This window comes from Eudoraea sp. (assembly GCF_039969275.1).
Taxonomy (GTDB): Bacteria; Bacteroidota; Bacteroidia; order Flavobacteriales; family Flavobacteriaceae; genus Eudoraea.
This window is the reverse complement of the sequence record NZ_JBDVOC010000007.1, coordinates 173,014-230,684: the sequence shown is the minus strand read 5'-3', so window position 1 is coordinate 230,684 and position 57,671 is coordinate 173,014. Positions and strand designations below refer to the sequence as shown.

Below are 57,671 nucleotides of genomic sequence, written 5' to 3'. Positions count from 1 at the left end.
ATGTACTAGGTGGAGGTACTTATGATATAGACAATGATCAGGGATATAATGAAAACCAACAAAAATATGTTTTCAGAAATATGTACGCCCTTACTAAAGCAGCATCTTTGCAAGATGCTGAGAAAAACAGATTTAAGCTAAAGGGGCGATATAAATCTGAAGGATCAAGCGGTATCCCTATAGGTGCCTTTAATGTGCCCAGAGGATCTGTACGCGTAACGGCAGGTGGCCGCCAATTGGTGGAAGGAATAGATTATACGGTAAATTATCAGGCAGGAACAGTTCAGATATTAGACCCTAGTTTACAAGCTTCAAATACACCTATAGATATCTCTGTAGAAAACAATGCAATTTTTGGCCAGCAAACAAGAAGATTTACTGGTTTTAATATTGAACATAAATTCAATGAGAGATTTATTTTAGGAGGAAATTTTCAAAACCTCAATGAAAGGCCTCTTACTCAAAAATCGAATTACGGTGTTGAGCCGGTAAATAACAGCATCTTTGGTCTCAATGCAAATTATTCAACAGAGGTTCCTTTTTTAACCAGGTTGGTTAACAAATTACCTAATATAGATACAGATGTTGCCTCCAATGTATCGGTTCGGGCTGAAGCTGCATACCTCAACCCTAACTCTCCTAAAAATGCCGACTTTCAGGGAGAAACCACGACTTATTTAGATGATTTTGAAGGGGCGCAGGCATTAATAGATATCCGTTCTTCATTAGGCTGGTCATTGGCAAGTACACCAGAGGAGTTTAGAATTGATGGTGAGCAGGATTTAGAAACAGGTTTTGAAAGAGCAAAAATGGCCTGGTATACTATAGACCCCATTTTTTATACGAACCAACGCCCCTCCGGTATTAATGATGATGATATATCCACAAATGAGACGCGTAGAGTTTTTATTGATGAAGTATTTCCGCAGGTAGATATCGCCCAGGGGCAAACTACAGTTCAGAATACTTTCGATATGGCCTATTATCCAAGTCAAAAAGGACCTTATAATGCAAGTACCACTTTTAATGGCCTCCAACCAAATCAAAAATGGGCCGGAATGATGCGTTCTTTGAGTAGTACAAATTTTGAGCAATCGAATGTTGAGTTTGTTCAATTCTGGGTTATGGATCCGTATGTGGATGGCATAGCCACCGGTCCTGGTGAATTAGTTATTAATTTAGGTAATATCTCTGAGGACGTTCTGGATGATGGAAGAAAACAATATGAAAACGGTTTGCCGGGTCTGAACAGCAATGATCTCACCACACCCACCGATTGGGGTGTAGTACCGGCTACCCAATCTCTGGTTTATGCTTTTGATGCCAGCGAAACTAATCGTTCTCTGCAGGATATTGGTTTTGATGGCCTTGATGATAGTCTGGAAGCTGCACAAGGTTACAATGGACCCGCGGAGGATCCTGCTCTCGATAATTTTCAATACTATTTGAACAGAGAAGGAGGCATTTTAGAACGTTACCTTGACTTTAATAATACGGAGGGAAATTCACCAGTTACAGTTACAAATACAGATCGGGGGTCTACAACTCTGCCCGACGTGGAAGACGTTAACCGCGACCTTACTATGAATACTATTAATAGCTATTTTGAGTATCGCATTCCCATTAAACCTAATACCACGATCAACGATGAATATGTAACCGATATAAGTGAAGGAACTACGCCCGATTTGCCCAATGGAACTCAATTAAACCGCAGATGGATTCAGTATAAAATTCCATTAAGCAATTTTACAGATGCCGTAGGTGGCGTATCAGATTTTAGATCTATCAGTTTTATGCGCATGTACCTTACCGGCTTTACAGATGAGGTAGTTTTGCGATTTGCGACACTGGATCTAGTACGTATCGATTGGAGAAATTATTTAAAAACCCTGTCATCAGATAACGATGACCCGGAAGATGATGCGACTATAGTTGATGTGAATACGGTAAACATAGAAGAGAATAATTCCAGAACACCAATTCCTTATGTTTTACCTCCAGGCGTATTAAGAGAACAATTAAATAATAATAACACTATCATTCGTCAGAATGAACAGTCCTTGTCATTCAAAGTAGAGAATCTAGAGCCCCGGGACTCCAGGGGTGTCTTTAAAAATGTAAATATTGATATCCGACAATACAAAAGGTTAAAAATGTTTTTACATGCTGAGAAGATTGTGAATTCTGACTATCTGGATGATGATGTACCCCTGGTCGCATTTCTAAGGATAGGGACAGATTTCTCAGAGAATTTTTATCAAATAGAAGTCCCTTTAAAGTTTACACCATTTGGTTCTACAACTCCGGAGGAAATTTGGCCCGAAATAAATGAAATGGATATAGCTCTGAGTGACCTTACGAAAGTTAAATCTCAGGGTATTGCTGATCAATCCCTGAATGACATCAATTTTTATGAAATCATTGATGGCGAAGTTGTTTCAGTTGATGAATTTGCTCCAAGAGTATTGGGGCAGATCCGTATTGGAATCAGGGGAAACCCTTCAATAGGTTCGCTGAGAAGTGCTATGTTGGGGATAAAGAATATTGATAATCTCCCCGCTCGCGGCGAAGTATGGTTTAATGAATTACGTATGGCAGGTTTGGATAACAATGGAGGTTGGGCTGCACTTGCTGCGGTTGATGCGAACTTAGCTGATTTTGCTGATGTAACTGCCACGGGAAGTAAAAGTACTCCTGGATTTGGGTCAGTAGATCAAAGGCCAAATGAACGTTCCAGGGAGGAAGCAGTGGCCTATGATGTTGTAACTAATGTGTCTATTGGACAACTTCTCCCTAAAAAGTGGAATGTTCAAATTCCTTTTAATTTTGGAGTTTCCGAGCAATTAATAACCCCCGAGTTTGATCCGGTATATGACGATTTAAAGCTTGAAGATAGAATAGATGCTGCAAATACTCAGGCCGAAGAAGAAGACATAAGAGAGCAGGCAGAAGACTATACCAAAAGAAGAAGCGTCAACTTTATTGGAGTACGCAAGAATAGGGGCCCTGAAGCAAAACCCCATATTTATGATATTGAAAATTTTACTTTTAATTATTCTTATAACCAGACAGATCATAGAGATTTTGAAGTTGAGAGATTAAAAGATCAGAATGTAAAGACAGGCTTTGTCTACAATTATAATTTTAAGCCCTTATCAGTAGCACCTTTTGAAAAAAAGGATTCCTTATTTACCGGAAGCTACCTAAAATGGTTGAAAGACATGAATTTTAATCTGTTGCCGACCAGTTTGTCAGTTCAGTCAGATTACAATCGTCAGTTCAACCAGCAGCGGTTCAGAGATGTTCTGGAAGCTGGCGTCGAAAAGCTTGCATTACCATTGCTCCAGCAAAGAAACTATCTTTTTAATTGGCAATATGCTCTAAACTATAGTTTGTCCAAATCATTGCGCCTGAATATCACGGCCTCCAACAATAATATTGTACGAAATTATTTTGAAGAGGAAGGCGATCCTAACTCAGATATTAACCAAGACCTGAATGTTTGGAATGGCTTCTTTGATATCGGAGAACCCAACAGGCATGCCCAACAGTTTCAGTTAAATTATGATATTCCGCTAAACAAGATACCTATACTGGACTTTATCAATGCGCAATATACTTACACCAGTAATTTTGATTGGCAGCGAGGTGGCGACGCTCTAAATGAAGTGGTTCAGGATGCCCTTGGAGATCCTAATGCTGTTATTAATACTATTCAAAATGCTAATACACATACAATTACCACTGCGCTAAGCATGCAACGTCTTTATGATCAAATAGGTCTTAAAAGGAGGAGCGGCAAAGGGGAGGTTGGTAATACTCCTGTTCGCCGTGATAAAGCTGGAAACCCGGCTGCCGGGGAGGAAAAACCAAAAAAGAAAAGTAGTGCCGGATTCAATACTTTTGTTGATATAGTAACAATGGTAAAACGTATTAACGTTAACTACAGGGAGAACAACGGTACAGTTTTACCCGGATATACCCAGTCTATCGGATTTATTGGAACTACAAGACCATCATTGGGCTTTGTCTTCGGAAGTCAGAAAGATATACGTTTTGAAGCTGCACGTAATGGATGGCTTACCCCTTATAATGAGTTTAACGAACAATTTATAAAACGAACAAACAAACAGCTGAATATTACAGCTACAGCTCAACCCGTTCGGGATTTGACCATTGATTTATTGGCAGACAGGCAATTTTCAAGTAGTTTACAGGAGAATTTTGAGATCAACGCTGGCGAGTATTTAGCGCAAACACCTAACACTTTTGGAAACTTCAGCATATCTACCATAATGATTGGTACATCGTTTAGTAAAAGTGATGAATTTGAATCAAAGAATTTTGAAACCTTCAAAGACAATAGGCTTGTTGTATCAGAAAGGTTATTCTCAGACAGGTCGAGTCCGGATGAAGGTGTAGATGAGAATGGATACCCTTTAAGATATGGCCCAACAAGTCAGGACGTGATCTTACCCGCTTTCTTTGCCGCCTACACCGGTCAGGATGTAAATAGGGTTAATTTAGATGCTTTTAGAGATATTCCTATCCCTAATTGGAATATTAAGTATACCGGGTTAATGCGGATTAAATCTTTTAAGAAGAAGTTTAAACGCTTTTCATTGAGCCATGGTTACCGATCTGCTTACAGTATTAATACTTTTCAAACCAACCTCGAAAGATCTCAGCTTGTCAATGATAATCTTCCGCCAATTAATCCGGAAACACAAGATTATCTTCCGGAAAATATTATTAATAATGTTGTTCTTACAGATCAGTTTAATCCTTTAATACGAGTAGATTTTGAAATGCAAAGTTCGCTAAGCGTCCTGGCAGAAGTAGGTACAGACAGAGCTTATTCTTTTAGCTTCGACAATAATTTGCTTACAGAGATTATAGGTCAGGATTATACAGTGGGACTGGGATATCGTTTTAAGGATGTAAAATTTGTAACTAACATTGGCGGGCAAAAGCAACGTTTGAAAGGCGATTTGAACCTAAAGGCAGATTTTACGCTAAGAGATAATCTTACCATTATTAGAAATCTCAGCTTAGATAATAATCAGATAACTGCTGGGCAGAATTTATTGTCAACTAAATTTACAGCAGACTACGCCCTGAGTAAAAACCTTAACGCTTTATTCTTTTTTGATTATTCATTCTCCCAGTTCGCTGTTTCTACAGCATTTCCTCAAACAACCATCAATACCGGGTTTACCATTCGATATAATTTTGGTAACTAAAGAGATTTTGTACGTTTATTAGAAGAGGAGGGCAAACAATATTTTTTTGGATATTGTTTTCATTTGATATCCGTTCATTATAGGATTAAGTCTTTTATCCTGCCTATTTTTTTTGAAAACCAACAGATTATCTACTACATTTGCGGGCAAAACAAAACGAAATAAAATGAATATACCATCCGAATTAAAGTACACCAAAGATCACGAATGGATAAGGATTGATGGCGATATCGCTACCGTTGGCATTACAGATTTTGCACAGGGGGAACTTGGCGATATAGTTTATGTTGAAGTAGAGACACTTGATGAAACTTTAGAAAAGGATGAGGTTTTTGGTTCTGTTGAGGCAGTAAAAACAGTTTCTGATCTTTTTCTGCCACTAAGCGGCGAGATCATTGAATTCAACGAATTACTGGAGGATGAACCGGAGAAAGTAAATACAGATCCCTATGGCGATGGCTGGATGATTAAAATAAAGACAAATGATGCCTCGGAGATAGACAGTCTTATGAGTGAAGCGGATTATAAGGAGCTTATTGGTGTTTAAGCGTTATGGTTTTACTATTGGCTTTATTTGCTGGATTGTTATTATTACTGTACTTAGCCTATCCTCATTTGAAGACATTGACACTGGGGGAATAAACATCCCTCACCTGGATAAATTGGTTCATTTCTTTTTCTATTTTGTCGCTGCAATACTGGGAGTATTGTTAATTAGAGAACAGACGAAAGGATATCTAAGCTTATCCAGAGCTATTATTTTTGCTACCTTAATCGTTATTATTTATGGTATAGTTATTGAAGTAATTCAAGATACATTTACCCAGAACAGAAGTGGAGAATTATATGATGCCCTTGCTAATAGCCTTGGTGCTTTTTTTGGAGCGGGCTTAATAATTATACTTTTTTCGGGTAAAACGCAGTTAAAATGGAAAGATTAATTGCTTTTTAATCAAATTAATAGTTAAATTAGCGAATATTAAAATTTTAGAAGATGGAACTAAAAAAGAATCCAAAAGCCGATTTAAGAAAAAATAGTGGACTCTATTTTGTTTTAGGATTGGCTGTTGTAATGTTAATTGTATGGGGTGCATTTGAATGGAAAACTTACGATAAATCTAGTGAATATGACATTTCTTTAAATGTTGAGGATGATTTGGATGAGGAAGTTCCCATGACAGAACAGATAAAAACACCTCCACCACCTCCACCACCTGCCGCTCCTGAAGTAATTGAAGTTGTAGAGGATGAGGAAGAAGTAGAAGAAACTGTTATTGAATCTACGGAAACAAGTCAGGAAGAAGAGGTCATAGAAGTTGAAGATGTTGATGTTGATGAAATGGAAGAAGACGTGGATGTTCCATTTGCAGTAATTGAAGATGTGCCAATATTTCCAGGTTGTGAAGGAGCCAGCGATAAAAGAGCATGTTTTAATGAAATGATGCAAAAACATATTCGTAAAAACTTCCGTTATCCCGAAATTGCTCAGGAAATGGGCGTTCAGGGTAGAGTAAATGTTATGTTTACCATTCAGAAAGATGGAAGCATTGGAAATATTAGATACAGAGGTCCGGATAAAAACCTGGAGAAAGAAGCACTGCGAATTATTGAAAAACTTCCCAGAATGACTCCCGGTAAGCAGAGAGGAAGAGCGGTTAGGGTACCTTTTAGTATTCCAATTACCTTTAAACTACAATAACCAGAAAATTTAGAAATATATTTAAACCCTGCCAGTGAATGGCAGGGTTTTTTTCTGTTCTAAATTATTCGCCCTTTAAACTTTTATAGAAGATTTCCCGCATGACTTCTGGCTTAATAAACCCATTGCCATGGGTACTATCATAGGCCGCGCTAATACTGATGTCGGTTTTTACTTCTTCAAGGCTTTTTCCTGCCTCAATAGCGGCTATAATACTGGTCTTTACATCTTCTAACATGCTAACATAAATTTCCAGTTCTTTTTTATTGGAAGGCCTTCCATGCCCAGGAATTATTTTTGTCTCATCACCTATTACCATAAGTACTTTCTTATGAGCATCAATAAAACCCTGTAAACTACCACCACTATTCAAATCAATATAGGGATACCTCCCGGCAAAATAAGTATCTCCCATATGTATAACATCATTATTGACAAAATAGACCATAGCATCCCCATCTGTGTGGGCGTTGTGAACATGAAATGCCATGATAGTTTCACCTTCGTCATAAAAGGTTATGTCCTCCGAAAAGGTAACCTCGGGCAGCATTTTATTGAAATACTCTTGGGTGATTTTTTTATCGTCTAATTCTTTCTGCTTATTGGCCATAACCCGTTTCCGAACATTGTCATGTGCTACAATTGCGGTAAGGTCATTATTGAAATTCGCGTTTCCTCCGGTATGGTCGCCGTGCATATGTGTATTAAATAGAAATGCAATAGGTTTATTAGTAAGTGATTCAATTGCAGCCTTTATCTTATCACTCAAACGATCAAATTGATCATCAATCATAAAGACATGCTTTTGACCTATGAAGATACCAATGTTGCCACCTTGCCCCGTAAGCATATAAACGTTGTCTGAAAGTTTATCAATGGTAATAACCACTTCCTGCTCTTGTGCAGATAAGAACGAAATGCAAAATGATGAAATTAAGATCAGAAGTTTAACTTTGGTTTTGTAAAAGGCCATAGATTTATATATTTATTAGTGAGGACTTTAAAGATAATATAAACAAACATATTTCGTTGCAGGAATATGTAATGGGTCTTATCTTTGCCACCTCATAAAAGCGAACATATTACTTCGCTTTCTATACATTAAGGATTTCAAATGAAGACGGCTGTTGGAACGGCAAACAATACAAAAAGTTTATTGACTTTTGCTGATTTTAAGGAGATTACCAAATCGAGACTCGCACTTAGCGTTGTCTTTTCATCTCTTGCCGGCTATCTTTTAGGGGCCTATGAGGTGAGCCCTTTATCACTTCTTCTGCTAGCATTTGGAGGTTACTGCATGGTAGGTGCATCAAATGCTTTTAATCAGGTTATTGAAAAAGATCTTGATGCTTTGATGAATAGAACTAGAAACAGGCCCATTCCGGCGGGTAGGATGTCTAGTAATAAAGCCCTGACCCTTGCCATACTGATGACAATTTTGGGCGTGGTTAGCCTATATATACTCAACCCTAAAACGGCCATGTTTGGGGCCATATCAATATTCATTTATACTAGTGTTTATACACCTTTAAAAACAAAAACACCTTTATCAGTTTTTATTGGTGCAATTCCTGGAGCAATTCCATTTATGCTGGGATGGGTTGCTGCCACGAATAACTTCGGGATAGAACCGGGAACACTTTTCATGATCCAATTTTTCTGGCAATTCCCTCACTTTTGGGCGTTAGCTTGGATGCTGGATGAAGATTATCAAAAAGGGGGTTTTAAATTGTTACCTACCGGGAAAAAGGATAAGGGTACCGCAATTCAGATAATAATGTATACAATTTGGATGATAATCATCTCCGTAATCCCGGTTTTTGGAATAACCGGGAGATTACATTTATCTATTCCGGCTGCTATAATCATCCTTATAATGGGATTGGTAATGTTGGTCTTTGGCTTTAGATTATTTGAAAAAAGAGATAATAAATCGGCGAGGAAACTTATGTTAATAAGTGTAAGCTATATAACTCTTATGCAGATAGTTTATGTTATTGATAAATTTTTATAATTCATATGGATCTTACACAAGGGACAAGTAAAGAAAAGAATGCCAGGGCAAGGAAAATGATGCTGTGGTTTGGAATAGCGAGTCTGCTTATGGGATTTGCTGGATGGACCAGCGCCTATATCGTTAGTAGTTCTCGTGCAGATTGGCTTAAAGACTTTGAACTACCATCAGCTTTCTTATATAGTACTGTAATTATCATACTTAGCAGTGGCACCTACATCATGGCAAGTAAAGCGATTAAAGCAAATAAGAGTAGCCTGGGCACCAAATGGTTGTTGCTTACATTGCTTCTCGGTATTGTGTTTATTTTTATTCAGTTCTCTGGATTTTCACAACTGATAAACCAGGGTTACTATTTTACCGGTCCTACCAGTAATATTACAATGTCCTACATTTTTTTAATTGCAGCCGTGCACATTGTTCATGTCATTGCTGGACTTATCTCACTTTTGGTAGTATTGTACAATAACATTAAAAATAAATACTCCGATACGAACACATTGGGAGTTGAACTGGGGGCAACTTTTTGGCATTTTTTAGATCTTTTATGGGTCTATCTTATACTGTTTTTTTACTTCTTTAGGTAATAAATAAAGACAAAATTTGATTTGATTTGTAATTGGGCTTTTCTAGTGTTGAAAAAAATGTAAATTTGCCTTTATTGTTATAACACGATATATTTGTTTATGGATTCTACGGTAGCAACGAGTACAGAAAAAAGCGTTTGGGGGGGTGGAAACCGACCTTTAGGAGCAAGTTATGGAAAGCTAATGATGTGGTTCTTTATAGTTTCCGATGCTTTGACGTTTTCGGGATTTTTGGCATCTTATGGTTTTTCTAGATTTAAGTTTATTGAAACTTGGCCAATAGCCGATGAGGTATTTACTCACGTTCCATTTTTTCATGGCAATTTCCCAATGTACTATGTCGCGTTTATGACATTTATCTTAATTATGTCATCGGTAACTATGGTTCTTGCAGTTGATGCTGGTCACAAGATGATGAAGAATAAGGCCATTATCTACATGTTCCTTACAATTATCGGAGGGGCCATCTTTGTGGGCTCTCAGGCATGGGAATGGGCTACATTCATAAAAGGGGATTATGGTGCGATAGAAACAAGAGGCGGAAGAGTTTTACAATTTGTAAAGGCAGACACTGGTGAAAGAGCGGCGTTATCAGATTTTTCAAAAACATTAGCTTCAGAACGTGTTGATCATGAAAGAAAAAATGGAGTATGGTTTTACCAGGGTGAAGCACTTCCCTCTTATTCCCTTAATGAAGTTGTAGAAGGATTAAAATCAAATCCTAACATCCTGATCAGAACTGAAACCATAGACTCAGAAGGAGAAAAAACACTGTTGACAAGAGAAGAATCATTAAATAAGATCAAAGATGGAAAATTAGTAGTTGAGGGCGCTAATTTAATAAGGAACGAATATGGTAGTCGGCTTTTTGCTGATTTCTTTTTCTTTATTACTGGCTTTCACGGTTTCCACGTATTTTCGGGCGTAATTATTAATATCATTATTTTCTTTAATATTATCCTGGGCACTTATGAAAGAAGAGGTCATTATGAAATGGTCGAAAAAGTAGGACTTTATTGGCATTTTGTAGATTTAGTCTGGGTATTTGTTTTCACCTTTTTCTATCTGGTTTAAAGAAGAAGCAAAGAAGAAACAAAGAAGTAATAAAAGAATATCATATTTAATATAACTCAATTTAGAATGGCACACGCACACAAGCTGGAGATTTTTAGAGGATTAATAAAGTTTAAATCCAACACTCAAAAAATATGGGGTGTATTGGTCTTTCTGACCATAGTTACCGGAGTAGAAGTAGCGCTGGGGATTTCGAAACCACATATTCTGGCGACCAATACTTTTTTAGGGATGAAACTTCTAAATTGGATTTTTATAATCCTAACCCTGGTTAAGGCTTACTATATTGCCTGGGATTTTATGCATTTGCGTGATGAGAAAAGTTCTTTGCGAAGGGCTATCGTATGGACACCAATTTTTTTGGTGGCCTATCTTATTTTTATACTCCTGTTCGAGGCAGACTATATTTATAATGTCTTTAAAGATGGCTACGTAACTTGGAATTTCTAACAAGGAATTAACAGCACTTAAAGACGGTATAACAGCCGTCTTTTTTATTTTTGTAATGTCTAAATAATGACCAATGAAAAAGACATTCGTCTTGGTGGTACTTTTTATCTTGCCACTGGTTGCTTATTTGTTTTTTGCCTCAGGGGTGAACAATTTTGGGAAACTCCCTATACTAACCGAGGGGGTTTTAGATATTCCTGAAAATATAGATAAAGTTACCTTCGATAATAAGATTACTGTTTTGGGTTTTTTGGGAAATAATGTTGAACTTAAAAAAGGCAATGCATTTAATCTGAATCAAAAAATTTACAAACCTTTCTATGAGTTTAATGACTTCCAATTGGTTATGATTATGCCGATCGGAACTGAGGCCAAAGTTGAGGAATTAAGAGCAGAACTTGGTAATTTGGTTGATATTAAGAACTGGAAATTTGTATTTATTGAAGATGAAGAAATCAGGTCTGTTTTCAATTCACTAAAGACAAACCTAAGTCTTGATGAAAACTTAGGCACCCATTATGTTTTTATAATTGACAAGAAAAAAAATCTTAGAGGTAGAACAGATGATGAAGAGGAGGCTACCAAGTATGGCTTTAAGGCCACCTCTGTTGCGGAACTTAACAATAAAATGGAAGACGACGTCAAAATCATTTTAGCGGAGTACCGTATGGCCCTTAAGAAGAACAATGCAGAAAGAAAGAATTAATGAGAAATAAATATACTTACGTCTGGGTATCACTTGTTATCCTCGTTTTTGGTATCATATTTATTCCCAAAATCATTGAGCGCATAAAGACAGGTACCATCACCCAACATGATCGTATGAATCTTTCTGAAAATGATGAGAAACTTGGTTTTATCTATTTGAATAATGAGGAAAGAAAGGTTCCAAATTTTGCATTTCTAAATCAGGATAGCCTGTTAATTACCCAAAAAGACTACGAAGGAAAGGTATATATAGTTGAGTTTTTCTTCACAACATGTCCTACAATTTGTCCTGTAATGAATTCCAATCTGGTTGAAATCCAGGAAGAATTCAGGGATTTTGATGATTTTGGTGTGGCCTCGTTTACAATTAACCCAGAATATGACACGCCAAAGGTGTTGAAAGAGTATGCTGAAAAATATAGTATAAATGATATGGATTGGCACCTAATGACCGGGGACCGTAAGGAAATCTATGACCTTGCAAATATTGGCTTTAATATTTTTGCTGCGGAAAACTCAGGAGTCCCTGGTGGATTTGAACATTCTGGCTTATTTGCACTAGTTGATAAAAATGGATTTCTCCGCTCAAGAACTGATGATTTTGGAAACCCAATTATTTATTACCGGGGAACAATTAGCGAATCACAGGGAGAAAATACAGAGGGAGAAAAACAAGAGATTACTATTTTAAAGGAAGACATAAAAAAACTTCTAAGTGAATAAACTAAACAAAACAGCAGAGGAGCGGAAGTTTAATAAGTTAATTACTATAATATCAATTTTGGTTCCCTTTGTGGTAGCGGTTTTATTTGGAGTTAAAATCCCAAATTCTGAACCTTTAGGATTTCTGCCTCCTATTTATGCAACGATTAATGGACTCACAGCAGTCTTACTTATTTATGCCGTTTGGGCTATTAAGAATGGTAAAAGAGTTTTACATCAGAATATTATGAGTGCTTGTATTATCCTTTCTATACTTTTCTTACTCATGTATATTGCTTATCATATGACTGCAGATTCTACATCTTATGGAGGTGTGGGTGTAATTAAATATGTTTATTTTTTTATACTTATTTCGCATATTTTTTTATCCATTGTTATAATACCGCTTGTCCTTAAGACATATGCCCGAGCATACTTAAAAGATTTTGAACGCCACCGTAAACTTGCCAGAATTACATTCCCTATCTGGTTATATGTAGCCGTTACGGGAGTTATTGTTTATTTAATGATTTCACCTTATTATGATTATTAAAAATTTGTATTTTTTGATACCTTAATGTAAAAATAATTAGCTTGAAAGTTAAAGGCCTTATACTTGTAATTTTATTCTTTGTATTGCCAAGGCTATTAACTGCTCAATGCGCTATGTGCAGGGCAGTTCTCGAAAGTCAGGACGATAATTCTATGGCTGAAGGTATTAATAATGGGATTGTGTATTTAATGGCACTTCCTTACATTTTGTTAGGGGTACTTTTTTACTTTGTTTACAGGAAAATGAGGTCATAAGACTATAGGTTCGAATTTAACACTATTTTACAATTCCAACTGTAACAATTACGTGTTCTGGAAGTCTTATTTATTAGAAGTTATTACATCATTCTTTAATCAACCAACTCCATGTTCGATCTGGAAAGATGGCAGGAAATTTTTGACACGATCCGTAAAAACAAATTACGGACCTTCCTTACTGGTCTATCTGTGGCCTCTGGAATTTTTATATTGGTAATTTTATTGGGTTTTGGTCAGGGGATGCAAAACGGTATTGCCCATGAATTTGAAGAAGATTCAGCTACCAGTGTATGGGTTTGGCCAGGAGTTACGTCCAAAGAATTTAAAGGACTTAATCCGGGTAGGAGTATCCAATTGAAAAATGAAAATTATGAATCTTCCCTGGCTTTGTTTGGAAATGAAGTTGAATACAAATCGCCCAGGGTATTTGTGCGAAATGTCTCGGTTAATTATGGAAAAGAAGCTTTGGTCTACGGGATACAAGGCGTTTCTTATGATTTTCAGTTTATTGAAAACGCAAAAATGTCTGAAGGGAGATTTTTAAATTACCAGGATGAAGTAAATACGGCTAAGGTCGCCATTATTGGAAATAAAATTAAGCACGATGTATTTAAGGACGTAGAAACCCCTCTGGGTGAGTTTATTAATATATCCGGTGTATTATTTAAAATCGTTGGGATATTCTCAGAAAGAGAGGATCGGGAAGAAGAGCGTATTTATATCCCTGTAACTACAGCACAGCGAGTATTTAATGGGGGAGATCGAATTAATAATATGAGCTACACAATGCCAATGGTGGAAAATTTTGACCAGGCTGTTGTTCAGGCTGTGGCTTTTAAGGAAAATTTACAGGCACATCTGCAGAAGGTTCATACAGTTGCACCAGAAGATACCGGTGCAATACAGGTATGGAGTGCTTTGGAAGAAGCGAAACGCTATTATAGTCTCACAGGAAATATTAAATTCTTTTTCTGGTTTGTGGGCATCTGTACAATCATTGCCGGGGTTGTAGGTGTAAGTAATATCATGCTGATTGTTGTAAAGGAAAGAACAAGAGAAATAGGAATCCGAAAAGCTTTAGGAGCAAAACCCTGGTCGATTGTAGCAATGATTTTGCATGAATCTATTTTTGTAACAGCCATTTCCGGTTTTGCAGGTCTTATTTTTAGTATGGGGCTTTTGGAAATAGTGGGACCATATGTTGAAGTAGATTATATTCTTAACCCTTCTGTTAATTTTAATGTTGCCATTTCTACTGTTTTGGTCCTGATTTTTGCGGGAGCAGTTGCAGGGTTTTTCCCCGCATGGAGGGCAGCAAGTATTCATACTATCGAAGCCTTAAGAGACGAATAATATATTGAGATTATGTTTAATCGAGATCGCTGGAAAGAAATTTTAGAAGTACTGACCACTAATTGGTTCAGAACTCTGCTTACCGCTTTTGGAGTTTTCTGGGGCATACTCATATTAATTATTTTACTTTCTGCGGGTAAAGGCCTTGAAAATGGTATAAAAGCAGATTTTGGAGATATTGCTACAAATACCATGTTTATGTGGACACGCAGTACCACAAAAGCTCACATGGGCTTACCTATTGGAAGAAGTTTTCGATTTAAGGTGGAAGATGTAAAGAGCATAAGTGATAATATACCCAATCTACGGTTTATATCACCCAGAAATCGATTAGGTGGATTTGGGAATGACAATAATGTGGTAAGAGGTCTAAATACAGGGGCTTATAACGTATATGGAGACTATCCCGAGATAATCAACCAGGACCCCATGACCATTACAGAAGGACGTTTTATAAATCAGAATGATATTAGAGAAAAACGGAAAATAGCAATTATTGGATCCGGAGTTAGAAACGAGCTTTATGATAAAGGTGAGGCAGTAATGGGAAGCTATATTAAGATTCAGGGGGTGAATTTTATGGTAGTGGGGACCTATAAGAAGAAGAGTAATGATGGTGATGGGGAAGAGGCGCAAAAAGAAATATTTGTACCCTTTACTTCTTTTTCACAGGCATTTAATATGGGCAATGACGTGGGTTGGATGGCTATTACGGCCCATGACGGAACTTCAATTTCCGGTAAAAAAGAAGATATTGTTAATTTAATGAAAACCAAACACAAAATACATCCTGAAGATACAAGGGCAGTTGGTTATTTTGATTTATATGAACAGTATAACAGAGTAGAAAGCTTATTCGGAGCAATGAGTTTTATCGCTTATTTCGTGGGAATTTTAGTCCTGTTATCCGGAATAATCGGAGTGAGTAACATTATGTTGATTGTAGTTAAGGAAAGGACCAAGGAAATAGGAATACGCAGGGCACTAGGTGAGGATCCCTGGTCTATTAAAAAGCAGATTCTATTGGAGTCAATTTTTCTTACAATTATATCCGGAATGACGGGAATTATTATTGGTGCTCTGTTTATTTATGGTGTTAATGCCTTATTGGATGCTAATGGCCCGGTGGATATGTTTTTAAATCCTAGCGTAAGCTTAGGTGTAGTTAGTGTGGCGCTATTCATCCTGGTATTGTCAGGATTACTTGCAGGTTTTATTCCTGCTCAAAGTGCCATAAAGGTAAAGCCAATAGATGCCTTAAGAACAGAATAATTTTGAAACATCAATCATTTAAACTATAAAAAATGAAAAAGTCAGTAACTATTATCATTCTAATTGTCATTTTTTTGGCTTTCGGAGGGTCTATGTATTACCTCTATCAAAAGAATGAACAAGATCCAATTGTATATGAGACCGAGAAACCTTCTACCCAGACCATTATCAAAAAAACGGTAGCCACCGGTAGTATACTACCATTAGAAGAAGTCCTGATAAAACCAAATATTTCGGGGGTTATTGAGGAAATTTTTGTTGAGGGGGGAGATTTTGTAAAATCTGGTGACTTACTGGCAAAAATAAAAGTGGTGCCAAATCTTAATGCACTTAATGATGCCAAAAATAGTATCGATGAGGCTAAAATATCATTAGATGACCAAAGACGAAATTTTGATAGGCAAAGTAGTCTTTTTAACAAAGGCGTAATCTCAAAAGTTGATCTGGAAAGAGCACAGGTAAGTTATGACCAGGCCAAACAATCCTATAGTGCAGCAAATAAAAGATATGATATTGTTAAAACAGGAACTACTAAAGGTTATGGAAATGCCGCCAACACCTTGATCAGGTCTACTGTGACCGGAATGGTTTTAGAAGTACCTGTAGAAGTAGGCAACCAGGTCATTGAAAGTAATAATTTTAATGAAGGAACCACTATTGCAGCTATTGCGGACGTGGATAAAATGATCTTTGAAGGAAAGGTAGATGAATCTGAGGTGGGAAAGATAAAGGAGGACCTGCCATTGGAAATTACTGTTGGAGCTCTTGAAAATGTAACTTTTGATGCTATTTTGGATTATATAGCTCCCAAGGGTAATGAGGAAAATGGAGCTATTCAATTCGAAATTAAGGGAACATTAAAAAAACAGGATTCGGTCTTTATCCGCGCGGGTCTAAGTGCCAATGCATCAATAATACTGGATAGAGCAGATAGTGTTCTTTCCATAAAAGAAGCGCTCGTTCAATTTGACCCTGAAACCAAAAAGCCATTTCTTGAAATTTCTACCGGAGATCAGCAATTCGAGAGAAGGGATGTGGAATTGGGAATAAGTGATGGAATTCATGTAGAAGTTAAGTCTGGTTTGGAAAAAGAGGATGAGATAAAAGTATGGAATGAGGTGAAGCCCGATGAGTTTGGAGGATAGCTTTTTAACAAAATATTTGGAAGATTATTTGTAACATTTTAACAACTTGCCTGTCCTATTATCGGATTTGAATTAGTATAACTTAAGACACTAACCATGATTGAAATAAAAGATTTGCACAAATCCTATAAAATGGGCAGCAATGCCCTGCATGTTTTAAAAGGGATAAATTTTACTGTTGAAGAAGGAGAGTTAGTTGCAATTATGGGTTCATCCGGTTCGGGAAAATCTACCCTATTGAATATTCTTGGGATGCTGGATGTTGCTGATTCGGGAGAATACACACTGGATGGTGTGCCGATAAAAAATCTTAATGAGACTAAAGCTGCCAATTACCGGAATAAATTCTTAGGATTTGTTTTTCAATCATTTAATCTTATCAATTACAAAAGCGCACTTGAAAATGTGGCCTTGCCCTTATATTATCAGAGAGTTCCAAGAAAAGAACGGCAGGAAAGGGCAATGAAATATCTGGACCAGGTGGGCCTTAAGGAGTGGGCTACTCATTTACCTAGTGAACTTTCAGGAGGCCAGAATCAAAGAGTTGCCATTGCCAGGGCTATGGCCTCAGAGCCAAAAGTACTTCTTGCCGATGAACCTACAGGAGCCCTGGATAGTACTACCTCTTATGAAGTCATGGATTTAATTCAGAAAATTAACGACCAGGGAAATACCATTTTAGTTGTAACTCATGAAGATGATATAGCCCATATGTGTAAACGAATCGTTTACCTTAAAGATGGTGTTATTGTTGAAGATAAAAAAGTTAAGCAAGTAAGGGCATCAGCGTATGTTTAGCCGAGACACCTGGAACGAGATATTTGAAACTATTCAAAAAAATAAACTTAGGACTTTCCTTTCAGGTTTTACAGTGGCTCTGGGGATACTAATTTTTGTTTCACTTTTTGGTCTTGGAAACGGGCTAATTAACACCTTCGACAAATTTTTCCAGGAAGACGCCACTAACGTACTCTATCTTTTTCCCGGAAAAACTACACTCCCGTATAAGGGGTATAAATCAATGAGGCGAATTGAATTTGAAAATAGCGACCTGGCTGATATTAAAAAGAATTTCCCAATGTTTCTGGAATATGTAACCCCGAGGATTACAAGAAGCAGATTGGTGAAATTCGAGGAAGAATCGGATAATTATAACACCACAGGGGTAGATTGGGGCCACCAATTTGCGGAGAAGACAATTATTATGAAAGGCCGGTACCTAAATGTGGAAGATATTAAAAAGAAGACAAAGCATGCAGTGATTGGGCGTTTAGTAGAACAGGACCTCTTTGGATCTAAAAATGCGCTTGGCAAATATTTGGATGTTGGTGGAAGTGTTTTTAAAGTAATAGGCGTTTTTCAGGACGATGGAGGCGACAGGGAAGAACGTGGCATATATGTTCCTTATACAACGCTCCAGCTTATTGAAAAAAACACAGATAAAATAGACCAGATGGTTGTGGCCTTTAAACCGGAAATGGGATATATGGGAGCCATGGCTTTTGAACGTAGTCTGGATAAGTTTTTTAAAGACAAGAAATTCATAGATCCGGAAGATCAAAATGGAATTTTCATCAGAAACGTTGCAGATCAATTACAGCAAAATCAACAGTTTGCACGTGTACTGCAAATTATAGTGGCTTTTGTGGCTTTTGGGACTATAATTGCCGGCATTATAGGGATAAGTAATATCATGGTGTTTGTCGTTAAGGAACGCACTAAGGAATTGGGAATCCGAAAAGCTTTAGGCGCTACTCCAAAAGCGGTAATCAGTACAATTTTACTTGAATCGGTTTTTATTACAACTGTATCGGGATTTACAGGAATGCTAATTGGAATTGCACTACTTACTTCTTTAGGAGAGAGTTTGGCTGAGGATTATTTCATTACCAATCCTTATATAAATACTGCCGTGGCAATATTTGCTACTCTTCTTTTAATAATGTTTGGTGCAATTGCGGGATATATTCCGGCCAAAAGGGCAGCACGCATTAAACCTATAATAGCGTTACGAGATGAATAGTATTAGATTTCTTTTTGACAAAAATACCTGGCAGGAAATTTTCGGGTCTATAGGTAAGAATAAAACCAGGACTATAATTACAGTCATAGGAGTACTGTGGGGTATATTTATCTACATTGCTTTGGCTGGTGCGGCAAAAGGGATGGATAACGGATTTGAAAAGAACTTTGAAACTGTAGCTAAAAACAGTATTTGGGCCTGGTCTCAAAGTACCAGTATGCCGTACGCAGGTTTTAAAACAGGGAGAACACTACGGATAAAAGTTAAAGATGCCGAGGTTTTAAAAAATAGGATTCCTGAAATACAATACATAGCGCCGGTAAATACCAAAGGAGCTTTCGGCGGAGCATCAGCTCTGACGGTACGGGGAATTAAATCTAATAGTTATGCAGTATATGGGTACTTTCCGGAAATAGCTAAGATTGCCACTCAGAAAATTTATGATAACGGAAGATTTATAAACGATGAAGATATTGTTCAGGCGAGAAAAGTTTGTGTAATTGGGGATCGCACCCAACAGGAATTATTTGATAAGGATGAAGATCCTATTGGGGCTTATATCAGGGTGGAAAATATTTATTTTCAGGTAGTTGGGGTTCATAAATTCACTCAAACAACGCCATTTGGGACAGATGGAGATATTTTTATTCCTTTTACAACTTTCAAAAAACTTTACAATACCGGCGAAGATGTTCAATTTTTTACAATAGCCGCATATGACGATGCCGACGTTATTCAGGTTGAAAAGGACATTAAGGCTGTCTTAAGAAGTATACATAGGGTACATCCTGAGGATGAACGTGCATTTGGTGCTTTTAATCTTGGTGAAATTTTTAATAAAATTATGGGATTTGCCAACGGGATTACCTTTTTATCTCTGATAGTAGGCGTTGCAACCATTCTTGCCGGAGTAATTGGAATTGGTAATATCCTGTTGATATCCGTTAAGGAGAGAACCAAGGAATTGGGAATTCGCCGGGCATTAGGAGCTACCCCCAGGGAAGTACGTTCTCTGATTATTTTAGAATCTGTATTTCTTACTATGATTGCTGGTATTGTGGGCATTATACTTGGGGCAGGGGTTTTAAGTTTGATCAACTACCTCACTAAGGATATCAATTTTCCATATACGAATCCAACAGTTCCTATACCATACGTCCTGGGAGCTCTGGCAATTATGATAATATTGGGAACACTAATAGGTTCAATTCCTGCGCAGCGGGCTGTGAGTATTAAGCCCATAGATGCACTAAGAGAAGAATAAACAAAACCATTAACTATACACTAACACATTAGATTAAGATGAATAAAATTCTAAAATATGTATTGATTGGGATTCTGGGGCTCGGAGCATTGTGGGCTGCTGCTTTTTTTATAAAATCCAATAGCAAATCAGCCATTACATATGAAACTAAAAAGCCATTTATTTCAAATATTGAAAAGAAAACGGTAGCCACAGGTAAAGTAATCCCTGAGGATGAGATTGAGATCAAACCTCAAATTTCTGGAATTATTGAAACAATTTATCTGGAAGAAGGGGCCCGGGTTAAGGCGGGCGATTTAATTGCCATTATAAAAGTGGTACCCAATGAGCAATCCTTGAATCAGGCACGTGGAAGGGTAAGGAATGCTGAAATTGCTTTAAATAATACCGAAATTGAATATAAAAGAAATAAGGCCATTTTTGACAAAGGGGTTATTTCGAGTCAGGACTTTAACGTCTTGCAATTAAAATATGATCAGGCTGTACAGGAATTGGACAATTCTCGTGCAGATTATCAGATTATTAGAAGAGGTTCTGCCGGAGGTTCATCAAGTGCAAACACCAACATTAGGGCAACCGTTGCCGGCACATTGTTGGAAATTCCGGTAAGGGAAGGAGATCAGGTAATTCAGAGCAATAACTTTAATGACGGGACAACCATTGCTACCATTGCCGATTTGGGCAAGATGATTTTTGAAGGAAAGGTTGATGAAGGGGAAGTAGGGAAACTGGAGATAGGGATGCCCCTTGAAATTAGCTTGGGAGCCATAGAAGATCAAAAATTTGAAGCAAAGTTAAAGTTCATCGCACCAAAAGGAATAGAAGAATCAGGTGCCGTACAGTTTAAAATAGAAGGAGATGTGGTTGTGGAAGGAGATTTTATGATCAGGGCGGGATATAGTGCTAATGCATCACTGGTACTTGAGAAAAAAGACAGTGTAATGGTAATACCTGAAGCACTCCTGCAATTTGATAAGGAAACAGATGAACCCTATGTGGAAGTTGTCGTTGGGGATCAGAAATTTGAGCGCAAAGAAGTTGAAATAGGAATTTCCGATGGGGTAAACGTGGAAATTATCTCAGGCATAACCGAAGAAGATGAAGTAAAAATCTGGAATAAAACAGAGCCGATTAAAAAAGGTGAAGAAGAAGACGAAGAGGAAAGTGAAGAAGAAGATTAATTAACGTAAATAAGAATAGTCAATCAATTATAATTATCAAAAAAAGACAGATGAAATTTAAACTAACTGCACTATTATTCCTATGTGCGATTGGAATGACAATAGCACAGAAAAAGATATGGACCCTTGAAGAATGTGTTACTTACGCGGTAGAAAATAACCTCTCCATTCAACAATACGAATTGGACCTGGAAATGTCTACGATTGATAAATCGGATGCTATTGGGGCTTTTCTTCCTGATTTAAATGGAATGTTAAATGGACAAAGCAATACTGGTCTGTCTTTTGACCCAACAAATAATCAACCGGTTAATACGACCCAAATTACGTCTTCCGGAAGTGTTACCTCATCAGTGAATTTATTTAATGGATTGAGAAATATTCACAGGCTTAACAGGGCTAAACTTAACGCAATTGGAAGCAAATACCGTTTGGACGACCTGGTAAACGATATTCGTTTAAATGTGGCTATAAATTATTTAAGAATTTTGTCCAATAAGGAAGCGACGAAAGTGGCAAAAGCACTATATGCTGTTACCGAACAGGACTTAAATAAAACTAGAGAATTAGTTGAGTCTGGTGTGGTGGCCAAAGGAGATTTATTGGAAATTGAAGCCACTGCGGCAACCCGGGAGCAGCAAATTATTAATGCTGAAAACGAAGTTCTTATTTCCCGAATTAATTTGGCACAGTTACTGCAAATAACAGATTATGAAAACTTTGATATTTCAGATGCTGAATTTGAGGTTCCTGCTGCAGATATATTGAAAAATTCTCCTAGGGTTATTTTTGATAAAGCCATGACCTACTGGTATGAGACCAAATTTTTCGAGACCAATGTGGATTTGGCAGAAAAAGATTTAGCTTTAGCCAAAGGTGCAGCCTATCCATCACTAGACGCTTTTATTAATTATAATACACGTTATTCTGATCAATTTCTTGACCCAATAACAGGGCAGGTAATCCCCTTCAAAGAACAGCTATGGATTAATGACGGTATCGCCTTTGGAGCACAAATAAGTATTCCTGTTTTTAACGGTTTTAGTACTCGGAATAACATTAAACGTTCTGAAATAAATGTAAAAAAGGCACAACTGGACCTGGAGCAGAATAAATTGGAACTGGAAACAAATATAAATCAGGCCTATGTAGATGTTATTAATAGTTCTAAAGCGTATGAGGCCGCCCTTAAGACCCGGGAAGCGAGGACATTGGCGCTGGATTATTCTAAAGAAAGATTTGATGTTGGTATTATGAACTCATTTGATTATGGCCAGTCGCAGGCCAGAGTGGACAATGCGGAGGCTGAGGTGATTCGCACCAAATACGATTACGTTTTTAGAATTAAAGTATTGGAATTCTACTTTGGACTTCCAATTGTAATAGATTAAAGATAAAATATATTATTGTTTGGACCTGTTGTGTTGTTAAAGCCCGACAGGTCTTTTTATATTTGCTGCACAGTTATGGCAATAATTCTAAATATTGAGACTGCAACCACCAATTGTTCTGTAAGCATTGGTAAAGAAGGTCGTATGATTGCATTAAGGGAACAGGATAGTGCATCCTATTCGCATTCTGAGGATTTACACTTTTTTATAAAGGAATCTCTCGATGCGGCTTCCATAGCAACCGATGATCTCGATGCCATAGCTGTGAGTAAAGGCCCCGGATCTTATACCGGCCTGCGGATAGGTGTTTCAGCGGCGAAAGGGCTTTGTTTTGCCTTAGACCTTCCTCTTATAGGGATATCCACTTTAGCGAGTATGGCTTCTCAGCTTAAATTAGAGGATGGCCTTGTGATTCCTGTTCTGGATGCCAGGCGCATGGAAGTCTATTCTGCTGTGTTTAACACAAACTATGAGCAGGTAAGGGAAACCATAGTCGAAGAGGTTAAACCAGATTCATTTGCCCAATTTGCTAAGCAAGGACCAGTATTTATTATTGGAAGCGGAGCAGTTAAGTGTAGGGAAAGTTTGGAACATCCAAATTTTATTTTTGATGATTCTATAGTGCCTTCAGCTAAAGAAATGTGTCAATTCTCCTATCAGGCATTCAGGGCGAATAACTTTGAAAACACCGCTTATTTTGAACCAGATTATTTAAAAGACTTTATTGTCATTCAAAGCAAAAAATAAAACAATTCCGATTAATTAAACGCGCACAAAATGGGTATAAATATTAATCCGGCCTGTGTACCACTCTTTGTGGAAACGGAATTTCAATATTGGCCTCGTCAAATCTTCTTTTGAGCTCTTCGAGCACAAAAAAATGAGCTGCCCAAAAGTCTTCATTTTTAGCCCAAAAACGCAGGGTGAGATTTACGGAACTATCTCCCAATTCGCCCACAAAAACCTGGGGTTCGGGATCTTTGAATATAGTTGTTTGTTCCCTGCATATTTCCAGGAGAATGTCTTTGGCTTGTTTAATATTGGAACCGTAACTAATTCCAACATCAATTTTATCCCTTCTTGTTTTTTCTGCATTGTAATTGATGATGTTATTGTTAGAGAGTTGTCCGTTTGGAATAATTGCCACCTGATTACCAAATGTGTTTAATTTGGTAGTGAAAATAGTGATTTCCTTTACTGTACCGTCTATGCCCTGGGCGGTAATAAAATCTCCAATTTTAAAGGGCTTGAAAAATAATATTAAAATTCCACCGGCAAAGTTGGCCAAAGAGCCCTGCAGTGCTAATCCAATGGCAAGACCCGCAGATCCTAAAACCGCAAGCAAGGAAGAAGATGCCACACCTAACTGCGTAACGACAGCAACAAAAAGAAGCACCTTTAAACCTACGCTAATCAATTGCATTAGAAAAGACTCCAGTGCCAGATCGTAATCTTTCTTATCAAAAAATTTGCGTACGAGACGGTTAATTAGTTTTATAAACCACAAACCAACTATTAAAATAATAATAGCTGTGATCAAACCCGGAATAAACTCCCAAAACCAATTTATGGCGTTCTGTAGATGTTGATCGTAATTAGATATATCTTTCATAGGGTATATTTTAAGCACAATTATATAAAATAATTTCAATTTTTTTTGATATAAGAAGGCAATAAATTTGAGAATTCTATTTAAGCTGATTTAAAACATGATTCATATCTTCAGTTGGTAACTTGCAAGAACCATGTTCGCAGAGATAAATAAGTGTACTATTGGCCACAAATCTGTTCTGAATGAGTGATAATCCGCTCTCTTCATTAGCACCTGCAAATACGACGTTGGGTAAATAGGATTTTTGCATGGCGCTAGCTGTTTTCATATAGTCTTCCCCAACTATGCTTATTTCATAAAAAGGTTTTTGAAAATACAATACCAGATGAAGCCAATTGGCATAACTGGCCGTATCTTTCTCAAAACTTTGCTGCAGATTCACAACCATTTGTTGTGCAATGTTTTCATAATTCTCATCAGGAAAAAACCGGGATAATTTAAATAGATTTTTAGCCATAATAGAATTGGATGATGGGATCACATTATCTGCCATTTCTATAGTTCTTCTGATAATAAATGAATCTTGTTTGGGGGTGAAGAAAAACAAACCGCTACTGTCATCCGTAAAATTAGCAATACAATAATCTGATAATTTTTTTGCCTCATCAAGCCAACCTTCTTCAAAGGTTATTTCATAAAGTCCAATAAACCCGTCTATCACCGAAGCATAATCTTCCAGATAACCATTGATGGTGCTTTTACCATCTTTATGATTATGGTACAGGCTGCCATCTTTCTTTATAAATGTTTCCTTAATAAATGAGGCGTTTTTTAAAGCCAGATCCAGATAATTATCATTTTTGATAAACCTGTAGGCATCTGTCAATCCCTTTAGCATTAATCCATTCCAGGAACAAAGGATTTTATCATCTAATCTGGGGCGATTTCTATTTTCCCGGAGCTTATTTAATATTCGTTTACACTCTGAAATAATTTCATTGACTTCAGCAACAGAAAGTTTGTGTTTTTTAGCTATTGCCTCGTCTGATTCATCCCTTATTAATACGTAGTTACCATGCTCCCAAAGCCCAAAATCGTTTATGTTGTAATAGTCCTTGAAAAGTTCATATTTATCAGCGAGGAGCGTTTGTAGTTCTGCTTTCTGCCAAACATAAAATGCACCTTCTTCTAACTCCCCCGTTTCGTTTAGACTATCGGCATCCAGTGAAGCATAGAATGCATTTGTGCTATCCATAAGCTCCGTGGTTACAAATGCAATAGTTTCTTCCACGACCTTCTTATAGAGTGGGTTTTTGGTTACGGCGTATGCCTTGGAATATAAACTTATTAATTGGCCATTGTCATATAACATTTTTTCAAAATGAGGGACATGCCATTTGCCATCCACGGAGTATCTTGAAAAACCACCCCCCAGATGATCAAAAATTCCTCCATAAGCCATTTTCGTAAGTGTTAAATTGACGTATTCCAGGAGTTCCTCATTTTTTCTGGTAATTGCATAATGTAATAAAAAATCAAGGTTGCCAGGCATCATAAATTTTGGAGCCCGGTTATAACCCCCATAATTATGATCAAAATAACGAGACCACTTTTTAACCGAATCATCTAATTGATCTTCAGTTAAAATCTGGGAATTGGCACCAACTTCAATAAGATTAATTGCTTTAATCCCTTCAGCCAGATCTTTGGCATATCCATTTATTTTTTCGGGTTGTTCCTTGTATAGCCTTGTGAGTTCTTTTAAAACCTTCATCCAATCATCTTTCTTCACATAAGTGGCTCCCCAAAATGGACGCCCGTCCGGTAAGGCAACTACATTTAATGGCCATCCGCCTCTTCCCGTCATCATTTGAACTGCATCCATATAAAGATGATCAATATCCGGGCGCTCTTCCCGGTCTATTTTTATATTGATATAATGTTCGTTCATCAAATTTGCCACTTCTTCATCTTCAAAGCATTCTTTTTCCATAACATGGCACCAATGACAGGCAGCATAACCAATACTTATAAGCACTAATTTATTTTCATTTTTGGCTTTTTCCAGAACATCATCACTCCAGGGTTCCCAGTTTACCGGATTATGAGCATGTTGTAACAGATATGGGCTGCTTTCATTTATCAGGGCATTGGTATGTTTATATGACATGGTTTCTTTTTTTTGAGAACAGCCATTTAAAGTAATTAAAAGTAAAAATATCGTGGTTCTGAAATTGGCCATGCGCAAAGTTACTACTTATTAAAGAGCATAAAAAAAGCGCCATATAGGCGCTTTTAATTTTTTAAGATTGTTTACTTCACTTCAAAAGTGATTTTAACATTAACACGATAGTCATCTATTTTGCCATCTTTAACTGTTGCACTTTGTTCATTTACATATACGGAACGTATATTATTGACGGATTTTGACGCGTGAGCAACCGCTTTTTCTGTAGCATCTTCCCAGCTTTCATTCGAATTTGCTAGAATTTCAATAACTTTTAAAACTGCCATAATACTTCTTTTTAGTGTTACGATAAGGTAGCAAATAAAAAGGGAAGGGACAATAATTTAATGCTAAATTATCCGTTCAGCGCGACCACTTCAGACACCTTATCTCCCAGCATATTTTTTAGCATGGTTTCTATACCATTTTTCAGTGTATAGGTAGAAGAAGGGCATCCGCTACAGGCACCCTGAAGAATAACATTTACTGTTTTGCTTTCTTTCTCATAAGATTGAAAAAGTATATTTCCGCCGTCACTGGCAACTGCTGGCTTTACATATTCTTCAAGAATATTAATGATCTCCTGCGAAGTAATATCCAAGGTTTCGTTCTCTGTTTGTGCTTTAGATGTGACCATAGATTTAACAGCAACTTCATCACTGGAGACTACTTCATTTCCATCGGCAATAAAATTCCGGATCAATTCACGGAGTTCCATGGTAATCTCATCCCAGTTGGCAACCTCGTATTTGGTAATAGAAACATAGTTTTCATCCATAAAAACCTCTTTAACATAAGGCAGGTGAAATAACTTCTTAGCCAGATCAGAACCTTTTGCTTCATCAAGATTTTTAAATTCAAACATAACAGGAACTATTTTTCTATTTGCTACGAATTTCATTACGGCCGGGTTTGGCGTAATTTCTGCGTATATGGTAACAGCCACTTTCTTGTTATCATCCTCTTCATTGACAATAGGTTCCTCTGCGTTTAAATATTCAACCAGCTGTTGTGCCACCTCGTCCTTAACCGATGACCAATCTACTATATCAAAGCGTTCCAGGGCTATGAAATTCCCTGAAATATATACTGTTTTAATAAATGGAAGGTAAAATAATTGCTGAGCCAACGGAGAATTTTTTGCATCATCTATATTCTTGAATTCGAAATTACTACCATTCGTCAGAAAATGATTAGTCTCAAATTTTAAAATGGCGGGGTTTTTAGTTTCTACTACCGTAATAACGTATTCTTTCATCGTATTTGTTTTCAGCAAAAATACAACCATTTTCCCTTCCTATACATATATAATAATGTTGTATTTCATCCGTTATACTTTATATTTGAAAGAAACTGCATTAAACACGCCCTATTCTTAGATGAAAAAACTTCTGTTGATTTTATTTACATATGTGGCTTTTTCCAGCTCTTTGACCGCACAGGAAGGTATTCCTGTGTATTTTGATTATTTGGCGGACAATTATTATTTGGTATTCCCCTCTATGGCAGGTATTAGCGATGGTGGTAAAATAAGACTCACGGCCAGAAAACAATGGTTTAGCGTAGATGAGGCTCCAAGTTTACAGACACTTAGCGCAAATTACCGAATTCCGGAGAGCTCGAGTGGAGTAGGGGTGATCATTTTTAATGATGCGAATGGTTATCACTCTCAAACAGGTGCCAAGCTTACTTACGCTCATCATTTGCAATTAGGACCAGAAATCAGGATATTAAATCAGTTGTCATTCGGGTTGAGTGCAGGTTTTATTCAAAGTAGTCTTGATGAATCAGAATTCAGGTCGGTTATCCCCGATCCTATTATTACAGGTGGAAAAAATAGCGTAGGTTATTTCAATATGGATTTAGGGATGTCATATAACTATATGGAATTCTATTCAAATTTCGCAGTCTTAAACCTTTTGGGTACCGGACGAGACCTTTATACAGCCATTGAATTTGATAATTTAAGAAGGTATTTGATTAATGCTGGCTACGTATTTGGTAAAAACTTGTGGAAATATGAGCCTTCTATTCTCTTTCAATTAACAGAATTTACTGAAGAGAAAACTGTGGATATCAATGCTAAGGTTTATAGAGAATTAGGCTTTGGTACGATTTGGGCAGGTCTCTCTTACAGAAGGAGTTTTGATGGTGCTCAATTCCAGGTTGATGGTACTTTTGGTGAACAGAGACTTCAATTGTTTACTCCAATCGTAGGCATTAATTATAACAGATTTATGTTCTCCTATAACTATTCTTACCAATCCGGAGATATTAGATTAGATAACGGGGGGTTTCATCAGATTACCCTGGGTTATGACTTTGGTCCGGTCAGGGAAAACAGATATGACTGTTTCTGTCCTGGTGCAAATTAAAAAAGGGCTTAACAACGTATTCTGTTAAACCCACTTTTAATAAAATTTATAACTTTAGTTTATTCCCATTTGAACTTTTTCCCGGCCGCTTGTCTTTTTATAGCATTTAACATCGCATTTTCAAGCTCTCCCTTTTCTTGCTGGGCATGTTCGCTAATATAGATCTCCCGTTTGGCATTTAATTGCTGTATTTCCTTTTGAATCCTGGTTCTTTCTGCCTTTTTCTCACTTATAAACGCAGTAAGCTCTGCCTCCGACTTATTTCTTATTGCATTGGGTAATTCCTCCCTTTTTATTGCCGATACATCAAATTCATCATCTTCAGCTGCATCTATCAGATCCCATGACGAATTCTTATACATCCCTGAGCTTTTACTAACAGCCCGTTTCACAGCTACAGCCTCTTCCAATTCCATGGCGTTGTTATCTTGTTGGGACTGTAATTTCAGTTTTGTACTTCCCATGGCACCATAAGAAATATAAGTACGGTTCAATTTTGAATTTAGTTTAATGATAACATCATCATAAGGAGTATTTATATGAACAATCTGTTTGTTATGATCTATCGCAATATATTCTCCTCCTGTCAGGGTAGCACCCTTTTTCCAATGGGTGTTAATGCCTTGCTGATAGTTACCGCAAAATATAGTATTTACAATGATCTCCTTTTCTCTGGCATTGGCCGCAGCGTCCCTGTAATTAAGTTTCCCCTGGGTAAAAGGCTCATTTCCTGCAATAAATATCATTTTTAAATTATCAGGATTTTTTCCCCAGTCTAACTGCCGTAATGAAGTTTGAATAACTTCACCACAGTATTCCTCGCCACCATTTGTACTTAATGAAAAAAGCTTTTCGGAAATCTCATCCAAATCGCTACTGAACCCTATAACCTGTTGAATATAGCCTTCCCTTGAAGAAAGTCCGTCATTTCCATATTGGTAAAGCGCAATCTGTAGATTAGGCCTGTGTCCATTCCCGCATTTCGCATAGGAGAACTGATTCACAATATCCCATAACTGAGCTTTGGCCTGATTAATTAACCCATCCATACTATTACTTGTATCTAACAGTAGTGCAATTTTTACAGTGTTGTTATCCTTACCTTTTTTGTCAATTAAAAATTTTTCCGTCTCGATGTTATTTATTTCCTCCTTGCTTAGTGGGGCATAACCGAATGCCGTACCAAGTGTCAGACTTAAAAGTATTAGACCGATAGTGTGTTTTAAATTTTTCATAATGTTATTTTTTTAATGATAATTATTAGCTAAATGTAGGCCCGAACTTTTTCACAAAAAATGAGAAATGAGTGAAATGAGCCCTTTATTGAGTGAAGTGGTACAATGATTGCGTAAAGCCTAATAATCAAGGATAAACAGACCAGGATTTGAAATAAGGGTATTTTTTAATACCGTATAAATCAAGTAATTTTATCCCTATAAATGCAAATCATGCAAAAGAAAAGGCACCTGTTTATAGTTTTTTCCCTTATCCTTTTTATAGGCTTTTCACAGCCTCAAAAGAAGGCTGAAGATTCTGAACAAGAACCTGCTAACCGAGAAACGGCCTATATGGTTAATCTGGATTCAGCTAATTTTTATAAGAAGACTGATATTGCAAAAAGCATAGATTTTATAGCCCAGGCCATTGGAAGTCTCGGACAAAATGCTAATAAGCAGGAACTTGCTTTGGCACTTTCAAATTTGGGAGAGGTGTATCAATATCACAAGCAATACGATCTGGCTATTTCTAATTTTAAGGACGCTCAGGAAGTCAGTAAAACATCCAGGACAACTTTGTTACTCGGGAAGGCCTACATACAAGCAAAGGATTACAAAAATGCCGCAGCTGTATTACATCCTCTTGAGGACATAAAGGGTTTGGTGCCCTATCAAAGAATTGAATTGTATGAATTATTAGGCGATGTATACAAGGGGCTTGGTGAAACTAATAAGGCAATAGCCTATTATGAGGAAGGCCTGAAAGTTGCTAAAAAAAATCAGGTTAGCCCAAAAATACCCGACTTAAATTCCAAAATTGCCGATGCTTATGCTCAGGCTAACAGACTTGAAGAAGCAGAAAGTTATTATGGTAATTCACTCGAACTTTCCAGTCAACAGGCTCCGGCTCGAGCCATTCAGGAAAAGGAAAAAGTTGCAGATTTTTATAATAAAAAAAATCAGTATGACGATGAGATAAAATTGAGAAAGAAAAGCCTGAATGAACTACAGTCGCTACCGGGTACAGTTGCCAAATCAGAAGGAGCTCCCAACGAAGCTGATTCTATTACTTCACAACAGATTAATTATAAGATTGCCAATGCCTATGTTGCTCAGGATAAATACGATGAAGCCATACCCTATTTGAAAGAGAGTATTAAAGAAGCAAATATTGAAGATGACCTGATAGTGCAGAAAGATGCCACCCGAAAACTTTCTGAAATATATAGGGATAAGGGCGATTATTCAAAAGCCTTTGAAACCTATCAGAAATATGTTGCTATAGTGGATACGCTTTATCTTCGAAAAGAGCAGGAAATTTCCCGGGCTTCAAGATTTAACAGAGAAATTGCCGCTAGTCAGGGTAGAATTACCGGCCTGGAAAAGGAAAGGGAACTTACGCAGAGTAAATACGATCTGGCAGTTACAGAACAACAATTGGCCATGGAAAGTAATAAAAGGCAAAAATGGATAATTTATTCTTTGGTACTGGGAATGGTGCTTACTGCCCTGGCCGCCTACTTTTTTTACAGGAGTAACAGGCAACAGCAATATGCTAATAATTTATTGGCACTAAAGTCATTACGTTCCCAGATGAATCCGCATTTTATCTTTAATGCCTTGAATTCGGTAAATAATTACATTGCTAAAAATGACGAGCGTAGTGCTAACCGGTATTTAAGCGAATTCTCAACATTGATGAGATCCGTTTTAGAAAATTCTGAAGAAGATTTTATTTCACTTTCAAGGGAATTGGAGCTATTAGAACTGTATGTGAAACTGGAACATTCACGTTTTCCGGAGAAGTTTGATTATACTATAAATTTGGATGAACAGATTGATACTGAGGCTTTTCAAATCCCCCCAATGTTACTTCAGCCTTATATAGAAAACGCCATTTGGCACGGACTTAGATATAAGGAAGAAAAGGGATTTTTAAACATTGAAATAGAACAGGAAGAAGCAGATGTAATTCAAATTCGTATTACGGACAATGGGATAGGAAGAAAAAGGTCAAGGGAGTTAAAAACAACTAATCAGAAAAACCAAAGTTCTAAAGGCATGGGGAATATTAAAAAACGAATCGCTATTCTCAATTCTATGTATAAAGATAAAGTGATGGTTTCTGTAAAGGACCTGAACAAAGATACGACTGGCACCAGAGTGATCTTAACATTAAGAAAGGTGGTATGAAACTAAAGGCGGTTATTATTGAGGATGAAAGCAGTAGCAGGGAAATTTTGCGCAATTACCTGGATAAATATTGTAAAAATGTAAACGTGCTAGGTGAGGCGGCCAGTGTAAAGGAAGGGTTAGAGCTTCTTGCAACGACAAAGCCGGATGTTGTGTTTTTGGATGTGGAAATGCCTTATGGAAACGCATTTGATCTATTGGATCAAATGCCGGAAAGATCTTTTGAAACTGTATTTGTAACGGCTTATAATTCATATGCCTTGGAAGCATTAAACAATCATGCAGCATATTATTTAATGAAGCCAATTAACATTGATGAACTTATTAAATCAGTTTCCTATGTGGCTGAGATAAAAGAAAAGGAAAATGCCTTTGAGGACCGGATTCTAAAATCAAAACTGAATAAGGCTGAAGGTAAAATAACACTGCCACAGCAAGATGGATTTTTGGTATTAAATATTTCGGATATTCTCTATTGTAAGGCCGATGACAATTACACTGAAATTTACCTTGAAAATAAAAAATTACTGGTAAGCAAGACTTTAAAGTACTTTGAGGAGGCTCTTGCCGATTATCCTTTTGCCCGAATCCATAAATCTTTCCTCGTAAACGTAAATGAGGTCATAAAATATAGAAAAGGTAAAGGGGGGAGTGTAATCGTATCTAACGGAAAAGAATTATTGGTTTCCGCCTCTAAAAAGAAACAATTATTGTCGTATTTTGAATAACTTTCCGGGCTTTAACCGGTACCAAAAGATTACTAGTTGTTATGATTATAAAAACAGTTAATGGTAAAACGCCCCAGATAGGGGAGGATTGTTTTATCGCAGAAAATGCCACCATTGTGGGAGAAGTCACCATGGGGGATCAATGTAGCATTTGGTTTAACGCTGTAGTAAGAGGAGATGTGAATTATATCACCATGGGGAATAAAGTTAATGTGCAGGATGGAGTAGTAATACACGGCACTTATCAAAAATTTGCCACGACCATAGGGAATAACGTTTCTATAGGTCATAACGCCCTGGTGCATGGTTGCACCATAAAGGATAATGTATTAATAGGCATGGGTAGTATAATTATGGACGGTTGTGTAGTAGAAAGCAACAGTATTATTGCAGCGGGAGCTGTGGTAATAGCCGGAACCCATGTGCCTGCAGGGTCTGTTTTTGCTGGAATGCCTGCTAAAAAGATCAAGGATATCAGCGTGGAATTGAGTTCAGGTGAAATAGACAGGATTGCCAATAATTATGTAAAATATTCAGGTTGGTTTAAAGAAAATTAGTTTTTCGAACACAATTATGATTATTTTTGTTCAACCAAAAAAAGATTAAAATGAATGCATTTATTTTTCCTGGACAAGGGGCGCAGTTCTCTGGAATGGGGCTCGATATGTATGAAAAATCCAACCTGGCTCAGGAACTATTTGAAAAAGCCAATGACATACTTGGATTTAACATCACAGATATCATGTTTCAGGGTTCTGCTGAGGACTTAAAACAAACAAAAGTTACACAGCCTGCTATTTTTTTACACTCGGTAATTTTAGGTAAAATGATGGGCGAAGATTTTAAGCCGGATATGGTTGCCGGGCATTCATTAGGTGAATTTTCCGCTTTGGTATCTAATGGAGCGTTAAGCTTTGAAGACGGGTTATCATTGGTTTCACAAAGGGCAATTGCAATGCAAAAAGCCTGTGAGCTTATTCCAAGTACTATGGCGGTTGTATTAAGGCTGGCAGATGAGGTGGTGGAAAAAATTTGTGAAGAAACAGAGGGTATTGTTGTTCCCGCAAACTATAATTGTCCGGGACAATTGGTCATATCTGGTGAAATAGAAGCGGTAAATCGCGCCTGCGAGGCTTTAAAAACAGCGGGTGCGCGCAGAGCTATGATATTGCCGGTGGGCGGGGCATTTCATTCGCCTCTTATGGAGCCTGCCAGGGAAGAATTGGCTGCGGCTATAGAGAACACGAATTTTAGTAAACCTAGCTGTCCTATTTATCAGAATGTTACAACCACGGCTGTTCTAAATGTTGATGAAATTAAACAGAATCTGATCTCCCAACTTACCGCCCCGGTTAAGTGGACACAGAGTGTACAGCATATGGTTTCGGATGGTGCAACCCTATTCACAGAGGTAGGCCCGGGGAAGGTACTACAGGGACTTGTTAAGAAAATTGAGCCAGCAGCAGAAACCACATCGGCTGCATTATCTTAGGAGAATTAAGCATAGATTTAGTATTTCAACCGAAAAAGCCAGTTTTAACCCTTTTTATTAGTCTGAGGGCTACAATTTTAGTATTATTGGGTCCCTTTTTCACCTAACCTGCTTTACCTGCTATGGTTTGAATTTTTATGAATTCAATGAAGAAAAATATGGTCGTAAACCTTAGAGATAAATTTTTATTAAGGGATTTCCGAACAAAGTTTTTAAAAGGACTTTCGTTTTTTGGGCTGTTTCTGCTTTTTGTTACAAATGGGTATGGGCAATCACTTGCAAGTATTAATGATCCTGCCCCAGTCCCCGAAGGGAATATTGGTGTAACTACACTTAACTTTACTGTTACTATCAATATTGCTCCTATTGGAGAAGATGCAACTATTGAATATACCATTAGCGGAGGTATTGAGAACGGTACCGGAGGAATACTAACATTTTTAGATGGGACAACGACACTTTCCCAGGATATTACCGTTACCACAAATGGAGATACAGTTATTGAGCCTGATGAGATGGTGACTGTGACTCTGAGTAATCCGAGTACCAACGTTGTGATAATAAAAGCAGTTGGTACCAGTAGTTTTGTAGATGACGACAGCCAGATTTCCATTGGCGCTGGGGTAACACTTGACGAAGGCAACAGTGGGACGACGGTCTTTGGTTTTAGTCTAAGCCGCACGGGTGATATATCTGGAGCGGCCACGGTTAACTATGCTGTTACGGGTAGTGGTGGAAATCCGGCCAATGCAGCGGACTTTGTAGGCGGCACATTGCCTAATGGCACGGCAAATTTTATTGCTGGTTCTGCTACGGCGACTCTGAATATAAATGTAAGCGGCGATATAGTGATAGAGTCGAATGAAACTTTTACCGTTACTTTGAGCGGACCCAGTGGTGGAGCGACCCTTGGCACGAGCACTGCTATCGGTACTATAAATAATGATGACAGTTGTGCCGCTGGTTCTACTGCACCAGTTTTGAATGGGGGTGTACCTACTGATTTATGCGATAGCAGCGGACAAGACTTAGATGACTACACAAATACCCCGGCACCTCCAAATTCAGTACTTACATGGAGTACTAATTCTGACCCTTTAAATACAGGAGCACATTTAGGAAGTAGTGTTGTTACAGTATCCGATAGATACTATGGTTTTTTCTATGACGCGCTTAATGCGTGTGCCAGCCCGGTATTGCAGATAGACCTTCAATTTAATACCACACCTTCTACGGGAGGTGCCCCTGATAACATTTTTGATGCAGCTTGTAACGTTAAAAAGGGCGGTCTGGAAAAAATTAAACTTGATGATTATTTTGATGGCACCGAAGACAACGGAGACTGGATACAGGTTAGCGGACCGGAAACGGTAGATATTTCGGGCGGAGATTCTGAAGTGGATTTTAACAAGACAGAGGCAGGCACCTATATTTTCACCTATACCACTAATACCGCAGTTCCACCCTGTACAAACCAAACAGTCACGGCAACTATTACTGTAACAAATTGTGAACGAGCCTGTGATGTCGCACCACCTCAAATACTCCCAGGCGTACCTACTACATTTTGTGACGAAATAGACCCTACCATTAGTTTAGATGATTATACTGACGGCAGCGCACCAACAGGTACCATTTTAGTTTGGAGCAGAAATCCAAATCCAACAACAATTAGTGACCATTTAAGTCAGGCCGAGAAAGACAATCCCACCATTGGTACATATTATACTTTCTTTTATGACGCGCTAGATACATGTTGGAGCCCCAGTAATACCATAACTCTTGTAGTTAATAGCACACCTGTAATAACAGCCACTACAGGCGACACTCTCTGTGGGTCCGGACAGGCAGTACTTACTGTCGAGGGTAATATTCCTAACAGCCTAAATTTGCCAAATTACAACTGGTATGCCACAGAGACCAGTACGATTGTTTTATCTAATTCAGACACTTATACAACAGCTGTTTTAACCGAAACGACTTCCTTTTGGGTGGAGGCCACCGCAAATGGTTGTAATTCGGCCAGGGAGGAGGTAACCGTTACCGTAAATATTGAACCATCTCCGGGAACCCCTATAAATGGACCAGCATGTAGTGATCCGGATAACGGCCCAACAACCGTTGATCTTGATGATCGGCTTACAGGGGCCGATGCCGGTACCTGGGCAATTACAACAGACCCATCCGACGGAAATGTTGTTATTGACGGGCAGAATATGGTAGACTTTACGGGGCTTCCAGATGGAGATTATGTATTTACCTATACTACTTCAGGAGCTGTGGCACCTTGTACGAACCAATCGGTTGAGGTAACGGTATCTGTGAATGATTGTAGTGCAGGTTCTGATATAGATCTTGAAATAACTAAAACTGTAAACGCTCCAATTGTCCAAATTGGGCAGGAAGTGATTTTTACGGTTACTGTAAATAATCTGTCCGATAGTTCGGTATTGAATATACTTATCAGTGATGCTTTACAAAGTGGGTTTAACTATTTATCTGAAACCGCTTCACTAGGGGTATATGACACTATTTTGGGAGAATGGACAATTGGTGAATTACTACCTTTGGAAAGCGCTACCCTGGAAATTACCGCAGTAGTTTTAGATCAGGGTGATTATTCTAATACTGCCTCGCTTGTGAGTTCTTTTCCGGAAGATAGCAATGATACAAATAACGAGGATACCGTAACTCTAATTATTGGTGTGCCTGAAGAGGCAAATTTATTAATTGAAAAAACTGTTGAGGGTGCAAACCCATTGGTAGGAGAAGAAGTTGTTTTTACAATTGTAGTTACCAACCTATCATTAGAGGGCACCGTATCTCAAATTGTGGTTGAGGATATAATACCGGACACTGTCGATACTGAGTTCGAATATTTGTCTCATACTACTGATTTAGGCGATTATACGAGAGCTACCGGCTTATGGGAAATACCCAGCTTAGCACTAAATCAGCAGGCGGCATTGCGGATTACCGTAAGGGTTCCCAGAGCAGGTATTTGGGGCAATACCGCAACTATTCTTAGTCCTCCCCTGGTTCCAGGCGCAGATCCGGAAGCATTTGCCCGGGTTAATGTAAATGAACCAACAAATACGGAACCTGGCTTCCTCTTTAATCAGTTTTCACCAAATGGGGATGGCACAAATGACCTTCTCAAAATTAATAACCTGGAAGAATATCCAAACAATTACCTTCAAATTTTTAATAGATATGGAAATAAGATATTTGAAGCTCAGGGCATGACAGACGGCAATACCTGGGATGGAACAAGAAGTGGGGAACAGGTAGCTTCAGGCACCTATTATTATGTGCTGGATTTAGGAGATGGTTCAGAAATTAGAAAAGGCTGGATTCAGCTCATAAGATGATGAAAATAATGACTTGTACCACAAGTAAATCTTTAGTTCGGAATGTCTTTTTATTACTAGGCTTTTTACTAGTAATGTTTAATAAGAGTTATTCCCAGCAGGAACCGCAGTACACCCAATATATGTACAATATTGGTAGTTTTAACCCTGCCTATGTAGGCACAGTAGAAAACATGGATATTACTGGCCTGTACAGGGCGCAATGGATAGATATTGAGGGAGCTCCCAGGACCATCAGGTTTGGGGTAAATTATCCTTTTGAAAATGAGAAGATGGGGCTTGGTTTTAATGTTCAAAGTGATCAGTTGGGCCCAACAACAAATACTTTTGTAGATATTTCTTACTCATACCAAATAAATGTTTCATCTAACACCAAATTATCTTTTGGGATTGATGTGGGGGGTTCATTTTTAAATGTCGATTTTTCTAAAGGAAGTTTTGAGAACCCCGGAGAGCCAATTCTAGGACGAGAACAAATCAATGAATTTTATCCCACGGTAGGGGCCGGGTTATTTTTATATCAGGACAAATGGTACCTTGGTGTATCAGCACCCAACTTTTTGCCTGGCGGCCTTTATAATGATGATGTAGCTCAGGTTTTAGATGATAACTTACAGTTTAATTTTATCGGGGGTTATGTTTTTGATTTATCTGAAAAGCTTAAATTTAAACCTGCTTTTTTAGCAAATTTTATTTCGGGAGCACCGGTAACTGCAAATTTATCAGCTAACTTTCTAATTAATGATGTGTTGACTGCTGGGGCTTCTTATAGGTTTGATAATGCGATAAGCGGTTTGGTAGGATTTCAGATATCCAACAGCATGTTTGCTGGATATTCTTACGATTATAATACCAATCCAATAGGTCAATATAATAATGGTTCACACGAAATAATACTTAAGTTTTATGTTGGAAGGGGTAGTAAAACTAAAAAGGATAAAATCGAGAATCTTAAGGGCAAACCAAAACAAATAGATTCACCAAGGTTTTTCTAAACGTATAGGCAATGAAAAATACATTCTTAATTCTGATTGCTTTTTTGTTTGTTAACAGCTTTTCTGTTGCCCAGGATAAAAAATCAAGAGGAGATGATTTCTTTTTTGAGTATAAATACCCACAGGCAATTAGTGCTTATAAAAAGGAGAAAAATGAACATCCTTTAAGTAAAAGACAATTACTGAATTTAGCAGATTCCTATTTGCAAACAGGGAACTATAAAAATGCTTCTGACACCTATCTTGAGATATATCGAGAAGATACCAAGATAAGTACCTATCATTTTAATAATATGTTGCAGGCCATGGCAAAAACTTCCGGACAGGACAGAGTCAAGGCATTTCTAGCAACGAAAACCGATGTTTTGTCCAATGAATTACTGGAAAACGCGGAATTTAATTATGAACTACAAGAGTCTGAAAAGGCCAATGACCTCAATTATCAAATTTTTAATATCAATTCTAATGGCTCTGCCTCAGACTTTTCACCATCTTTTTACAAGGATGATAAATTACTTTTTACCAGTACCAGAAGTCTTAAAGCGAATAAGAAAAAAGAAACCAGGGAAAAAGAATATCTGGAAATATTTGTAGCCAAAATTGGGATAGATGGTCAGATTCTCAATCCTAATCCATTTTTGGATGTTCCGGTATCGGAATTCCATCAGGCGACACCTTTTTATTCTAAAACAAAGGATGCTGTATTTTATGTGAGCTCCAATGAAGAAGATGATCAGTTAACTTTTGATGAAAGTGGTAAGAATAGCCTGGCGGTGATGATGACTTCTGGCGAAGGAACTGCTCAATACTTATTAAGAGATCCCAGTACCTCTTTTTACTATCCTTTCTACGAGGCGAAGACCAGCAGACTTTACTTTGCAGCTAATTTTCCTGAAGGATTTGGGGGCACAGATCTTTATTATGTGGATACTAGTGAAGGTCAAATTATGTCTGCACCTATAAATTTGGGATCAAGGATCAATACCCCGGGAAATGAGGTCTCACCATTTGTTTTTGAAAATAGTCTTTACTTTGCTTCGGATATCTTTTACGGGCTTGGGGGGATGGATATTTATAAGTCGGAAATGCAGGGGGATGAATTTTTCAGTATTCCGATAAATTTAGGAATGGGTCTTAATTCGGTGGATGATGATTTTGGTTTCATAATCAAGAATAATACAACAGAAGGACTTATCGGTTATTTTTCATCGAATAGAACAGAAGGTAAAGGCAAAGATGATATTTATGGATTTACAGTTGATGAGAAACCAGGAATTAAAACATTGGTGCTAAGAGGTCAGGTAAATAATTCAAGCTCAAAAGAAGGGGTTTCAAAGGCGGCAGTTAAAATATACGATACAGACTTAAACCTTATCAAGGAAATTTACACAAAGGAAGATGGCACATACAGGTTGGAAATTCCATGGAGAGAATCTCTTATGCTTGAAGCTTCCAAAGAGCGATACTCTGCTTCAATCCAGTCTTTTGATGAAACGGCAATTCAAGGTCTTGAAGATAATAATATAGTTGATTTAGAGCTCCTGTTTCTGGATGACCTTGTTGAAGAAAAAGAGGATCAGACGGTACTCAAAATGAAGAAGTTTTATTTTCAAAAAGGAAATTATAAAATAACTCCCGAGGCGGCTGCTGAGCTGGACAAAGCTGTGATTGCCGTAAAAAGTTTTCCTCAATTGCAATTGCGAATAGAATCTCATACCGATAGTCGGGGTGGAGGTGCCACAAATTTTAAATTATCACAACGACGTGCGGATGCAATAAAAGGCTACTTAGAGCAACATGGTGTTTCGTCTTCAAATATTTTGTATTCCATCGGTTATGGAGAGGATAAAATAATCAATTCTTGTAAGAATGGGGTATTCTGCCTTGAACAGTTGCATAATCAGAATGAGAGACAATTAATAGTTGTGTTAAACTACGATCTCATATTTTAAGTTTACTTCTTTATTGATAATGGCCTTGTGAATACTATCACCCACTGGTTATATATATGCATGTAACACTCCTAATGGCATAACATCTCAATAGGCAAATCAAAAATTTTATCTTGCATACCCATTAATTATTGGGAATACTTATATTTAGACAAATAAATATTGAAATGAGTAGTAATTCTAAAGCTAAAGGGTATTGGAAAAAAAACCTGCAATACCTTTCAATTTTATTAGGTATTTGGTTTTTGGTATCCTATGGTTTTGGAATTCTGTTCAAGGAAACCCTGGATACTATTCAATTAGGCGGTTTTAAACTTGGTTTTTGGTTCGCTCAGCAGGGATCAATCTATGTCTTTGTTATCCTGATATTTATTTATGTCAGATTGATGAACCGCCTTGATAAGAAATATGGTTTCGACGAATAAATAAAACCAACCAAACGTATTCATTTTATGGATGTACAGACCTGGACATTAACCATTGTTGTCCTTACTTTTTTACTTTATATAGGAATTGCAATCTGGTCCAGGGCAAGTTCTACTAAAGATTTTTATGTTGCCGGGGGCCATGTTCCTGCCTTTGCTAACGGATTGGCAACCGCAGCAGATTGGATGTCGGCAGCATCCTTTCTGGGAATGGCCGGATTAATATCATTTAACGGTTATGACGGTTCGGTATATTTAATGGGTTGGACCGGCGGATATGTGCTGCTGGCCCTTCTTCTTGCACCCTATCTCAGAAAGTTTGGACAATTTACTGTACCAGATTTTATAGGCGATCGCTACTATTCCAATATAGCTCGTTCAGTAGCCGTTTTATGTGCCCTCTTGGTTTCATTTACCTACGTGGCAGGCCAAATGCGGGGGGTAGGACTTGTTTTTTCCAGATTTCTGGAGGTACCTATTAATACCGGAGTAATCATTGGTATGATTATCGTATTGTTTTATGCCGTTTTAGGCGGCATGAAAGGAATCACCTATACACAGGTAGCCCAATACTGCGTGTTGATTTTTGCTTTTATGGTACCGGCAATTTTTATTTCTATACAAATGACTGGTAATTCAATTCCTCAATTAGGAATGGGTAGTAATGTAATTGGCGAAGGGGTTTCATTATTGGATAAATTAGACGGATTATCTACAGAGCTCGGTTTTGATGAATACACTAAGGGCTCCAAGCCTATAATTGACGTATTTTTTATTACTGCAGCTTTAATGGTAGGAACCGCAGGCTTACCTCATGTCATTGTGAGGTTTTTTACGGTACCCAAAGTAAAGGATGCCAGGAAATCTGCAGGTTATGCCCTGTTTTTTATAGCCATCTTATATACTACGGCCCCTGCGATTGCGGTTTTTGCCAGAACAAATTTGATTGAGACGGTAAGCAATAAAAATTATGCTTCCATGCCTGCATGGTTCTCGAAATGGGAATCCACAGGCCTGTTAAAATTTGATGACAAAAATTCTGATGGGATTATTCAGTATGTAGCGGACCCTAAGATTAATGAATTAAAAGTAGATAAGGATATTATTGTTCTCGCGAACCCCGAAATAGCTAATTTACCCAATTGGGTAATTGCATTGGTGGCGGCGGGTGGATTGGCAGCTGCACTTTCTACTGCGGCAGGTTTATTGTTGGTTATCTCAACTTCGATCTCACATGATCTGATTAAAAAACAGTTTAGGCCAAATATTTCAGATAAAAATGAATTGGTTATTGCAAGAATGTCTGCTGTAGTTGCCGTCTGTATTGCAGGTTATTTTGGGATTAACCCCCCAGATTTTGTCGCAGCTACAGTTGCCCTGGCTTTTGGTTTAGCTGCTGCCTCTTTTTTCCCGGCCATAATAATGGGTATTTTTTATAAAAAGATGAATAAAGAGGGTGCTGTGGCGGGTATGATAGTAGGTATGGTAGCCATGTTATTTTATATGCTAAAGTTTAAATTCGATATGTTTGGGGGTGGTACACCGAAAGATTGGTGGTTTGGAATTTCTCCCGAAGGCTTTGGTACTGTGGCTATGTTGCTTAACTTTATGGTTTCCATAATTATCTCTTTATTTACACCGGACCCTCCAAATGAGGTGCAGGAAATTGTGGAGAATATTCGAATACCAAGTGGTCTTGAAGAAACAAATTCTCATTAAAATATAATTAGCATGAGTAATTATCACATTAAACATTTAGAGGAATATTTTCAGGTATACCGTAAGTCCGTTCAAAACCCCGAGGCTTTTTGGGAAGAAATAGCTGAAGAGCATTTTGTTTGGCGGTCAAAATGGGATAGGGTGCTAAGTTGGGATTTTACAAAACCTGAAATTAAATGGTTTGAGGGTGCAGAACTTAACATAACGGAAAACTGCCTTGATAGGCATTTGCCAACTAAGCGCAATAACACTGCGATCATTTTCGAACCTAATGATCCTAAAGAAGAAGCACAGCATATCACTTATGGGCAATTGCATGAAAGCGTATGCAGGATGGCTAATGTGCTCAAGGAAAACGGAATAAAAAAAGGGGATCGTGTTTGTGTTTACTTGCCAATGATCCCTGAACTGGCCTATACTGTATTGGCCTGCGCCAGAGTTGGCGCCATACATTCTGTGGTTTTTGCCGGCTTTTCTTCAAATGCATTAGCTACCAGGATAAATGATTGTGATTGTAAAATGGTTATAACTTCTGATGGTTCCTACAGGGGTAATAAAACTATTGACCTCAAGGGTATAGTAGATGTGGCCCTGGAAGATTGTCCGGGAGTTGAAAAGGTTTTGGTGGCTCAGCGCACAGGGGGAAAAGTAAAGATGAAGAAGAACCGGGATTTGTGGTTAAAACCATTATTGGATAATGCTTATGCAGATAGTGATGCGGAACGTATGAATTCTGAAGATCCTCTTTTTATTCTTTATACATCGGGTTCAACAGGCAAGCCAAAAGGTATGGTACATACCTGTGCAGGTTATATGGTATATACGGCCTATACTTTTAAAAATATATTTCAATACAGGGATGGTGACGTATATTGGTGTACTGCAGATATTGGATGGATTACCGGTCATTCCTATATTATTTATGGTCCCCTGGCAAATGGGGCAACTACGGTTATGTTTGAAGGAGTGCCTTCATATCCAAACTATGGAAGATTTTGGGAAGTAGTTGAAAAGCATAAAGTAAATCAGTTTTATACTGCCCCTACTGCAATAAGAGCATTGGCAAAGGAAAACCTGGATCATGTTGAAAAATATGATCTCTCTTCTCTCAAAGTTTTAGGATCTGTTGGCGAACCAATTAACGAAGAAGCCTGGCATTGGTATAATAACAATATAGGACGCGGCAAAAGTCCTATTGTAGACACATGGTGGCAAACAGAGACAGGTGGAATTATGATCTCACCCATACCGTATGTTACCCCAACAACCCCAACATATGCAACCTTACCCTTTATAGGAATACAGCCTGCACTTATGGATGAGGAAGGTCATGAAATTATGGGAATTCAGGTAGACGGACGATTGTGCATCAAATTTCCATGGCCTTCAATGGCCAGAACCATATGGGGAAATCATGACAGGTACAGGGACACCTATTTTACTGCCTATAAAAACAAATATTTTACAGGGGATGGTGCCCTGAGAGACGAAGTAGGATATTACAGAATAACCGGTCGGGTTGATGATGTGATCATTGTTTCGGGTCATAATTTAGGGACTGCACCAATTGAAGATGCCATAAACGAACATCCCGCTGTGGCTGAATCTGCTATTGTTGGATTCCCACACGATATAAAAGGAAATGCCTTATATGGCTTTATGATCCTAAAAGAAATTGGAGAAGGCAGGGACAGAGATAATCTTAGGAAAGAAATAAACCAGCAAATCACTGAACATATTGGCCCAATTGCCAAGTTAGACAAGATACAGTTTGTTTCTGGTTTACCTAAAACACGAAGTGGCAAGATCATGAGACGTATTTTACGAAAAATCGCTTCTAAAGACACTGAAAACCTTGGGGATATTAGTACATTATTAAATCCCGAAGTAGTTAAAGAAGTTATGGATAACGCTCTATAGTTTTGTGTTGCTAACTTAAAAAAGAACCATCCAGCAATAATAAATTGCAAACAGCGACAGGAATATTATTCCGGCGAAAGTCAGGACCTGTAACCCCTTACTGGGATGAAAATGGTTAGGAAGATCATGACTCATTACGTTTTTTAGATTCATATAACCGACTATAGGAGCTAAAACAAAAGAGACAAAAGTTGCAAGTGCTACCAGAGTACCCATATTCGCTCCAAAGGCCGTAATTACAATAAAATTAACGAGTGCCAAAATTACAACCCCTGTGGCGTAATACTTCCTTCCGGTAAAATCTTTGTTCTTAGGGGTAAGCAAACCAACGATGTCAATACTTACCCTTGATATAGCGTCGTGGGCAGTCATACAGGTGCTAAACATGGTGGCGAAGGCAGCTACAGCTATAAAAATATATGCCCAGCTACCAATATGGGTAGTAAACAGTTGTACCACCTGATCTGCAAACAAAATGGCATTGCCGCTCAATTCGGTATTTGTGCCATAAAGGGTCATCCATCCGATGATTAAAAAGAAAATGGCAAGTACAGCGGTCAACAAATACCCGGAGTTAAATTCCTGTAATGCCTCTTTTAAGGAAGGTTTGACCTTATTTAATTTATATTTTTCCAGACTCCAAAGGCTGATCCAACTCGAAGCTTCAACAGCTGTGGGCATCCAACCAATTAACCCAATTAAAAACAAGATACCTACCTCATTAAAAATTGGAGGTCTTACAAAACCCGAAACAGGTTCTACCGGGCCTTTATAAATTACTAAAAATGTAGTAACAAGTAATGCCACAAATAGAATAGAGATGACGAATTTTAAGGAGGTCTCCAGAAAGCGATAGCGGCCTATGATTAACAGGGTACTAATAAATATAAATAAACCAAGGGCAACCATAGCAACGGAAAGCTTCTGAACATTAAACAGGTTAATGAACAAACCGGCAGTTACCACATATAATGCCGCCAGAATTGTAAATGTGGTTACCAGAGTAATAAAAGCATAGAGCCATAAATAGCCTTTACCCCTATTGAGATATCCCTCTATCAGAGTTTTATTGGTTACATTGGTATATCGTATTCCGAATTCGAAAAAAGGGTATTTTAAAATATTGGCCAGGATGATTGGTATAAACATAACCCAGCCGTATTGCGCACCTGCTTTGGTTGATAACACCAAATGTGATGTGCCTATCGCCATACTTGCAAACAACAACCCGGGACCAAGGTTTTTAAGCAGTTTTTTAAACTTTGACATGTGTGGTTGGATTAACTTTCAGTGACTAAAATAGGTTATTTTATACAAAAAAAGACACGACCTATTTTATCTCTATTTTATCACCATAAAACCGGGGTTGTGTATTTAAAAGTAGATCTATAAATACTTTTACCCTTGCGAAATATTCCCGAAACTGCACCTTAGTGCCTTGTTTCCCGGAAATCCCCCTGGCATTAAAACCTATAGCTTTAAGACCTTTTTTTTCGGCGATATAAATGGCTCGCTCATTGTGAAATTGTTGAGAGATTACAGTAACACTATCAAGACCGAAGATAAATTTAGCTCTTACCATAGAATCCAATGTTCGAAAACCTGCATAATCCAGAAATATTTTATCCGTTGGTATCCCGCCTTCTACCAAGTCCTTTTTTATAGTAGTTGGTTCATTATAGTAAATAGTTCCATTATCTCCACTTACTAAAACAAACTCTATTTTTCCCGCTTTATAAAGCGCTATGGTTGCGTCAATACGATGTGCATAATAAGGATTTATACCACCCTCCACAAGCATTCTTGAAGTACCTAGTACTAAACCAACTTTGTTTTTAGGGATACTTCCCAGATCAGAAAAGGTTTTTCCTTTGGCTGAAAATTCAATTGTAAAATTGGAAATCACTACCACGAGTATTGACAAGAGTAGCGCAATGGCCAATAAAAAACGATATTTCTTTTTAATGGATATTTTCATTTCAAATTTAAAGGTAAGGAAACGGCTGCTATCTTTTTGAGCAAATCTCCAAAAACAAAAAAAAGCAACTTCAAGCTAAATAATTGAATTTTTATAATATCGATTAGTTAATTTTAACCCCGGAATTATCATAAATTAGTTAACATTTGAGTAATCAATTCCTGAGGATTAGGATTTTTACGTAATTCGTATAAATTAATTCGATTATGACATTATTTATAGACATGGATGAGGTAATAGCGGATACCTATAGAGCACATATCACACTTTATAATCAAGAATTCGATGAAAACCTGACCGTGGAGGAATGCATTGGAGGCGAAGTATGGCAAAGTGTTCCTGAAAGTCGCAGGAACAGGATTCACAGGCACTGCCATGAAGTAGGGTTTTTCCGGGCTCTGCCTCCTATAGAAGGAAGTAAAGAAGTAATAAAGGAATTGACCAATAAATACGATGTTTTTATTGCATCTGCTGCCATGCAATTTCCAAATTCATTGATTGAGAAACATTATTGGTTAGATGAGCATTTTCCTTTTATAGATTGGAAACGGCGCATCTTATGCGGGGATAAGCATATTCTTAAGGGGGATATACTCATCGATGACCGTAAATATAATCTGGAAAACTTTGAGGGCAGATCTATTATGTTTAGTTCACCACATAATATACATACAAACGGTTTTGAAAGGGTAAATTCCTGGCAGGAAGTACAGCAAAAACTATTGTAATCTTAATGGATTAATTTTTTACAGTTCTTAGAAGAAATATATCCCTTTTGTAGCGCGTTAAATCATTTACCATTCCCAGCCAAACGCCAGTTTCCAGAAATAATCCGAATCGCTGGCATCGGCTACTGGTTGGTTGTCGTAATTTAAGGTAATCCCCGTTTTTACATAGAAATCTAGCGGCAGGTCATATTTCAAATCAAAATTCCAATCTACACGCCAGCGACCACCTTCACTTAAACTGGGATACGCCGTTAATGCGGTAATAATACTCAGATCTTTAGCGTCAAACATATTAAGTTCAGTACCTAATATGCCTTCTATACTTGACCTGCTTTCTGCATCACTTGAAAATTGCTCATTGTTATAGGATAAACCTGTTAACACGCCCCAATACATGTTGTTATTATTTACAATATATTTTCCAACCCCCAGAGAAACTACTGTTCTTAAATCTAAAAGTTGTTCGGTATTTGACAGGATGGATACCCTTGGAGTAAGATACCAGTCTTTAGGAAGAAAATAATTAAAAATAAAAGCGGCGTCTTCCCTTCTGATATCTTCAGCATTGTCTTGCGTAGAACGCAGCATATTCGCATTGATAAGTGCTGACCATTTATCCTCGGTATATTTTAAATTAGTTCCCATGGTGAACTGTTTTAAATTATTTGCTTTGGTAAAACTTATTCCAAAATCAATAGCGGCATCTAATCTGCTCCAAAATCCTTCGTTAAGAGGCTGAAGATAAACGATTTCAGATATCAATACTTCTCTTTCATCTACCCCTTCCCGGTTTGTAATAGTAATGGAGTTATTCTCATTAGATCTTAAAGTTCCCACAATTCTACTTCCGTCTACCAAACTTGCTAAAAATACAGATTGAGTATAGATTTTTTTAGTTTCTAACCACTCAATGTTAAAATCCGAATCGCTATAATTGGTTTCAATAGTTAAAACGCCTCTTTTCATGGATTTTATCTCTCCTACAATTGTGGTGTTCGAATCTAATAAAAGAGAATCTTGTTGAGCAAGGGCTGTTGTACAAGTAATGAGCAATAGCAATAAACTTATTCCTGGTTTTGAAAACGAAAACATATGGCTGTGTAATTTAGACATGTAATATAAAAAAAAATTCATAACCCAATTATTGCTCTTGTTATAAGGTTTTAAAAAAAGCCTGTTTGAGAAAACAAGATTTTAATAACTTACTAATCTACCCTTTTAAAACCTCCTTCTTTAAAGCGAAATCTTGCCATAACCCCCCAATTGCCGGTGTAAAAGTCGAAATCATTTGTAACAGCAAAGCCGGGCCTCCAATCAAATCCGATAGTTAAGGGAAATTTAAAGGAATATTCCACTCCGAAATTACCTGCGATATTAAAATCAAAATCATTTTCGAAGAAAAATTCAGGTCCAACCCCAGGATAAAACTTTAGACCTTCGGGCCCGTCAGTCAAAGCAAACATCCAATCAAAATAGGTGCCCACTCCAAAATTTTCCAAATAAACGGTAGGGTGAAGCCTGGGAGAAATACCCAATGGTATTGTAGCATCTATGCCAATATTGTCACCAAAACGAACACCCGCTTCAATATTAGCCTGACCATATGTACTTGTACTAAATGTTAAGCATAGTACAATCATTGCAATTAAAATATTTAGATCTTTCATTATGATAAAAGTTAAGTTTTTAGTGATTTTAAAACAGGGTTAAAATTAGTTAAAATACGTCTGTATATACAAAAACTTAAGGAAAATTTTTACGTTTTATGAATATCGGTTTAACGGTACATAACAATGTTATATTCCTAACAACCGTTCAATTCTGGAATCTTTCTTTTGAGGGTATTGAGATGTTTAAACTTCCATAAAGAAAAAAGCTATTCTATATGTCTAAATCACGTAAAAAAATGAGTAATTTAATTATAAAAATAAGTTTCTCTTTTTCTAAAGAAGCTTTATGATAAAGCTATTTGTTGAATTTAAAGAAAAAATGACATCAGCGTGTCCCATTGTAGTAAAATCGCCTGGAGCTTATCGTGTGATGTTCTGAAATAAAATAATAAAGTTAAACCCTCTTAGCTTTTTTAAGTCTTTTGGCTTCTTTTTTTTCTTTTGCAGTTAAGAGCGGTTCTTTTTTGACGTTTTTCTTTGCGTCCCTACCTTTTGACATATTGAAAGTTTCTATTATTGATAAAGTTAACGATAATTGTTAAGCGATGTTAAAGTTTCTTTTGAGGGCAACGGAAAGTTCTATTTTCCTCCATACAATTTGTATACTTCTGAACCGGCGCTTAAAAACGCTCCGGTTCCATACACTTCAGACTTATCTGCCCAGGCCTTTCCGGGAGCCGCTCCAATGGGCTGTACATAACCTAACATTCCCTCTTTTGTCACATAGCTAACCATAGCTTTCCATCCCTTTTTTACCGCTGCGCCATAGGTTGCTTTATCCAAAATTCCCCTGTTTATTCCCCAGGCCAAACCATATGTATAAAATGAAGAGCCGCTTGTTTCAGGGGTTGAATAAAAATCCTGCCCCAATAAACTCATTGCCCAATGGCCTGCCGGAGTTTGAATTTCAAGCAGTTTTTTTGCCATTTTTTTATAAAGATCTAAGAAATACTTGTATTCTTTACTCCCCGGATTCAACTCATCCATAATGTTGGTGAGTCCGGCAAATACCCAGCCGTTACCGCGCGACCAAAATATTTTAGTGCCATTGTCCAATTTGCCCATATAGCTTTCGTCCCGGTAATACAAGCTCTCCTTTTTATCGAATAAAAAGTCGGTTGTGGCTTTGTATTCGGCCATCATAAAATCGAGATATTTTTGTTCTCCGGTAATCTTGTAAAGCTTTGCCCATACTGGTGGCGCCATAAACAAAGCATCGCACCAATTCCAACGATCCTGGTGGTATGGAGTCTTCCATTGCAACGACGTTTTTGCAGGATGAAGCATGATAAAGTTAAACTGCTCTTTGGTAGGTTCAATCATTTTTGGGTCCTGATACTTGCGATAAAGTTCAAGATACATCTGACCCACCGTATGGTCATCCGCAAAGTATTTACGAAAGTGTAATTTCCACTCATATTTTTCCCCGATATCAAAAAGCCAATTGTAATATTTATCGTTATCAGCCATTGCGGCCCATTTCACCATGCCAACATATAATGCACCATTTGTCCAATCCAATGGGTGATGGGGTTCTTCATATCCGCTGTATAAATCAGTGAAATGTGCTATTTGCCAATCAGCTACTTGTGCCATGATGTTTTTTACCTCAGCTGGCTTTATTTCCTGGGCATGAGATAAATATGTCATTACAAATACAGTAAGGACAACAATAGTTTTGGCTATTTTCATTTATCGGTAGTTTTTTCTCCTTTAATTCTTTCAACTTCTTTTAGCAATAACGGGAAAGCTGGTTCGGTCATACCATGGCCATAACCATCTAACTCATAGAGTGTGGTCTCTTTATGACCTGCAATTTTCATCATTCGCATTAAGTAGGCATTTTCCTCATATCTCCCTAAAAGTTCCAGTTCCCGGTCACCGGTAATTAGCAATAATGGTGGCGCATCAGGGCGAACGTGATAAAGCGGCGCTAAACTGTCAACTATAGGTTGAGTTCCGGGAATACCTCTTTCTACCCTGACGGTAAAATGCGTAATGGTGTGGCCACTAAACGGGATCAGGCCGGCAATGCTATCTGCATCAATATGGTATTTATCTAACCAGGACTTATCTAACCCAATCATGCTGGCCAAATATCCTCCAGCGGAGTGACCAGATACAAAAATCAATGAAGGGTCGCCACCCAAATCAGCCACATTCTTAAAGACCCAACTAACTGCAGCAGCGGCATCATCAATATACAAAGGGGCCTTTACTTTTGGATATAATCGATAATTGACAGCAACTATACAAACTCCTTTTTCCATAAGCTGCTCTGGAATTTCTTTATTGCCACCTGTTAATCCACCTCCGTGGAACCATACAATTGTGGGAAAAGCTTTTGCATTTTTCGGGTAATAAATGTCTAAAACACAACGCTCATTTATGTATTCATCAGCCTGGTTAATAGGTTCGTTGTAGTAATGGATGTTCTGCCTGGTTTCATATTGAGTAACCTGCGAATAAGTAGTAAGACCAAATCCAAAGGCTAAAATTGATAATATCATTATCCTGATATTAGAGGAAATATTTACAAAATGAAACATATTAAACTTTTAAAATAATGATCCTCCTAAGATAGAAAATCTTAGGTTTCTTCAGGATTATTAATAATTGCAAGATTCCGTCACTACTTTATCTAAAGTAAATATGAAAATCGACCTGACGCTTAATTTCACGAATTTCGACTAATTGAAACTTTAGATAAATAATTGTTACCATTGGGATGTGGAATATAGGGTTCCGTCACTTTTCGTTTGGCTAAGAAACAAATTACAACTAGTATATCATTAAAAGAATTTTTCTGATTTGAACAAATTCGCTATATTCATAAAGCGTTTGAGTATTTATTATGAATGCGGTTTCAATTTAAAATTTACTTTAATTCTAAATTATTTTTGAATGGACTACTTAGTTCTGGAATTTGTAAACGTTTTAGTAAAAATATTTTATGGTTTGCAAAGTAACCAAGCTCCTGTTGAACGTTATTTTACACTGGAAGGACTTAGTGAATTGGTAACTTTGCTTCTGCTTTTATGTATTACATTGATTGTTGTAGTTACGCCGTTGCTGTTAATATTTTGCTGGATTCACTATTCAAGGGAATATGTGAATAAATACAGGAACAATAGTGATTTAGCACATTCATTAACGGAAAATGGGCTTTCTTATAGTGATGTTTTAGCAAAATCAATAAAAATTGAATACAGCAAAACATACAGTAAAATGTTTGGGTTTGGTTTGAGTATTATAGCCTATGGAATTTCCAGTAATGTATACATGTTTCTTACTTTTAGTGAATTCAAAGAGGCTTTAATTAATTATTTTAGTTTTCCATTTAGAGTTTTCAGCAGCTTAAAGATCCTCGAAAAAATTCCTACAGACAGTATACCACTTACGGAAGTTTGGAAAGGAATGCTACTAATTGTAGCCATATCGGCGGCCGTATTTATAATTGGGTATTTTATTGGTAAATTAATTGTAGCCATCCGATTGGGTGAGGAACCACAGCTAATTTAATCTTTTCCCTTTCAATTAAGGGCTTCCTTGCCACCATTTATTTTTTACCATTCTTCACTTTAATTACTACTTGCGCTTATGAAAGTAGTGATTCGATTTGTATTGAAACCCTGGATTTATTTACAAGGTTTTTAGCCATAGAATCAGCTCAATTTGCCCTAAAGACCAAGGCTACAGGAGGGGTTTATATTGGGGGTGGCATTGTGCCAAAGATACTCTGGATGATTAACAGGGAAGTATTTACTGAAAACTTTGTTTCGGTAGGCCGTATGAATCCCCTGCTTCAACAAATGCCGGTAAAAGTAATTTTAAATGCTAAAACACCACTCCTGGGAGCGGCTTATTATGGGGCTATGATACACATGCATTAGTTGTATCGCGTTTTATGGAGACCCTTTGGGCGAGCTCCGTTTCGAACATCTGGTAACAGAAAAAAACCCATAAAACTATTCCAGAGTTTTTAACTCTGGAATAGTATTCTTTACTGAAAGAAAACACATAAGCCTCCTGGATTGGTAACTTCTCCTTACTTAGCCTTATTTTGTGGTATTTTATAAATGACATTTGCTCCGGCACCTGAAACATAGATGTCGCCGGAAGATCCAACCGCTACCCCGTCAAATCCCCATGTAGGAGGAACGCCAAGACCCGGGCCAAATAAATCAAGACCCTCAACAAGGACGGTTTTGCCGTTTTCGAAGTCGATACGGGAGAGAATGGAAGCAGTTGCTTCAACAACCAGCAATCTGCCCTCCATATCCAGGGCAAGGCCCTCAGGTCCTTGCAGTCCGCTGGCAACGACACTAGCATTTGATGGGTCGCTTAAATCAATTTGCCAGATTTCCCCTGAATCCTGGTCTGCCGCCCAGAGGGTTTCCCCATCTGTTGCCAGACCACTCGCGGTAGTTAAACTCTTTATCATCGCATTTCCATTACTGGCATTGACCACGCCACCCAGTCCATAATCGGAGACTATGATTTCGCCATTGATTTGGACGGCATCAATAGGAACTGGCATGGGATAGGAATCCAATACGGTTGCCGGCTTCGTAGAAAGATCCCAAAGCTGAACCGCTGCACTAAACCAGGATGAAACTACCAGCTTATCACCGGCTGTTGAAAGATTCATAGGAAGTATAGGCAAATCCAAATCCGCGTTGACAAGGAAGCCTTTATAATTGTCTTCTTGTCGGCCGCTGGATCCATTGTACAGCCGCAACCTGAACACGTCGGCTACAAAAAGGATGTCCTGGTTATTCGATCCCGGCATGATGGCCAGGCCTTGCGGTCCAGTCACACCCCCCGGGCTTATGTACCTGGCTTGTCCGTTCTTGAGAATCTCGGCTACCCAGCCATCATCATTGTTGGTCATATACAGGGTTCCGTCATCATCGAAGGTCATATTATCCAGTCCGGGTGGAAGGGTGGTAAACAGGGTTTTATCATCGTTCCCGTTCGGGTTTACCTTGAAGACCTTTCCAGCCTGGTCCAAGACGTACAACAGGCCTTCCGGACCGAATTTGGCGGCGGCAGGGTTGAACAGGTCGGAAGGGCCAAACGGGTTGCCGGCCACAATACGAATCTGACCTGAAATTACCGCTCCAAACAACCCGGATAAATCTGCTGGGAACACAGTTCCATCGCTGAAAGAATCAACATCGATAGCGATAACAGCGTTCAAAGCAAACAAGGGCCCGTATAACCAAAGGCGCCCGTTTTCCCAGCGGGTATCAAAGGAATTAAAGAAGCCAAGGCCAAAACCGTCAGGACACGAGATGATAAGTCTCGGAGACGCTATCAGATTGGGGTCCAATTCATATAAGCCGTCTCCCAGGAAGTCCAGGGCCACAAAAAGACGGGGCTCGCTCCCGAGAACGGCCGGGTTGGGCTCTGAAAACCGAATCGGGTTTACCCCCGGTGCAACTTCCTGATACCCCAATGTGTTACCATCTATATCCTTCCTTCCTACAAATCCAGTCAGGAGATCCGTCCAGTAAAAAGTCCCATCCGGCCCAAATACCAGGTCATCGGGTCCGTATACGTCATTTTCTGGCCCCTTGAAGCGTTTAAGGATCTTTCCGTTATTCTTGTTCATCACAACAACTTCCTGCCCATTAACACTGGCAACGTACAAATTCCCGTCTGGTCCTACATCCAGACCATTGGCGCCGTTAAGGGCAGCACCCTTGACTAAGGTTTTCAAAATGGAATTATTAGATTTGGCATTGGTAGCCCCAAGGTTTTCTTCAAGGTTCAGAGCCGGATCCGGACTGCAGGAAAAGGCTAGAAAAAGCATGGCCAAAAAGCCGTGCTTAAGGATTAACAAAAGGTGAGGTTTTTCATTTGTTTTCATAATACTTGTTTTGGTTTTAGATTAATAATAGGATGGTTAGGCAATAAGGGGGGATAATAAAATCCGTTTTCTTTTAAAAATGGATTGGGAAAGAAATTTTACCGGCACCAGATAACTGAAGGGAACGTTGGTGCTTTTATAAAACCCCTTTGTATTATATAGAAGATACAGAAAAACTGTAGAAAAAATAGTTATAAAGGACCAATGACTGCTTTAAGTTTCCCAATGCCATATATTCCGGGACGGAGGAAGCAGAAAAGTTCTTAATTCAATAAGAATAAGAGGTGGCATCGCTAATAATATGAATTAAAGATGCATAATCTCCTACTTCCAAAGATGTATTGGAATTAATCAATTTGTTTTGAAAACTAAGATGATCCAAGCTTATTCAGTAGGCACCAAACTTATTGCCGCTCCACCACCGGCTGCCAGTTGGAGTGTTAGTGTAGTTGTTGCTTTCTGGCACCCATAAGGGACAACGATTACCAACAGTAAGTATAGGAAGTAAATTTTTCTGGTCATATTCTAAGATAAAGGATAATTGAGTCCATACAAAAAGGGTTATTCCTCATTATTTTATTCTGAAATATGCGGTCCGTTATAAATCATGTAGTCATTATTTATTGAATTTTGATTTCCCGGGTTTTAATAAGATCGTTTTGGGTTGAGCATTAGAATTATTAGCTTAGAGCTTTTGTAATAACGTCAATTAGTAGCAACTACAGAAACCTATTTTTAACCTGGTATAACTTAAATGAAGTCCATTTTACGTGAACAATTTGGAATAAACGCAATTAAAGTAGAAAGACTAAGCGGATTAGACAATGCCAACTACTTTGTTGAAACCCAATCAGAAAAATATATTTTCAAAACATACCCCGCTACTCGGGATACGCTGTCATTGGTAGAAGCCGAAAACAACGCACTTCTGTTTTTACAAAACGAAGGTCAAAGAAATATACAAACCCCCATTCCATCAAAGAACCAAAGTTACACGGCTATAGTTACGATCAATGGGCAGGAATATATTTGCAGAATGCTGTCTTACCTTGAGGGCAAGTTTCTGGTGGACGTACCACATTCAAAAAAATTATTTCAAAGTTTTGGCAAATTTCTTGCCCAATTAGATTTAAAATTTCAACAGTTTACTGATTACAGAGTCGCAGCGAGGAAATTAAAATGGGACATTCAGTACCTGAATCTTAGTAAAAAATACCTGGACAGTATTCCTGATAGAAAAGACAGGAGCGTTGTACATTATTATTATCAACAATATGAGGAAAATGTAGTGCCGTGGCTCCATGAATTAAGAACGTCTGTAATCCACAATGATGCCAATGAATTGAATGTCCTGGTTGCTCATGAAGAGGTTTCCGGAATTATAGATTTTGGTGATATGTCAGATACCTTTCTTATTAATGAACTGGCTATTGCAATTACCTATGCCTGCTACGATAAAGAGAACCCATTGGAATGGGCGAACATACTTATAGAATCCTATCATGAAATACTGCCTCTTCAGGAGAAAGAATTAGAAGTCCTTTATTACCTGATTGCTGCAAGACTCTGCATAAGTATCTGTAATTCTGCTTGTGCCAGAGAAGAAAACCATAACAATGAATATGCCTTTGTAAGTGAAAAATACGCATGGCAAATGTTATATCGTTGGCTGGCTATAAATCCTATTGCGGCAGAAACAAGTTTTCGTCGAGCAGCTGGATTTCCAGTTAAAAATCCACTACCCATTGAAAAGCTTTTGGAGAAAAGACATGAACATTTAAGTTCAATACTTTCGGTAAGTTATGACACTCCTATTCATATGATAGGCGCTGCATTTCAATATATGTACGACGCTTATGGGAACAGCTATTTGGATGCGTACAACAACATTCCGCATGTAGGGCATTCTCACCCAAAGGTGGTGGAAGCCGGGCAGCGCCAAATGGCTAAACTAAACACAAACACAAGGTATCTTTATGATTCTCTAAATGAATATGCTGAAAAGCTTTTGTCCAAATTTCCCGACTCCTTAAACAAAGTTTATTTCGTGAACTCCGGAAGTGCGGCTACTGATTTGGCACTCCGTATGGCTAATATCCATAGCGGTAATGAAAAAATAATGGTCATGGAGCATGGTTATCACGGCAACACCCGGGCAGCTATTGACGTAAGTTACTATAAGTTTAATAATCCGAAAGGGATAGGAAAAAAAGAACACATTTTAGTGGCACCTATTCCCGATACTTATAGGGGCAAGTATACGAATGATAATGGCAGTGCGGGAAAAAGTTATGCGGAAGAAGCCATTAAACAAATAGAAGATTCAAAGACACCA

At 37.9% G+C, this 57,671-nt stretch carries 50 protein-coding genes (2 of these 50 only partly in view); 36 read left to right on the top strand and 14 right to left on the bottom strand.

Annotation, left to right across the window (positions count from 1 at the left end):
* From sprA to ABJH90_RS05615, 4 genes are all read left to right on the top strand, one after another.
* On the top strand, positions 1 to 5,246 hold the 3' portion of the coding sequence (gene sprA, locus ABJH90_RS05630; protein ID WP_348137385.1) for a cell surface protein SprA. Its footprint begins 1,942 nt before the window's first position; only the last 5,246 of its 7,188 coding nucleotides appear in the window; its start codon lies beyond the left edge, outside the window; the stop codon is at positions 5,244 to 5,246.
* A 166-nt stretch (positions 5,247 to 5,412) separates the two neighbouring features.
* A complete protein-coding gene (gcvH, locus tag ABJH90_RS05625; RefSeq protein WP_348137383.1) occupies positions 5,413 to 5,793 on the top strand; it encodes a glycine cleavage system protein GcvH in 381 nt (126 codons plus the stop codon).
* Positions 5,759 to 6,187 carry a VanZ family protein gene (locus ABJH90_RS05620; RefSeq protein ID WP_348137381.1) on the top strand — a complete coding sequence of 143 codons (429 nt, stop codon included), beginning with the start codon at positions 5,759 to 5,761 and terminating at the stop codon, positions 6,185 to 6,187. The genes gcvH and ABJH90_RS05620 overlap by 35 nt, the downstream gene beginning before the upstream one ends.
* A gap of 53 nt (positions 6,188 to 6,240) precedes the next feature.
* Complete coding sequence (locus tag ABJH90_RS05615) at positions 6,241 to 6,945, top strand: energy transducer TonB (RefSeq protein ID WP_348137379.1); 705 nt, start codon at positions 6,241 to 6,243, stop codon at positions 6,943 to 6,945.
* A gap of 64 nt (positions 6,946 to 7,009) precedes the next feature.
* Here the strand turns inward: ABJH90_RS05615 and ABJH90_RS05610 are convergent, their stop codons facing one another.
* Complete coding sequence (locus ABJH90_RS05610) at positions 7,010 to 7,918, bottom strand: MBL fold metallo-hydrolase (RefSeq protein WP_348137377.1); 909 nt, start codon at positions 7,916 to 7,918, stop codon at positions 7,010 to 7,012.
* A 141-nt stretch (positions 7,919 to 8,059) separates the two neighbouring features.
* Here ABJH90_RS05610 and cyoE point away from each other — a divergent pair, with 141 nt between their 5' ends.
* From cyoE to tsaB, 17 genes are all read left to right on the top strand, one after another.
* The gene (gene cyoE, locus ABJH90_RS05605; RefSeq protein ID WP_348137375.1) at positions 8,060 to 8,959 is read left to right on the top strand and encodes a heme o synthase; all 900 of its coding nucleotides are present in this window, start codon (positions 8,060 to 8,062) and stop codon (positions 8,957 to 8,959) included.
* Between the two features lie 5 nt (positions 8,960 to 8,964).
* Positions 8,965 to 9,546 (top strand): cytochrome c oxidase subunit 3, encoded by a 582-nt coding sequence (locus ABJH90_RS05600; protein WP_348137373.1) that lies wholly within the window; start codon positions 8,965 to 8,967, stop codon positions 9,544 to 9,546.
* Between the two features lie 99 nt (positions 9,547 to 9,645).
* Positions 9,646 to 10,620, top strand: coding sequence for a cytochrome c oxidase subunit 3 (locus ABJH90_RS05595; RefSeq protein ID WP_348137371.1), 975 nt, complete (start codon positions 9,646 to 9,648; stop codon positions 10,618 to 10,620).
* A 66-nt stretch (positions 10,621 to 10,686) separates the two neighbouring features.
* On the top strand, positions 10,687 to 11,070 hold the full coding sequence (locus ABJH90_RS05590; protein ID WP_348137369.1) for a cytochrome C oxidase subunit IV family protein: 384 nt from the start codon (positions 10,687 to 10,689) through the stop codon (positions 11,068 to 11,070).
* Positions 11,071 to 11,143: 73 nt separating this feature from the next.
* Positions 11,144 to 11,776, top strand: coding sequence for a hypothetical protein (locus ABJH90_RS05585; RefSeq protein WP_348137367.1), 633 nt, complete (start codon positions 11,144 to 11,146; stop codon positions 11,774 to 11,776).
* Positions 11,776 to 12,501: an SCO family protein gene (locus ABJH90_RS05580; protein WP_348137365.1), complete on the top strand. Its 726-nt coding sequence runs from the start codon at positions 11,776 to 11,778 to the stop codon at positions 12,499 to 12,501. Before ABJH90_RS05585 ends, ABJH90_RS05580 begins: the two co-directional genes overlap by 1 nt.
* Positions 12,494 to 13,033 (top strand): DUF420 domain-containing protein, encoded by a 540-nt coding sequence (locus ABJH90_RS05575; RefSeq protein ID WP_348137363.1) that lies wholly within the window; start codon positions 12,494 to 12,496, stop codon positions 13,031 to 13,033. The genes ABJH90_RS05580 and ABJH90_RS05575 overlap by 8 nt, the downstream gene beginning before the upstream one ends.
* Before the next feature lie 41 nt (positions 13,034 to 13,074).
* Complete coding sequence (locus ABJH90_RS05570) at positions 13,075 to 13,287, top strand: hypothetical protein (RefSeq protein ID WP_348137361.1); 213 nt, start codon at positions 13,075 to 13,077, stop codon at positions 13,285 to 13,287.
* Between the two features lie 111 nt (positions 13,288 to 13,398).
* Positions 13,399 to 14,643: an ABC transporter permease gene (locus ABJH90_RS05565; RefSeq protein ID WP_348137359.1), complete on the top strand. Its 1,245-nt coding sequence runs from the start codon at positions 13,399 to 13,401 to the stop codon at positions 14,641 to 14,643.
* A 12-nt stretch (positions 14,644 to 14,655) separates the two neighbouring features.
* Positions 14,656 to 15,915 carry an ABC transporter permease gene (locus ABJH90_RS05560; RefSeq protein WP_348137357.1) on the top strand — a complete coding sequence of 420 codons (1,260 nt, stop codon included), beginning with the start codon at positions 14,656 to 14,658 and terminating at the stop codon, positions 15,913 to 15,915.
* 32 nt (positions 15,916 to 15,947) lie between these two features.
* Entirely contained in the window at positions 15,948 to 17,060 is a 1,113-nt protein-coding gene (locus ABJH90_RS05555; protein WP_348137355.1) for an efflux RND transporter periplasmic adaptor subunit, read from the top strand.
* Positions 17,061 to 17,156: 96 nt separating this feature from the next.
* On the top strand, positions 17,157 to 17,858 hold the full coding sequence (locus ABJH90_RS05550) for an ABC transporter ATP-binding protein (protein WP_348137353.1): 702 nt from the start codon (positions 17,157 to 17,159) through the stop codon (positions 17,856 to 17,858).
* Positions 17,851 to 19,083 (top strand): ABC transporter permease, encoded by a 1,233-nt coding sequence (locus tag ABJH90_RS05545; protein ID WP_348137350.1) that lies wholly within the window; start codon positions 17,851 to 17,853, stop codon positions 19,081 to 19,083. Before ABJH90_RS05550 ends, ABJH90_RS05545 begins: the two co-directional genes overlap by 8 nt.
* Positions 19,076 to 20,347: an ABC transporter permease gene (locus ABJH90_RS05540; protein ID WP_348137348.1), complete on the top strand. Its 1,272-nt coding sequence runs from the start codon at positions 19,076 to 19,078 to the stop codon at positions 20,345 to 20,347. The genes ABJH90_RS05545 and ABJH90_RS05540 overlap by 8 nt, the downstream gene beginning before the upstream one ends.
* Before the next feature lie 38 nt (positions 20,348 to 20,385).
* Positions 20,386 to 21,528, top strand: a complete 1,143-nt coding sequence (locus tag ABJH90_RS05535) for an efflux RND transporter periplasmic adaptor subunit (protein WP_348137345.1) — start codon at positions 20,386 to 20,388, stop codon at positions 21,526 to 21,528.
* Positions 21,529 to 21,578: 50 nt separating this feature from the next.
* Positions 21,579 to 22,919 carry a TolC family protein gene (locus ABJH90_RS05530; RefSeq protein WP_348137343.1) on the top strand — a complete coding sequence of 447 codons (1,341 nt, stop codon included), beginning with the start codon at positions 21,579 to 21,581 and terminating at the stop codon, positions 22,917 to 22,919.
* A gap of 75 nt (positions 22,920 to 22,994) precedes the next feature.
* Positions 22,995 to 23,666 carry a tRNA (adenosine(37)-N6)-threonylcarbamoyltransferase complex dimerization subunit type 1 TsaB gene (gene tsaB, locus ABJH90_RS05525; RefSeq protein ID WP_348137341.1) on the top strand — a complete coding sequence of 224 codons (672 nt, stop codon included), beginning with the start codon at positions 22,995 to 22,997 and terminating at the stop codon, positions 23,664 to 23,666.
* A gap of 43 nt (positions 23,667 to 23,709) precedes the next feature.
* Here the strand turns inward: tsaB and ABJH90_RS05520 are convergent, their stop codons facing one another.
* From ABJH90_RS05520 to ABJH90_RS05505, 4 genes are all read right to left on the bottom strand, one after another.
* Positions 23,710 to 24,531: a mechanosensitive ion channel domain-containing protein gene (locus tag ABJH90_RS05520; protein WP_348137339.1), complete on the bottom strand. Its 822-nt coding sequence runs from the start codon at positions 24,529 to 24,531 to the stop codon at positions 23,710 to 23,712.
* A gap of 76 nt (positions 24,532 to 24,607) precedes the next feature.
* Positions 24,608 to 26,641 (bottom strand): thioredoxin domain-containing protein, encoded by a 2,034-nt coding sequence (locus ABJH90_RS05515; protein WP_348137337.1) that lies wholly within the window; start codon positions 26,639 to 26,641, stop codon positions 24,608 to 24,610.
* Between the two features lie 143 nt (positions 26,642 to 26,784).
* Positions 26,785 to 26,985, bottom strand: coding sequence for a dodecin family protein (locus ABJH90_RS05510; RefSeq protein ID WP_348137335.1), 201 nt, complete (start codon positions 26,983 to 26,985; stop codon positions 26,785 to 26,787).
* A gap of 68 nt (positions 26,986 to 27,053) precedes the next feature.
* Positions 27,054 to 27,956, bottom strand: a complete 903-nt coding sequence (locus ABJH90_RS05505) for a NifU family protein (protein WP_348137333.1) — start codon at positions 27,954 to 27,956, stop codon at positions 27,054 to 27,056.
* Positions 27,957 to 28,077: 121 nt separating this feature from the next.
* Between ABJH90_RS05505 and ABJH90_RS05500 the strand changes: the two genes are divergently transcribed.
* Positions 28,078 to 29,073: a type IX secretion system membrane protein PorP/SprF gene (locus ABJH90_RS05500; RefSeq protein WP_348137331.1), complete on the top strand. Its 996-nt coding sequence runs from the start codon at positions 28,078 to 28,080 to the stop codon at positions 29,071 to 29,073.
* A 59-nt stretch (positions 29,074 to 29,132) separates the two neighbouring features.
* Here the strand turns inward: ABJH90_RS05500 and ABJH90_RS05495 are convergent, their stop codons facing one another.
* Positions 29,133 to 30,308: a vWA domain-containing protein gene (locus ABJH90_RS05495; RefSeq protein ID WP_348137329.1), complete on the bottom strand. Its 1,176-nt coding sequence runs from the start codon at positions 30,306 to 30,308 to the stop codon at positions 29,133 to 29,135.
* Between the two features lie 213 nt (positions 30,309 to 30,521).
* Between ABJH90_RS05495 and ABJH90_RS05490 the strand changes: the two genes are divergently transcribed.
* From ABJH90_RS05490 to acs, 10 genes are all read left to right on the top strand, one after another.
* A complete protein-coding gene (locus ABJH90_RS05490) occupies positions 30,522 to 32,483 on the top strand; it encodes a tetratricopeptide repeat protein (protein WP_348137327.1) in 1,962 nt (653 codons plus the stop codon).
* Entirely contained in the window at positions 32,480 to 33,211 is a 732-nt protein-coding gene (locus ABJH90_RS05485; RefSeq protein ID WP_348137325.1) for a LytTR family DNA-binding domain-containing protein, read from the top strand. Before ABJH90_RS05490 ends, ABJH90_RS05485 begins: the two co-directional genes overlap by 4 nt.
* Positions 33,212 to 33,252: 41 nt before the next feature.
* Entirely contained in the window at positions 33,253 to 33,768 is a 516-nt protein-coding gene (locus ABJH90_RS05480; RefSeq protein WP_348137323.1) for a gamma carbonic anhydrase family protein, read from the top strand.
* 50 nt (positions 33,769 to 33,818) lie between these two features.
* Positions 33,819 to 34,703, top strand: coding sequence for an ACP S-malonyltransferase (fabD, locus tag ABJH90_RS05475; RefSeq protein ID WP_348137321.1), 885 nt, complete (start codon positions 33,819 to 33,821; stop codon positions 34,701 to 34,703).
* A 146-nt stretch (positions 34,704 to 34,849) separates the two neighbouring features.
* A complete protein-coding gene (locus ABJH90_RS05470; protein ID WP_348338058.1) occupies positions 34,850 to 38,074 on the top strand; it encodes a gliding motility-associated C-terminal domain-containing protein in 3,225 nt (1,074 codons plus the stop codon).
* Between the two features lie 8 nt (positions 38,075 to 38,082).
* Positions 38,083 to 39,069: a type IX secretion system membrane protein PorP/SprF gene (locus tag ABJH90_RS05465; RefSeq protein ID WP_348338056.1), complete on the top strand. Its 987-nt coding sequence runs from the start codon at positions 38,083 to 38,085 to the stop codon at positions 39,067 to 39,069.
* An 11-nt stretch (positions 39,070 to 39,080) separates the two neighbouring features.
* Complete coding sequence (locus ABJH90_RS05460) at positions 39,081 to 41,021, top strand: OmpA family protein (RefSeq protein ID WP_348137315.1); 1,941 nt, start codon at positions 39,081 to 39,083, stop codon at positions 41,019 to 41,021.
* Between the two features lie 167 nt (positions 41,022 to 41,188).
* Positions 41,189 to 41,446: a DUF4212 domain-containing protein gene (locus tag ABJH90_RS05455; RefSeq protein WP_348137313.1), complete on the top strand. Its 258-nt coding sequence runs from the start codon at positions 41,189 to 41,191 to the stop codon at positions 41,444 to 41,446.
* Positions 41,447 to 41,473: 27 nt separating this feature from the next.
* Positions 41,474 to 43,165, top strand: coding sequence for a sodium:solute symporter family protein (locus ABJH90_RS05450; protein ID WP_348137311.1), 1,692 nt, complete (start codon positions 41,474 to 41,476; stop codon positions 43,163 to 43,165).
* A gap of 12 nt (positions 43,166 to 43,177) precedes the next feature.
* On the top strand, positions 43,178 to 45,085 hold the full coding sequence (acs, locus tag ABJH90_RS05445; protein ID WP_348137309.1) for an acetate--CoA ligase: 1,908 nt from the start codon (positions 43,178 to 43,180) through the stop codon (positions 45,083 to 45,085).
* A 15-nt stretch (positions 45,086 to 45,100) separates the two neighbouring features.
* Here acs and ABJH90_RS05440 read toward each other — a convergent pair whose 3' ends face one another.
* Both ABJH90_RS05440 and ABJH90_RS05435 read right to left on the bottom strand, forming a co-directional pair.
* A complete protein-coding gene (locus tag ABJH90_RS05440; protein WP_348137307.1) occupies positions 45,101 to 46,354 on the bottom strand; it encodes a divalent metal cation transporter in 1,254 nt (417 codons plus the stop codon).
* A 61-nt stretch (positions 46,355 to 46,415) separates the two neighbouring features.
* Positions 46,416 to 47,063: an ElyC/SanA/YdcF family protein gene (locus ABJH90_RS05435; protein ID WP_348137306.1), complete on the bottom strand. Its 648-nt coding sequence runs from the start codon at positions 47,061 to 47,063 to the stop codon at positions 46,416 to 46,418.
* A gap of 206 nt (positions 47,064 to 47,269) precedes the next feature.
* Between ABJH90_RS05435 and ABJH90_RS05430 the strand changes: the two genes are divergently transcribed.
* A complete protein-coding gene (locus tag ABJH90_RS05430; protein WP_348137304.1) occupies positions 47,270 to 47,791 on the top strand; it encodes a 5'(3')-deoxyribonucleotidase in 522 nt (173 codons plus the stop codon).
* A gap of 66 nt (positions 47,792 to 47,857) precedes the next feature.
* Here ABJH90_RS05430 and ABJH90_RS05425 read toward each other — a convergent pair whose 3' ends face one another.
* The 4 genes from ABJH90_RS05425 to ABJH90_RS05410 form a co-directional block, all read right to left on the bottom strand.
* A complete protein-coding gene (locus tag ABJH90_RS05425) occupies positions 47,858 to 48,883 on the bottom strand; it encodes a DUF481 domain-containing protein (protein WP_348137302.1) in 1,026 nt (341 codons plus the stop codon).
* A gap of 113 nt (positions 48,884 to 48,996) precedes the next feature.
* The gene (locus tag ABJH90_RS05420) at positions 48,997 to 49,458 is read right to left on the bottom strand and encodes a hypothetical protein (protein WP_348137300.1); all 462 of its coding nucleotides are present in this window, start codon (positions 49,456 to 49,458) and stop codon (positions 48,997 to 48,999) included.
* 582 nt (positions 49,459 to 50,040) lie between these two features.
* Complete coding sequence (locus tag ABJH90_RS05415) at positions 50,041 to 51,153, bottom strand: glycoside hydrolase family 88 protein (RefSeq protein ID WP_348137298.1); 1,113 nt, start codon at positions 51,151 to 51,153, stop codon at positions 50,041 to 50,043.
* Positions 51,150 to 51,971 carry an alpha/beta hydrolase gene (locus tag ABJH90_RS05410; RefSeq protein WP_348137296.1) on the bottom strand — a complete coding sequence of 274 codons (822 nt, stop codon included), beginning with the start codon at positions 51,969 to 51,971 and terminating at the stop codon, positions 51,150 to 51,152. The genes ABJH90_RS05415 and ABJH90_RS05410 overlap by 4 nt, the downstream gene beginning before the upstream one ends.
* A gap of 394 nt (positions 51,972 to 52,365) precedes the next feature.
* Here ABJH90_RS05410 and ABJH90_RS05405 point away from each other — a divergent pair, with 394 nt between their 5' ends.
* The gene (locus tag ABJH90_RS05405) at positions 52,366 to 52,983 is read left to right on the top strand and encodes a hypothetical protein (protein ID WP_348137294.1); all 618 of its coding nucleotides are present in this window, start codon (positions 52,366 to 52,368) and stop codon (positions 52,981 to 52,983) included.
* The gene (locus tag ABJH90_RS05400) at positions 52,983 to 53,354 is read left to right on the top strand and encodes a glucokinase (protein ID WP_348137963.1); all 372 of its coding nucleotides are present in this window, start codon (positions 52,983 to 52,985) and stop codon (positions 53,352 to 53,354) included. Before ABJH90_RS05405 ends, ABJH90_RS05400 begins: the two co-directional genes overlap by 1 nt.
* A gap of 155 nt (positions 53,355 to 53,509) precedes the next feature.
* Here ABJH90_RS05400 and ABJH90_RS05395 read toward each other — a convergent pair whose 3' ends face one another.
* Both ABJH90_RS05395 and ABJH90_RS05390 read right to left on the bottom strand, forming a co-directional pair.
* On the bottom strand, positions 53,510 to 55,336 hold the full coding sequence (locus ABJH90_RS05395) for a hypothetical protein (RefSeq protein WP_348137292.1): 1,827 nt from the start codon (positions 55,334 to 55,336) through the stop codon (positions 53,510 to 53,512).
* A 384-nt stretch (positions 55,337 to 55,720) separates the two neighbouring features.
* Positions 55,721 to 55,858 carry a hypothetical protein gene (locus ABJH90_RS05390; RefSeq protein WP_348137290.1) on the bottom strand — a complete coding sequence of 46 codons (138 nt, stop codon included), beginning with the start codon at positions 55,856 to 55,858 and terminating at the stop codon, positions 55,721 to 55,723.
* A 232-nt stretch (positions 55,859 to 56,090) separates the two neighbouring features.
* On the opposite strand from ABJH90_RS05390, the gene ABJH90_RS05385 reads away from it, so the two are divergent.
* On the top strand, positions 56,091 to 57,671 hold the 5' portion of the coding sequence (locus ABJH90_RS05385) for an aminotransferase class III-fold pyridoxal phosphate-dependent enzyme (protein WP_348137287.1). Its footprint extends 699 nt past the window's final position; the window shows 1,581 of its 2,280 coding nt (coding positions 1-1,581); it begins with the start codon at positions 56,091 to 56,093; its stop codon lies beyond the right edge, outside the window.

Bases quoted from the DNA above. Each gene is read 5' to 3' on its own strand.
- ABJH90_RS05500 (WP_348137331.1), top strand. From the start codon at position 28,078: ATGAAAAAACTTCTGTTGATTTTATTTACATATGTGGCTTTTTCCAGC.
- ABJH90_RS05460 (WP_348137315.1), top strand. From the start codon at position 39,081: ATGAAAAATACATTCTTAATTCTGATTGCTTTTTTGTTTGTTAACAGC.
- ABJH90_RS05495 (WP_348137329.1), bottom strand. From the start codon at position 30,308: ATGAAAAATTTAAAACACACTATCGGTCTAATACTTTTAAGTCTGACA.
- ABJH90_RS05485 (WP_348137325.1), top strand. From the start codon at position 32,480: ATGAAACTAAAGGCGGTTATTATTGAGGATGAAAGCAGTAGCAGGGAA.
- ABJH90_RS05595 (WP_348137371.1), top strand. From the start codon at position 9,646: ATGGATTCTACGGTAGCAACGAGTACAGAAAAAAGCGTTTGGGGGGGT.
- ABJH90_RS05550 (WP_348137353.1), top strand. From the start codon at position 17,157: ATGATTGAAATAAAAGATTTGCACAAATCCTATAAAATGGGCAGCAAT.
- ABJH90_RS05480 (WP_348137323.1), top strand. From the start codon at position 33,253: ATGATTATAAAAACAGTTAATGGTAAAACGCCCCAGATAGGGGAGGAT.
- ABJH90_RS05540 (WP_348137348.1), top strand. From the start codon at position 19,076: ATGAATAGTATTAGATTTCTTTTTGACAAAAATACCTGGCAGGAAATT.
- ABJH90_RS05600 (WP_348137373.1), top strand. From the start codon at position 8,965: ATGGATCTTACACAAGGGACAAGTAAAGAAAAGAATGCCAGGGCAAGG.
- ABJH90_RS05425 (WP_348137302.1), bottom strand. From the start codon at position 48,883: ATGTTTTCGTTTTCAAAACCAGGAATAAGTTTATTGCTATTGCTCATT.
- fabD (WP_348137321.1), top strand. From the start codon at position 33,819: ATGAATGCATTTATTTTTCCTGGACAAGGGGCGCAGTTCTCTGGAATG.
- ABJH90_RS05430 (WP_348137304.1), top strand. From the start codon at position 47,270: ATGACATTATTTATAGACATGGATGAGGTAATAGCGGATACCTATAGA.
- cyoE (WP_348137375.1), top strand. From the start codon at position 8,060: ATGAAGACGGCTGTTGGAACGGCAAACAATACAAAAAGTTTATTGACT.
- ABJH90_RS05530 (WP_348137343.1), top strand. From the start codon at position 21,579: ATGAAATTTAAACTAACTGCACTATTATTCCTATGTGCGATTGGAATG.
- ABJH90_RS05590 (WP_348137369.1), top strand. From the start codon at position 10,687: ATGGCACACGCACACAAGCTGGAGATTTTTAGAGGATTAATAAAGTTT.
- ABJH90_RS05615 (WP_348137379.1), top strand. From the start codon at position 6,241: ATGGAACTAAAAAAGAATCCAAAAGCCGATTTAAGAAAAAATAGTGGA.
- ABJH90_RS05515 (WP_348137337.1), bottom strand. From the start codon at position 26,641: ATGTCATATAAACATACCAATGCCCTGATAAATGAAAGCAGCCCATAT.
- ABJH90_RS05450 (WP_348137311.1), top strand. From the start codon at position 41,474: ATGGATGTACAGACCTGGACATTAACCATTGTTGTCCTTACTTTTTTA.
- ABJH90_RS05565 (WP_348137359.1), top strand. From the start codon at position 13,399: ATGTTCGATCTGGAAAGATGGCAGGAAATTTTTGACACGATCCGTAAA.
- ABJH90_RS05490 (WP_348137327.1), top strand. From the start codon at position 30,522: ATGCAAAAGAAAAGGCACCTGTTTATAGTTTTTTCCCTTATCCTTTTT.
- ABJH90_RS05520 (WP_348137339.1), bottom strand. From the start codon at position 24,531: ATGAAAGATATATCTAATTACGATCAACATCTACAGAACGCCATAAAT.
- gcvH (WP_348137383.1), top strand. From the start codon at position 5,413: ATGAATATACCATCCGAATTAAAGTACACCAAAGATCACGAATGGATA.
- ABJH90_RS05435 (WP_348137306.1), bottom strand. From the start codon at position 47,063: ATGAAAATATCCATTAAAAAGAAATATCGTTTTTTATTGGCCATTGCG.
- ABJH90_RS05405 (WP_348137294.1), top strand. From the start codon at position 52,366: ATGGACTACTTAGTTCTGGAATTTGTAAACGTTTTAGTAAAAATATTT.
- ABJH90_RS05555 (WP_348137355.1), top strand. From the start codon at position 15,948: ATGAAAAAGTCAGTAACTATTATCATTCTAATTGTCATTTTTTTGGCT.
- ABJH90_RS05440 (WP_348137307.1), bottom strand. From the start codon at position 46,354: ATGTCAAAGTTTAAAAAACTGCTTAAAAACCTTGGTCCCGGGTTGTTG.
- ABJH90_RS05470 (WP_348338058.1), top strand. From the start codon at position 34,850: ATGAAGAAAAATATGGTCGTAAACCTTAGAGATAAATTTTTATTAAGG.
- ABJH90_RS05390 (WP_348137290.1), bottom strand. From the start codon at position 55,858: ATGACCAGAAAAATTTACTTCCTATACTTACTGTTGGTAATCGTTGTC.
- ABJH90_RS05610 (WP_348137377.1), bottom strand. From the start codon at position 7,918: ATGGCCTTTTACAAAACCAAAGTTAAACTTCTGATCTTAATTTCATCA.
- acs (WP_348137309.1), top strand. From the start codon at position 43,178: ATGAGTAATTATCACATTAAACATTTAGAGGAATATTTTCAGGTATAC.
- ABJH90_RS05415 (WP_348137298.1), bottom strand. From the start codon at position 51,153: ATGAAAATAGCCAAAACTATTGTTGTCCTTACTGTATTTGTAATGACA.
- ABJH90_RS05410 (WP_348137296.1), bottom strand. From the start codon at position 51,971: ATGATATTATCAATTTTAGCCTTTGGATTTGGTCTTACTACTTATTCG.
- ABJH90_RS05535 (WP_348137345.1), top strand. From the start codon at position 20,386: ATGAATAAAATTCTAAAATATGTATTGATTGGGATTCTGGGGCTCGGA.
- ABJH90_RS05455 (WP_348137313.1), top strand. From the start codon at position 41,189: ATGAGTAGTAATTCTAAAGCTAAAGGGTATTGGAAAAAAAACCTGCAA.
- ABJH90_RS05505 (WP_348137333.1), bottom strand. From the start codon at position 27,956: ATGAAAGAATACGTTATTACGGTAGTAGAAACTAAAAACCCCGCCATT.
- ABJH90_RS05510 (WP_348137335.1), bottom strand. From the start codon at position 26,985: ATGGCAGTTTTAAAAGTTATTGAAATTCTAGCAAATTCGAATGAAAGC.
- ABJH90_RS05560 (WP_348137357.1), top strand. From the start codon at position 14,656: ATGTTTAATCGAGATCGCTGGAAAGAAATTTTAGAAGTACTGACCACT.
- tsaB (WP_348137341.1), top strand. From the start codon at position 22,995: ATGGCAATAATTCTAAATATTGAGACTGCAACCACCAATTGTTCTGTA.
- ABJH90_RS05420 (WP_348137300.1), bottom strand. From the start codon at position 49,458: ATGAAAGATCTAAATATTTTAATTGCAATGATTGTACTATGCTTAACA.
- ABJH90_RS05580 (WP_348137365.1), top strand. From the start codon at position 11,776: ATGAGAAATAAATATACTTACGTCTGGGTATCACTTGTTATCCTCGTT.
- ABJH90_RS05465 (WP_348338056.1), top strand. From the start codon at position 38,083: ATGACTTGTACCACAAGTAAATCTTTAGTTCGGAATGTCTTTTTATTA.
- ABJH90_RS05395 (WP_348137292.1), bottom strand. From the start codon at position 55,336: ATGAAAACAAATGAAAAACCTCACCTTTTGTTAATCCTTAAGCACGGC.
- ABJH90_RS05585 (WP_348137367.1), top strand. From the start codon at position 11,144: ATGAAAAAGACATTCGTCTTGGTGGTACTTTTTATCTTGCCACTGGTT.
- ABJH90_RS05545 (WP_348137350.1), top strand. From the start codon at position 17,851: ATGTTTAGCCGAGACACCTGGAACGAGATATTTGAAACTATTCAAAAA.